The sequence below is a fragment of the Pseudonocardia wallangbongensis genome, assembly GCF_054486945.1.
In genome coordinates, this window is the sequence record NZ_JBRERS010000023.1 from 1 (window position 1) to 57,671 (window position 57,671).

Sequence of the window (57,671 nt, forward strand, 5' to 3'; positions counted from 1 at the left end):
TCGCAGGGGTGCGGTGAGCGCGGTGTCGGTCAGGGCCACGGTCTCGCCGCCGGCGCGGGCGTGTTCGGTGGCGGTCTGCAGCGAGGTCGGGGCGTCGGCGAGCAGGTCGACCAGGTCGGTGCCCGGCGGCAGCGCGTGCAGCGTCCCACCCTCCAGCAGACCGACCCGGGTGGCGTCGCCGTCCTCTGTCCAGGCCGCGAAACGCATGTCTCCTCCGTGCGGGGTTGTGGCGGCGGGGTCAGCGGTTCAGGCCGAGGATGTCGCGCGCCTCGTCCGGGGTGGCCGGGCGCCGGCCGTAGATCGCCGCCATCCGGGCCAGCTCCGCGACGAGCTCGTGGTTGCGCCCGGCGACCGAGCCGTCGGGGCGGTAGAGGCCGTCCTCGAACCCGATCCGTGCGGTGGCGCAGCCCATGGCGATGCCGAGCGTGGCCCACCTGAAGTTGTCGCGGCCGGCTCCCAGCACGCCCCAGACCGCGTTGGGGAAGCGGCTGAGCGCGAGGTTGCGCATGTACACGAGCGTCTCGGGGTCGGCGTCGACGTCGCCGAGCCCGCCGCCGAGCAGGAGCCAGATGTAGGACGCGTCCCGGTCGAACAGGCCCTCGTCGGCGTAGCGGGCCAGCCGGGCGATGACGTGGTTGTCGACGACCTCGTACTCCAGGGTGGACCGCTTGTCGTAGATCGCCTTGATGGTCTTCTTGAGGTACTCCGGCGAGTTGACGTACGGGGTCTCCGTCGGGTAGCCGCCCTCGGGGTGCCAGAAGTCGGTCGAACCCGCGGCGACGCCGTACAGGTCCGGGGTCGGGTCGAGGTCGATGAGGGCGAGGCGTTCCTCGTCGGAGGGCCAGACGACCTGCCCGGTCACCGGGTCGCGCCGGACCCCGATGCCGTTCGTGGTCTGCAGCAGGACATCGGTCCGCTCGCGGACGCGGGTGATGATGTCGCGGAAGACGGCGACGTCACCGGTGTTGGCGCCCTTCTCGTCGCGGGCGTGGACGTGGACGACGGCGGCGCCGGCCTCGCGGCACAGCCGCGCGTCCTCCGCGATCTCCTCGGGACTGACGGGCACGAAGGCGCCGTCGCGGCTGAGCTGCATCCCGCCGTTGACCGCGACGACGATCACGAGCGGCTGGCCGGGGCTGGTCGACATGGGGTCCTCCGATGGGTCTCGGGCCTCGGTCGGAACGCTAGGAGCCCGCCGGGGCCCGCGGATCGCGCGGATGACGCCCGCCGATCGGCGGCGCCTCCGGGCGGGACGCGACAAATGTCTCGCCGGGCGTCGTGCACACCGCCCGTGCCGGCCGGTCATCCGAGCCTGTCGGGGCGAATCCGGCGTACATAGGTTCGGCCTCGCACTGCCCGGAGCAGGCACGGCAGAGAGGCCACCGCGATGTCCGCACCCACCGACCGGCCCCCCACCCAGCTGCGCCGCGCCGTCACATCGAGCTACCTGGGCAGCGTGATCGAGTACTACGACTTCCTGCTCTACGCGACCGCGTCCGCGGTCGCGTTCAACACCGTGTTCTTCCCGAGCGTCGACCCGGCCACCGGCGTGATCGCCAGCTTCGGCACGCTCGTGGCCGGCTACGCGGCGAAGCCCGTCGGCGCGGCGCTGTTCGGCCACTTCGGCGACCGGATCGGCCGCAAGCGCACGCTGGTCGTGTCGATGACGGTGATGGGCGCGGTCAGCGTGCTGATCGGCCTGCTGCCCGGCTACGCGACGATCGGGGTGTGGGCGCCGATCCTGCTCGTGCTGCTGCGCATCCTGCAGGGGATCGCGCTGGGCGGGGAGTGGGGTGGCTCGGTGCTGATCTCCACCGAGCACGCCACATCCCGCCGCGGCCTCTGGGCGAGCTTCACGCTCTCCGGCGCTCCGAGCGGCACCGTGCTCTCCACTGTCGCGCTGACGGTCGTCGCCGCCGCGGTCGGCAACGACGCGCTCGTCGCCTGGGGCTGGCGCATCCCGTTCCTGCTCAGCGCGGTGCTGCTGGCCGTGGGGCTGTTCGTGCGGGCCAAGGTCGAGGAGACCCCCGCCTTCCGCCAGGAGCGGGAGAAGTCGCGGGTGCCGCTCGTCGAGGTGCTGCGCGCCCACCCGCGCGCCCTGCTGATCTCGGTCGGCATGGGCGTCGGCGCCTTCGTCGCGCAGGGCACCCTGACGGTCTTCCTCATCACCTACGCCGTGGCCGCCGGCTTCACCCGGGCCGCCGTGCTGAACGCGCTGACGATCTCGTCCGTGGTGGCGGCGGTCGGGGTACTGGTGTTCGCCGCGCTGTCCGACCGGATCGGCAGGCGCCCGGTGGTCGTGGCCGGCGCGGTGGCGATGGGCGGGTGGGCATTCGCGATCTTCCCGCTCGTCGACTCGGGCTCGTTCGCGCTGCTCCTGCTCGCCGTGGTGGTCGGGCAGGGCGTCGTCCACACCGCGATGTTCGGTCCCATGGCCGCGCTCTACGCCGAGCTGTTCCCCGCCCGCGTCCGCTACACCGGCGCGTCGCTGGGCCTCGGCCTGGCTGGCATCGCCTCCGGGCTCGCGCCCCTGGTGTTCGCGGTACTCGGCGCGAAGCCGGGCGACAGCCTCGTCGTGTCGGTGGTGATCGCGGCGTGCTGCCTGCTCACCGTGGTGTGCGTCCGGGTGGCCCGGGAGACGAGCGCGCCCCCGGTCGCCGGCGACGACCGCGTCGGGGAACCCGCCTGAGCCGGAGCCGAGGTCGTGGACGCGCGTTCAGCCGATGCCGTTCACCACGGTCGGGACCGGCACCCGCACGCGGACCCGGAATCCCGGGGATCCGTCGCTCGTCGCCGTCGTGCCGCCCCAGCGCTGCGCGCGTTCCCGCATGGACACCAGCCCGAGCGCGCCGGAGCGGGGCGCCCGGCCCCCGGTCCCGACTCCGTCGTCGTCCACGTCGATGGCGACGTGGGCCCGGCCGGCGTCGTCATGGACGCGTACCCGCACGACGACCCGCGTCGCCGCGGCGTGTTTGACCACGTTGTGCAGTGCCTCCTGGACGATGCGGAACAGGTCCTCCTGCATCTCGGTCGGCAGCGGTGGGGGCTCGACGACGTCGGTGGCGGTGTCGGTGTCGATGTCGAGGCCCGCTGCGGCTGCGACCGACTCGGCGTGCTGTTCGACGGCCCCGGCCAGCCCGAGCTCGACGAGGTCCGCCGGGTGCAGCTGCAGCACCAGGCCGCGCAGATCGGCCAGTGCGTGCTCGGCGAGCCCGGCGAGCTCGACGGCGACGGCGCGGACCTGTTGCGGGTTGCTCAGCGCGGCCGTGCCGACCTGCTCGCTCAGCGCCGTGGCCTGCATCCGCACCGAGAAGACGTGCTGCACCGCGGAGTCGTGCAGGTCGCGGGCGAGGCGGGCGCGCTCGGCGGCGACCGCGTCGCGCCGCGAGCGGGCCAGCAGGTCCGCGGAGTCGACGGCCATGGCCGCGAGGTCCGCCATGGCGTCGAGGAACTCGACCGCCTCCGCATCCGGGACCGTCCCGGGCGCGTAGTAGGCGTTGAGAACGCCGAGCACGCGCTTGCGCACCGTCAGCGGGACGGCGACGAGGCTGTCCCAGTCGGACGCACCCATCGCCTCGTGCAGCGGCACCCAGGCCGGGTCGGCCATCAGAGTGCTCTTGCGGTGCGCCACGACGACCGGCCGCGCGGTGCGGAACGCCTCGGCGAACATCGGCCGAGCGCCTCGCCTGCGGCACTGCTCCAACCGCTCCGGGAAGCCCTCGCCGTCGATGGACCCGGCATTGCCGACGACCCGCACGGTGCCGCCCTCGACGAGCAGGATCTGCACGGCCGCGATGCTCTCGGCCCGCGCGGCCTCGCGGGCGACCTCGTCGAGCGTGACGCGCAGCGACCCGGCGTCCGCGACGCTGGAGGCCGCCCGCGCGATGGCGGCGAGCCGGCGCTGCCCGTGGCGGGCCGCGTCGCCCCGGGACCGCTCGTCGAGGTCAGCCACCCCACCCACCTGTCGTCGTCCGCATCGGCACGCGGCGCGCGAACGGCAAGTCTTACCGTGCGGGGTCGCCACCGGCAAGGATGCACGTCGGCCCGTCCTCCCGGCCGGGGTCGCGACGGCCGTTCCCGATCGTCCCCGGGCAGGAGCGCACGATGACCGACCAGACCGGCGCGGGCGAGCGGAACGCGGCCATCCGGGTTCTGCTCGTCGATGACCACTCGGTGGTGCGCCGAGGCGTCCGCGCCTACCTCGACGGCTACGACGACATCGAGGTCGCCGCCGAGGCGGCGAGCGGTGGGGAGTCGCTGAACAGGCTCGCCGCGATGGCCGCGCACGGCGAGCTCCCCGACGTCGTGCTCATCGACCTGCTCATGCGGGGGCTCGACGGGGTCGCTGCCACCGCGAGCATCGTCCAGCGGCACCCGACGATCCGCGTCGTGGTGCTGACCAGCTTCGGCGAGCGCGAACGCGTCCACGCCGCGCTCGCGAGCGGAGCAACCGGGTTCCTCCTCAAGGACGCGAAGCCGTCGGAGATCGTCGCGGCGATCCGCGCGGTCGCGGGCGGCGGGGTGTTCCTCGATCCGGTGGTGGCCCGCCGGCTCACGCAGGAGATCCTGTCGCCGGCGACCGGGCTGGCCGCGCTGACCGACCGCGAACGCGCGGTGCTCGTGCTCGTGGCGGAGGGCCGGTCGAACCAGGAGATCGCCGACGAGTTGGCGATCTCCGAGCGCACGGTCCGCACCCACGTCAGCGGCATGTTGCGCAAGCTCGGTCTGTCCTCGCGCACGCAGGCCGCGGTGGTCGCCGTCCGGGAGGGGATGCTGCCCGCCGATCCCTGATCGCCCGGGCCTCCGGCGCCACGCGGCGCGGCACCCATCGCCTGCGCATCACCACGCGGGGCCGCCGCCTCAGGCCGGCTCGATCCCGTCCGCCGCCGGCCCGGTCGGCGGCATCTGGAAGCCGTGGCGGGTCATGCTCGTGTCGGGAGCCACGCTGCTCGGCACGCAGTCGGGCCAGTACCGCTCGGGAACGCGTCCGCTGACCGGATTCCGGTAACTGAACCACATCGGGGCGATCTCGGGCCACACCCGCGCCTGACCCACCCCGCCCTGCATGCCCTTCATCCGTTCGCCCAACTCCGCCATCGGGATGTCCGGCGGACACACGTCGAGCAGACGGCTCCTGCGCGGGCCGGCCCTCAGCGTCCGCCCACCCCCAGCCGAAGCCCAGCCGCCCTCCCACGTCGGCGAGATGAAGTAGTACTCGTCGATGGTGACGCTCCACAGCCGCCACACACCGTCCTCGAGCACCGCCTGGTCGTTCGGGTAGCAGCCGCTGTGCACGCCCGTCCACTCCGGCTCGACGCGACCCGACGTCCGAGTCTGCAGGAGGCGGGTACGGAGGTTCGCGGACCGCCCGTCGTGCGACACCATGATGACGCTCTGCGGGCGCCAGTGGAAAACCGCCCGTTCGCGCCGTGCATCGGCCGGCTTCGGTGCACCATGAGCGGCGACCGCAGCCTCGAGAATGCGCTCGGGACCCAGGTAGTACCCGGTGAAGGGGCTCTGCTTGTGACCGCGCGCCGCGAAGAGTCGCGCCATCTCCGGCCATTGGAAATCGTCCAGGTAGTAGCCGTACGCGGCCGAGATGTTCTCCACGCCGTCGTAGGCCCGGGAGCGCGCCAAGCGACGCTCCAGGTCGCTCAATCGACCGTCCTCGGGTTCTTGGTCGGCGATCGAACCGGCATCGGCCCGGGCGGGCACCCGCCTGGACAACGTCCACGCCTCGGGCGGAGCCGGAGGGGCACCGTTGCGCACGCCCCCGCGGCCCCAGCCTTCCGCGTAGTCAGCGCGCAGCAGCCGGGTGACGTGGACGTCCTTGATCCTCCAGCCACCAGTTCGCTTCACGAAGGTGTTGGAGAAGCGCGAGAACTCCCACTGCCCCTCCTGTCGCTTCGTGTCGCCGAGCATGCCGATCTCGATTCCGCGGACCTGGGCCGCGCTCCCGCCGGATCGGACGTCCACGATCACATCGAAGAGGGGCCGGTCGGCGAGCTCACCCTGAGCGAGCCCTTCCGGACCCGCTTCTTCCAACGCTCTTCGAACGCCCTCACGGCCCACGTACTCGACATCGTCGACGCAGACGACGGCATCCTCGTCGAAGAGCTCCACGGCGTCGGTCCACATTCGCCGATCTAGATAGTATCCCCATGCGTGCTGGAGGTTGCGGACATCGTCCTCGTCGTTGAGCCGGGCAATTCTGGCCGCGAGCGCGCCCGGATCCTCAGGACCGAATCCCGTCACCGGCGTCACACTTCCCACGGGAGCGCCCGCCTCATCCGCGGTGAAGTGTCGGGGCACGATCGGCACACCCGAGCCCTCGGTGTTCGTCCAGCCCTCCGCATAATCGCCCCCGTAGAGCGGGGTGTAGGAAGCGACTGCGATCTTCCATCCGACACCCGAGCGGGTGTACGCGTTCTCGTAGATGCCCGCCTCGATGCGCGCCGTACCCTCGCCGTCGCCGAGGAAGCGAATTCCATGCCAACGCCCCGTCGCGGTGCACCCGTCCTCGGACAGGTTCACCAACGGCTGGTCGATGACCTCGGTGTAGAGCGAACCTGGACGCGCACCTCCCCAGATCCGCAGCTCCTGCTGAAGCCACTCGCCAATCGCGGCGCGCCCGGACCGACGCTCGTCGCCCCATCGCAGAACAGCGTCCTCCGCGAAGAGATCGAGCGCCTCCCGAACACCGCCGACCTGCATCATGAGTGCGTAGTGCCGCTGGACGTCCTTGACATCCCGGACCGACTCGACCTTCTGCACGGCTTGCGCCAGGGTGTCATCCGACCCTTGTGACATTTGAAACACGCCTCCCGCAACAGGGTTGTTCACATCAATCGGGTCGGCCTTCGACGGCCATTGTTCGGGCAGCACCGATGAGTGCTCGGACCGTCACGAACCGTCCCGCCCGGACGGACCCGGGGGTGGGCCGGTCAGCGGACGGGCATAGGACGGATCCTCCTTGCTGCGGCGGGCCCACAGCAAGTGGTGCCGCTGCTCTCGTTCGTCCAGCGCGGCCGCGTACTCCACGACGATGACGCGTCGCGCGATGCGCCATTCGGCACCGCGCCGCTCGAACCTGTCGACATAGCGCCCGCCGCTCACGCCCAAGCGGGGCTGCTCCGGACGCACCCCGGGCTCGAGACCCACAACCAGCTGGAAATACGTCTCCGCGTGCGCGACGTCGCCGTCCAGATCGATCGATGTGTTGATCAGGAGGTGTTGGCTGAACGTGCGGTGGGCGTCCCGGACCTCCCAGTCGGCGATCAGCGCCTCCGCGGCCGGGTGGTACTCGATCGACCCGCCGTGGTGATCCGTCGCGTCCGGGTGGAAGACCGAGCGGATCATGTCGAGGTCCTTGCGATCGAGACCTCGCGCGTAGCGGTTGAGGCAGTCGAGGATGTCCTGCCGGTCCAGGAGATCCTGCAAGGATCGCCGCAACGACTCTTCCGTCACTTCCGTGTGCCTCCTCGTCGAACCCTACGAATCCCCTGCCACTGCGCCTCAGGCCGTGAGCCCACCGTCGACGGGGAGGACCGCGCCGCTGATGTGGCTCGCCCGGTCGCTGAGCAACCAGGCGGCTGCCTGCGCGACCTCCGCCGGCTCACCCGCCTTCCGCAACGGCGTCGCCGCGATGCGCGCCTTCACCCCGTCCGGGAGGACGCCGTCCGACTTGACGATCATGGACGTCAGGATGGGACCCGGCGCGAGCGCGTTGACCCGGATCCCGTCCGGCCCGTTGTCGTGGGCCGCGGTCCGCGTCAGGCCGATGACCGCGTGCTTGGTGGCCTGGTAGGCGCCGAACCCGGGGCTGCCCCGCAACCCGCCGATGCTGCTGACGTTCACGATCGCGCCCCCGGAGGCGCTGCGCATCGCGCGGACCTCTTCCCGGAGGCACAGCCACATGCCTGTGACGTTCACCGTCATGATCCGGTCGAAGTCGTCTTCGGAGACGTCGTCGAGCCGGCCGCCCTGTCCGGTCGCCGCGTTGTTCATCGCGCCGTCCAGGCGGCCGAAACGGCCGAGCGTCTCGTCGACCGCTCGCGCCACGTCGTCCGGGACCGATATGTCCCCGACGACGTACGCAGCATCGTGTCCGGCCCCGGTCAACTCCTTCGTGAGGTCCCGGAGTCGTTCCTCGGAGCGCGCGACCAGCATCACGGACGCCCCCTCGGCGGCGAAGACACGGGCCGCCTCCGCGCCGATCCCGGTGCTGGCACCGACGATGAGCACGGACTTCCCCGCGAGCAGCCCGGCCCCCACCACCTCCGCCTGTTCACCCATTACGCCCTCCTCGCGCAGCGCTTCCAGCGTGCTGACACACCGTCCGGACCCCGCTCTCCGCCGGCACGGACGAGCACCTCACCGGCTTTGCATCAGTCGACGTTGAGCAGAAATGTGGGGGTTTCCACGAACATGCGGCGCACGTCCCGCTCCGGCACTCCGTGATCGAGCAGCGCGGACGCGACACTGATGAACGCATCGACCGGGTGCGTGCGACCGATCTGCCCGAGGTCCGAAGCGAAGTACGTGCGGTCGACACCGACCGTGTTGATCCACTCCAGCAGCGTCTCCACCGGAAAGCAGGGCTGCTCGTCCGGGAGGTACATCCCCACTTCGTGCTCGATGTAGACACCCATTTCTGCGAGCGCCACACCTTGCTCGACCGTCAGATCGGTGATGAAGTTCGGGTGGCTCACCGCCATCCGTTCGACGCCTCGAGCAGCGCCGACGGCGAACACCTCCATCATGTCGTCCGGATGCAGGTGGCCACCGTTGAGCACCGCCCCGGATTCAGCGACGACGTCCGCGATCTGCTGGATTTCCGGGCGCAACTGCCCCGCCTCGTCGTGGACCAGAACCGGAACCGTCGTCAGCTCGATGGCACTCTGCGGGAACCCCTGCGCAACCGCCTCCTCGTGGAACTCGATGTGCCGCCGGGAGGAGAAGGTCGGGAACCACACGACCTTTCCGCCCATACGCACGCACATCTCCACCGCATAGGGGTTCAGTCCGCCCACCTGATTGTTCAGCACGACCCCGCCGAACACCTGCGTGCCGATGCCCTCGAACGAGCGGTGGGCGGCACGTATATCCATCACCGTGTTGTGGTGATGGGACTTCGCAACGAACGCCCGCATGTTGATACGATCGCCATCGCGGGCACCGTCGACATGGTCGAACTCCCGCGGAAATGGCCCCGGCCCGGAGTGGCAGTGCATATCGACGAGGCCGTCCAGCAACCTCGTCACAGCAGGACTAGCTTTCATGATCCTCTCCTACGACTCTTCCGGTGGAAGCAAGCGGGTCAGTCACCAGGCGCTTCTACCCCGAAGACGGCCAGCTGGGTCGCGACCATGTCGTAATAGCCGACGAGCGACACCAGCTCGAACAGCTTCCGCTCCCCCAACACACCCACCGCCTCCGCGTACTCACCATCATCGAGCGTCCGCCGATCCAACAGGGCAACCGTCACCCCGAACACCGCACGCTCCTCCTCCGACCGGAAAACAGGAGCCGAACGCACCGCGAGCCCCTCGATCTCCTCCGCACCCAGCCCCGCCGCCCGGCCGGCCCGACGATGCGCATAGATCTCGAACCCACTGTCCCGATGGAACGCATGGAGCAACAACGCGATCTCCCGAGACCGATCCGACAACTGCAACTCGAACCGCATCGCACCGGCAGCAGCCCTGAACACACGGGCCAGCGGAGGGCTCAACAGCCACGTTCCCGGCGGCCCCGCCAGCCCACCCCCCGCCGGATGCGGCACGGCAAGCGCCCGCCCCTCCCGGAACACGGTGTAGACGTCGAGTTGATCCGGGGTCATCTCCTCCGGTGTGATGGTGCGCAGCCGTGCACCCATCAGCCACTCTCCCCCGCACGCACGTCGCAGCCGACTCCTCGTTGCGAAAGAATCCCGCTCACTCCACGGCCCTCATCGTCAACCACGGCATTCGATTCGACAGTGGCTGCGCCTGGTCCTGCCCCGCCCACCGCTTCGTGTTGACAGTGGGGAACTGGCCGTTGAACCACACCAGCGGTGCGTAGATCATCAGTTCCCTCGCACGTTCCTGGAAGGCCCGGAACGCCTTCCCGCGTTGCTCCCGATCCGCCGTTCCGACGGCATCCGCGGCCGCCTGGTCGATCTGCTGGTCACATACCTGGGACGGATTTGCGCTGGCCCTCTTCTCCAAATTGCAGGTGTACCAGCGGGTGATGCCGATGCTCGGATCGGCGCCGACGGTCGCCGGCAGGAAGGCGATGCCGAAGTCACCCTCCGTGTAGACCTTCTCGGTGAACACCGCCGCGGACGTTCCCACGAGATTGACCATGATCCCGACCTCCGACAGAGACGACCGAGCGAGCTCCGCCATCGCAGCGGTGTCCGTTCGCTCCGTGGTGAACCGGAGGTCGATCGTGAACCGCGTACCGTCGGGGCCGCGCACGAGTCCCGCCTCGTCGAGCGCGCGGTTTATCGCTTCGACGTCCCGTGGGAAGTCGCGCGAGAAGTCGACGACGGGACTTCGCGCCCAGTCGAGGGCCTTCGGGAAGAATCCGCTGGCCGGCTCGCCGAGCCCCTGTAGCACGGTATCCGCCATGGCATCGCGGTCGATGGCCGAGAACACCGCTCGCCGGACGGCCGGGTCCACCAAGGACGGGCTCTTCCCGTTGAACATGACCGCGATGTCCTGCGGGTACCCGAAGTTGTCCAGCAGCATCGCATCCGGATCATCGCGCACGCGCGTGAGCTGCGAGATGTCCACCACGGCCTGGTCGATCTCGCCGGCGAAGAGCGCCTCCGTCCGTGCGGTCGCGTCTCCCATGATCGGAAAAATCGCTCGGTCGACCTGGACCGGGCCGCCCCAGTAGTCGGGGTTCTTCGCCAGGATGATCTGTTCGCCGGACGAGTACGAGTCGAACTTCATCGGGCCGGTGCCGATGGGAGCCATGTTCGCTGGGTTCGTCACGAAGTCCGTGCCCTCGTAGATGTGCCGGGGCAGCATGTACTGCGAGGCAACGGTCTCCAGCAGCGGACCGTACGGTTCCTTCATGTGCAGCACGACGGTGGCGTCGTCGGGCGTCTCGACCGACTCGAGTCGATCCGCGATGGGGGGCCCGTACGGCGAGAGCGGTACGATCTTCTCGAAGTTGAACTTCACATCGTCCGCGGTGAAGGGCGTGCCGTCGTGCCACTTCACCCCCTGCCGCAGCGTCAGCCTGAGGTCCAGACCATCGTCGCTGAGCTCCCAGCTCTCCGCCAGCCCCGGGGACAGCCGGTAGTCACTCGCGATGAATATGAGCGGCTCCAGAACCTGCGCGCTGAACATGGCTGTCATCGGGGCGCCGACCAGCTGCGCGTTCAATCCTCGCGGATCGTCGTCGATCGCGAAGACGTACTGTCGAGAATCACCGTCGGCTCCGCTGCCACCGCCCGCGCACGCCGTCATCGCCAGCGCGCTCGCCACGACGGTCGCCACGAGCGCGTACCAGGACGGCCTCTTCGTCATCACCGGCTGCCACCTCGCAGCCCGGAGTGGTGTCGGCATCGCTTCGCCCCTACACCTTGCTCGTCGGCGGCATCGCACCGATCCTCAGCCGCACGAGGCATACCGACCCCGCACCCGCCGGACATCTTCGTCGGAAACGAGCAGCCCGGAGCGCTCGCGGAAGGTGTCGCCGACGTACTCGTCCCGGAAGTAGCCTCGTTCCTGCAGCTCCGGGATGAGGAGCTGGAACATGTTGTCCATCCCCAGCGGTACGCTCGGAGGATTGAAGTTGTACCCGTCACAGGCGTGCGCCTCGAACCAGTCGATCATCTTGTCCGCGATCGAGGCCGGCGTGCCGATGACGAACTGGTGCCCCAGCGAACGGGACACGTGGACGATGAGCTCGCGCAGGGTGAGTTCCTCGGCGAGCTCGCGGAACAGGTACCAGCGCTTCACCCGCTGCGGCCCGTCGACGAACCGCTCCTGGGGGATCTTGTCGCCCGGATCGAGGTCGCTCACATCCACGTCCAGCATGTTGCTGAGCGACGCGCGCCCGTTCTCGCTCACGATGCAGTCCGCCAGCTCGGCAGCCAGCTCCTGGGCCTCAGGCTCGGTTCGACCGACGACCGGCATGATTCCCGGCAGGATCTTGACCTTTTCCGGGTCGCGCCCCTTGTTCTTGACCTTGTCCTTGTACATCGAGTAGAACTCGATGGCCCCGGCCCGTTCGGGCTGCACCGCGTAGATGATGTCCGCGTAGCTCGAGCCGAGCTCGATCCCATCCGCGGACTGTCCGGCCTGCACCAGCACCGGCCATTCCTGCGGTGACCGCGGAATGGTTATCGGACCACGCACGGCGAAAAATTCCCCACGGTGGTTGACGTCGCGGATGCGCGCGCTGTCGACCCACCGCGCCCCGGGACGATCATCGATCACCGCGTCCGCATCCCAGCTGTCCCACAGCTTCTGCACGACGTCGACGAACTCGTTCGCACGTCGGTAACGAAGCTCTGGCAGCGGCATCTCGTCTCGGCCGACGTTCTCGTTGCCGCGAGTGGAAGTAACGATGTTCCACCCGATCCGCCCGCCGGTGAGCACGTCCAGCCCGGCGAGCTGCCGTGCGACGGTATACGGCTCGTTCCACGACGTGGACTGCGTCCCGATCATTCCGATCTTGTCGGTGTGGCCGCTCAGCGCGCCCATCACCGATATCGGTTCGTACACCGACGTGCCGCGGTATCCGCCGTCGCGCAGGCCGTTCGTCCCGTAGCTGTCGGCGAAGAAGATCGCATCCAACTTGGCGGCCTCGGCGGATCGGGCCATGTCCCGGATGAGCGACAGCCGCCCGATCTCGTCGGCACGACTACTCGGATGCCGCCACGCGTCGTTGTGAAACCCGAACCCGACCATGAACATGGTCAGCACTAGTTGACGATCCCGTCGCTGCTGCCCCATAGGGTGCGTCTCCTCACTGAGATTTGAGAGCGTCGAGCGCGATCTGCTGGTAGGCGCGGTTGTAGAAGATCAGCGGGCTGCGCTCCTCCCGCTCCGCGGTTCCGAATGCAGTGACCTCGCCCACGACGATGAGATGATCTCCGGTGGAGTGCTCCACGCGAATCGTGCAGTCGAGCCACGCCAGCACTCCTTCGATGACCGGCAGGCCGGCGGGAGAGGGCTGCCAGCGCACACCGGCCCACTTGTCCGTCCCGCTCCGCGCGAACCGATCGGACATCCACTCCTGCCCCTCCGCGAGCACGTTCACGGCGAAGCGGTCGGATGCGCGTATCCGCGGGTAGGTCGTGGAGGTCGTCATGACGCTGATCAGCACGAGCGGGGGCTCGAGGGACACGCTGTGGAACGACTGGCAGGTGAACCCGGCGGCCGCGCCGTCATGCAGTCCAGTGATCACGGTGACGCCCGATGCGTATCGGCCGACCGTGTCGCGGTAGGCCTCCGTCGTGGGACGCGGGCCCGCACCGCGGTCCGACGACCGGGGCACCCTCCACGTCAGCGGGTCGCTTGCGCGCATGTGCTCGTCCGAACCTGAGGCACGGAACCCCTTCCACCGAGCTTCGACGATCGATGCTGTTCACATCTCGATGAGCATGTTCAGCATATGGTGCGTGGGTGACCATGTCCATACCGACTTGTCGGGGCCGACGGCCTGGCAGCCGCGGGCACGGCGCACACCGGCGCGGGGCACTGCTCCGTGTCTGCGCCGGCGGCTCCGCGTACGTCGGCCGGCGGAGCGGTTCGCGGCGGATCGCCTGGTCGGAAGGGCACCATGGCGCCCCCGGCGCGGCGCCACCGCGGACCCGGCCAGGCCCCGGCCACACCCCCTGCGACGTTCGGATCCTCGTCGTGCGCGGGTCGCGCACCGTCGCGTGCCAGCGAGCCGGCCGGCGGCACCGGGCCGAGTTGCCGTGACACGCAGGTCAGGACCGCCGGCGTGGCGGCCTGCGCCCCCGGCCGATCGTGCGAGGCGGCGGCCGGCCCTACTGGCCCTACTGGCCGGAGGGGCGCCTGCCACCCATGGCGTGGCTCAGCGTCCGCGCCGCCTGGCACAGGTGTTTCGCGGCCGGGGTTCGGGCGTCCAGCTTGAGCATGTCGTTCGTTGCGACCAGGGCGAGGCTCGCGCAGATGCTGTACTCGTCGAACACCGGAGCGGCCAGCGCGTGGATCCCGAAGCCATCTGCTCCCAGAGCGACGTCATCGGTATTCGCGAGATCAGCGATCTCCCGTCCGAGACGGGTCCGTGCGTCGTCCGGAAGGGCTCCGATCAGGCGTTCCACGCGCAACTGGTCTCCGAGATGAGCGAGGAACACCTTCGCTTGCGCCGAGACGAGCGGCAGCTGCGTGCCCACCCGGACCGTCACCACGGTCGACCGCGTCATCTCCTCCTCGACCCGCGACACGATCGGCCCCGTCGAGCCCCACAGGCTGAGGACCGTGGTGAACCCCGTCGCGGCGCACAGGTCCCGCATGTAGCTCGGCGCGAGGTCGACCACCCGCCGCCGGCCGATCGCAAAGGCACCGAGCTGGATCAGCAGTGCCCCGGGTACGAACGTACCGGGCTCCTGTCCCCTTTCGAGCAGGCCCTCGGAGACCAGGGAGACGCAGTATCGGTAGGTCGTCGTCCGGTTCAAGCCGAGTTGCTCAGAGGCTTCCGTGGCCGTCAGCTTCGGCCGTTCCGGCCCGAACAGGCGCAGGATCTGGGCAGCTCGGCTCACCGCCTGGATATCCGAGCCGCCCAAACGGGCTTCCTCTCTTCCCCGGTCCAACACCAACCTCGTCTCAGGAAACTTCTCGGTTCCACGGCGAATCGCCGAAAGCCGTTGGGTTGCGACGCCCTTGTGATCGACGCTAGCACTTCGTGCGGAACCACACCCCGCGGGATCGGGGCCCGGCGGCCGGAGCGGCGCGAGGGACTCGGCGCTGGACCGGCCGCGGCACCGGGGTCACCCGCGCACGACGTAGCGATCGGCCTCAACCGCGCTGCTCGACCCGATTCGGTGCAGGCCAGCGCGGTGTCGGACCGGAGGCCGGCAGCGGTTGCCCGGGCGCCGTCAGTCGCACGGCGGCTCCACCCCGAAGACGGCCAGCTGCGTCGCGACCATGTCGTAATAGCCGACCAACGACACCAGCTCGAACAACTTCCGCTCCCCCAACACACCCACCGCCTCCGCGTACTCACCATCATCGAGCGTCCGCCGATCCAACAGGGCAACCGTCACCCCGAACACCGCACGCTCCTCCTCCGACCGGAAAACAGGAGCCGAACGCACCGCGAGCCCCTCGATCTCCTCCGCACCCAGCCCCGCCGCCCGGCCGGCCCGACGATGCGCATAGATCTCGAACCCACTGTTCCGATGGAACGCATGGAGCAACAACGCGATCTCCCGAGACCGATCCGACAACTGCAACTCGAACCGCATCGCACCGCCGGCCTGCTCGAACACGCGCGCCAACGGCGTGCTCAACAACCACGTGTTCGGCGGCCCGACGAGCCCACCATCCGGGTGCACGAGGGAGAACGCGCTGCCCGCTCCGACACGCTTGCCGCGCGTGAACTTCGCGTAGATCTCGGCCTGGTCCGGAGTCATCTCCTCCGGCACGATCCGGGCCAATCTTTCCACTATATCTCATCCTTTCCGGGCACGACCCGGGAGAGTCGACCGCGAAGCCCGTCCGGGCACCGCTAGTCCAGCGTGGGCGCCGCCGCCAGCAGGGTCTTGGTGTATGAATGGGCGGGATCAGCAAAGATCTTCGCCTTGGTGTTGTGCTCAACGATTTCACCGTTGCGCATCACATAGACGTAATCGGCCACCTTCTTGACGACGGGAAGGTCGTGGGTGATGAAGACATAGCCGACTCCCAGCCGCTGTTTGAGATCGGCCATGACGGACAGGACGCCCGCCTTGACCGAAGCATCCAGCGCGGACACCGCCTCGTCCGCGATTATTACCCGCGGGTTCAGCGCGAGCGCCCGAGCAATGAGTACACGCTGTCGCTGGCCACCCGAGAGCTCGTGCGGGTATCGGTCCATGAACGCCGTGGCCGGCGAAAGCCCCACGAGTTCGAGAACGTCGATGATCCGCTGCTCGACGTCCGCCCGAGTTCGCGCTATGCGATGCAATCGGATCACCTCGCCGACAGCCTTGTTCACCCTTTTGCGCGGGTTCAAGGATCCGGCCGGGTCCTGGAGCACGGCTTGGACGTTCCGGCGGAAGATCGCGTGCTGGGGGCGCGTCATGGTGGCGACGTCGGTGCCGTCCATCGTCACGGACCCATCGGACGGGGCCACGATGTCGAGCAGGAGGCGCGCGAGTGTCGACTTGCCCGAACCCGATTCACCGACAATCGCGATGAACGTCCCCGGCTCTGCCGTGATCGTGACATTCTTCACGGCGAAGACCGACTCCGCCGTGCGACGCGACCTGAAGGTCTTCGACACACCTTTCGCTTCAAGGAGCATGCGTTCCTCCCAGTGCTTCGTGCGATACCCCGTCGCGGTCGACCAGGGCCAGCTCACGGCGGAACGAGGGCGGTATGGAGTACAGCTCGATGTCCTCATCGGTGAGCGAGCGCACGCTCCGGAGCAAGGCCTTCGTGTACGGGTGTGACGGCTCCTGGAGAATTCTCGCGGTCGACCCTTCTTCGACGATTCTTCCGTTGAACAGGACGTACAGCCGGTCCGTCATCCTCGCGACCACTGCAAGATCATGAGAGATCAGCAGCAGGGAGGTGTGCAAGTCGGTGACCGCGTCGTCGAGCGTCCGCAGAACTCGCTGCTGAACCGTCGCGTCGAGCGCGGTCGTGGGCTCGTCGGCCAGGATCAGGCTCGGGCGTTTGGCGATGGCCATCGCGATGAGAACGCGCTGCCGCATGCCACCGGACAGCTCGTGCGGGAACGACGCGGCGACCTGCTCGACCCGATCGAGCCCGGCGTGCCGGAGGAATCGGTGCACGACATCCCTGCGCGATCGTCTGTCCGCCGCATCGTCCCGTCCCCGAGGAATCGCCTCCGCGACCTGCCGGCCGACCCGCATGGTCGGGTTGAGGAACGTGAGAGGATCTTGGAAGACCATTCCGACGGTTTCCCGCCGGATGCGGTCCCACGCCCGCTCCGGGGCGCCGACGAACTCGGTCCCCGAGATTCGGATGGAGCCGGTCACCCGGACCCGCGGCGAGGTCGGCAGCAGACCGGCGATCGCGCGCCCGGTCACGGACTTCCCCGATCCGGACTCACCGACCAGACCCACGCGTTCTCCGGTGCGGATCTCCAGATCCACGTCGCGAACCGCCTCGACGGCCTCCCGCTCGCCGGTCGGGAGTAGCACCCGAAGCCCTTCGACCTGCACGAGAGGGGGTGGCTCGGCGGTGGGTGGTGCGCCATCGCCTCGCGGGCCGGCACCGCGGGCCCGGCATCCCGCATCACGGGTCACTTGACCCTCCTGATGGTCGGGTTGTGGGCGTCCATCAACGCATCGCCGAGGACGTTCCCGGCGAGAACGACGACGAAGATGCACACCCCCGGCGCGACGGCGAGCCACCATCCGTCCCGCATGTAGGACTGTGCCGAGTTCAGCAACGCACCCCACGACGGTGTGCCCACGTCTCCGATCCCGAGGTAGGCGAGCCCGGACTCGATCAGGATCGCTCGTCCCACCGTCATGCTCGTGGCCACGAGAACTGGTGGCATGGCGTTCGGGATGACATCCGACCAGATGATCCGGAGTCCCGAGAAGCCCGCCGCTCGCGCCGACTCCACATACCCCAGCTGCGCGATCCGCATCGCCTCGGCACGCACGATCCGCGCCACCCCCGGCCACATCGTCACCGCGAGGATCAACACGATGAGCCACGTGCTCGCCCCCAGCAGCGCCGCCGCAACCAGGGCGAGAACGATCCCGGGCAACACCTGGAAGAACTCTGCGATCTTCATCGTCGCGAGATCGATCACTTTGCCGAAGTAGCCGGCCAAGCTGCCCACCAGCAGACCGATGGTCATGCACAGGAGGGCCACGCTGAATCCGACGAGCAGCGACACCCTGGACCCGTGCACGACGCGTGCGAGGTAGTCCCGCCCGAGCTCGTCGGTTCCCAGGAGGTGTTCCGCGCTCGGCGCTCGCAGCTTGGGGTACTCCGCCGACACGGGATCCGCCACCAGCAGCGGACCGATGAGCGCGATCAGAACGAACAGGATCAGCAGCGACCCGAACACGAGCACCGACGGCTTCCGGAGGAAGATGTGCAGAGCCGTCGGTTGACGCGCCCGTTCTCCCCGCGCCACCGGCTCGTCCGCGTGGTCGACCACCGGCAAGGACCTGTGGTCCTCCGGAATCACGTCGAACCCGACCGAGGCGTGTTCCCGCGGCTCTGCATCGACCTCGTCCCGCGGTCTCGTCACGTGACCGCCTCCGCATCGTGCGCCAGCTCTTCCTGCCGCTTCGGACTGAATCTCGCGCGCAATCGGGGGTCGATCAGGCCGTACACCACATCGGTGATGATGTTGATGACGATGATCGCCGCCGTCAGCACGATCACGACGCCGAGAACGACCATGTTGTTCTGCCGGTTGATCGCGTCGACGAACAGCAGCCCCATACCGGGCCAGCCGAACACCCGCTCGACGAGGACCGATCCGGCGAGCACGAAGCCCAAGCTGTAGCCGGACACCGTGACCATCGGGAGGAGGGCGTTCGGGAAGGCGTGGCGCCAGAGCACTCGCTGAGCCGACAGGCCCTTGGACCGCGCGGTGTCGACGAAGTCCTGACCGAGCGCCTCGATCATCGACGCCCGCATGATCCTGGCCTTGTACGCCAATTCGGATGTGGCCATCGTGATGACCGGGAGGACGAGGTACTCGACGTCGATCCCGGACTGCCCGTACGGGCTCTTCCCCTGGGACGGGAACCAGTCGAGGCCGATCGAGAACGCCATGATCAGCAGTAGGCCGAGCCAAAAGTTCGGCACCGAGAACAGTCCGACGGCGAAGCCCGAGATGCCACCGTCCAACGAGCGCTTGCGCGTGCGCGCGGCGATCGACCCGAGCACGATGCCACCCAGTGTCGAGATCGCGAAGGCCGGAACCGTCAGTGCCAGCGTGTTGCCCGCACGCGCCAGGATCAGGTCGAGCACGGGCTCGTTGTTCGTCCCGAATGAATTGCCCAGGTTCCCGGTCAGAACATTTCCCAGATAGCGGATGTACCTCTCCCACACCGACTTGTCGAGCCCGTAGGCGGCCGTGATCTGGTCGCGGAATTCTGCTGACAGCGGAACGTCACCCACGAGGCTCTGCACGGGGTCGCCCGGCGCCAACTCGAGCAAGAAGAAGAGCACCGTGATCACGGCGATGAACAAGATGAAGGACGACAGCAGCAACCTGCCCCAATAGACCAGCCGAGCCGTCACCGGTCGCGCCGCCGGTCGGCCGACCGTCCGGCATCGCGGCGGACCCCGCGCGGAGCGGGTCCGGGGCGCGTGCGCTCGTCGGGGAACGCCATCCGTGAACCCCCTTGTTCGGACTACGGACTGCGCGGCCATAATACGAACAAGGTTGGCGCTTGTCCATGCCGCCCGCGTCGCCCACGCACCGGCGAACGGCATCTCGCGCCGTCTCGGTCCATCCGGGCTACCGCCTCTCGGGTGCAGGACCGGCGGACCCGGTGGGTCGGCGCCCCTCACCGGGCGGGCCCGCGTAGGCCTGAGCCACCTCGATCCAGCGGCTGGCCACCGGCCCGACGACGTCGAGGGCGAGGTCCTCGCGATGGCGCCGGCGCGTGACGAGGAGACAGAAGTTCAGGGCCGAGGCGCGGACGCGGTCGGACGCCTCCGGGGCACCCCAGACCCACGTCGTCCCCCCGGGAGACACGAGCTCGACGCGGACCTCGGCCCCGGCGTCGAGTCCGCGGACGCCCCGCAGGCTGTACCCCCGCGCGAGGACACCCAAGTGGGCGATGTGGCGGAGCCGGTCCGACGGCACCGGGGCAACGCCGAGAGCGTCGGCGACGTCGCGACCGTGCGCCCAGGTCTCCATGATCCGGGCGGTGAGCGCCGACGCCGCGCTCATCGACGGACCGAACCAGGGCACGCGCGTCCGAGGATCCAGCGCTCCGAAGACGTCGAGCAGCCGGGCACGCGAGTCGTCGAACCAGCGCAGCACATCGGCACCCGCCCGGCCGCGGTGCACCGCCACCCGCTCGTCGACGGAGCGCCGCGGGAGTTGCGCGGCCGCGCCGAACGCGTCGGGATCCGTGGCGGCCAGAACGGCGGCGTCATCGACGTCGGCGAGGTGCACCACCTGGTCGGCGATCGACCAGCCCGGTGCGGGCGTCGCGCGCAGCCACTCCCGCTCGGACAGGGGCGCGACCAGCGCCCGGAGGTCCTGCGATTCCGCGGTGAGGTCGGCGCACAGAGCCGCCATCGACGGCCGGGTCACCGCAGCACCCCCGAGTCGCGGAGTTCGGCGATCCGTTCCGGCCCGAGACCGAGCAGCGTCTGCAGGACGTCATCGGTGTCCTGTCCGAGCACCGGCGCCGCGCGGCGGACCCCGGCAGGGCTGTCCGAGAACCGCCACCGTGGCCCCTCCACGACGACCTCACCCAGCTCCGGATGGGGCAGCCGGACGTGGTGACCGAGGTGGGCGAGCTGCGGGTCGCGCGCGAGGTCCCGGCTCGATGCGGACACGTGCGCCGCGATGCCGACGTCCTGGAGCGCGCGCTCGGCCTCCTCCGCGGTGCGGCACCCGGTCCACGTCGCGACCGCCGCGTCGAGCTCGTCGAGGTGGGCGAGCCGGCCGGGCAGGTCGCGCAACCGCGGGCCGGCCAGGTCCGGGCGGTCCATGAGCCAGGTCAGCGCAGCCCATTCGGCGTCGTCGCGCACGGCGACGGCGACGTAACGGTCCTCGTCGTCCTCCGGCTGACAGGGGTAGACGCCGTGCGGCGCCATTCCCTCGTCGCGGTTGCCACAGCGCTGCGGCACCACCCCGGTGTGGTCGTGCGCGGCGAGCTCGGCGGACAGGAACCACACCCCAGCCTCCACCTGGCTGAGGTCGACGTACCGGCCCCGGCCGGTACGTCGACGGTCGTCCAGCGCAGCCAGCAGCGCCACGAGCGAGAGTCGCGGGCCCACGAAGTCGGTGTAGGGCCCGAACGGCCCGAGCGGTGGCAGGTCCGGCCAACCGGTGAGGTGCATGAAGCCGGCGAGCGACGCGCCGATGTTGCCGTACCCGGCCGTTCGCGACAGCGGCCCCGTCTGGCCGGCGATCGAGGTGCTGAGCATGATCAGGCTGGGGTTGTGCGCCCGGAGCGTGTCGTAGTCGAGCCCCCACTTCTCCATGGTCCCCGGGGAGAACGACTCGATCACGACGTCGGCCTGGGCCGCCAGAGCGCGCACCACCTCGCGGCCCTCGGCGCGGCCGAGGTCGAGGCTCACGCCCAGCTTGCCGGCATTGCCGTTGCCGTAGACCACCGAGCGCTCCACCCCCTCCCGGCCGCCGTAGTAGGGCCCCATCGCGCGCGCCGTCTCGATCCGCCCGCCGGACTCGACCCGGACGACCGTCGCTCCGCAGTCGGCCAGCGCCCGCCCGATCATCGGCCCGGCGACGACCCACGACAGGTCGAGCACGCGCAGACCCGTGAGCGCACCGTCGGACTCGGCGCGTCGGTGCGGGGCGACGGTGCGCCACGCGTCGGGCGCCGCGGGGTCGGCCCCGCCCCACCCCGGCGCGACGGGTTCGCGGCGGGCCCGGGGTGGGCCGGACAGCCACTCGTCGACCACCTCGGCGGTGTGCTCGCCGCAGAACGGAGCCGGACGGTCGTGCCGGAAGGCGTCGTCACCCAGCACGGCGAACGGGCCGGGAACCCGCACCCGGCGCTCCCCCGCTCCGAGGTCCGCCCAGAAGCCGCGCGCAGCCAGTTGCGGTGACCCGACGATGTCGTCCAGGTCATGGATCCCGGCCGCCAGCACCCGGTGCGTGACCGCGGCCTCGGCGATCTGGGCCTTCGTCCGGGTGGCGATCCCGGCGGCCACGGCGTCGCGGACCATCTCGACGTCGGCGTCGTCGATCGCACCTTCGGCGAGCAGGCGCGGGATCTCCCGCCAGTCGAGCTCGACGACCTCGTCCGCCACCACCCCCTCGGCGTGCAGCCACCCGACCAGCGCGTTGGCGAACCTGCCGGTGGCGGGGCCCATGCCGAGGTGCATCTCCACCATCCCGTCGCGACAGACCCACTTCTTGCGGCGCGGGGAGGTCGCCGACCCGCTGCCGCTCAGGTCGATCCGGCGTTTGGACGTCGACTGCCACATCGACACCGAGTAGTCGCCGGCAGCGTGGGAGAGCGCGACCCCGATCGTCGCCAACCCCAGGGAGACCTGCGCGGACACCTCCACCGCCTGGCCCCGCCCGGTACGCATCCGGTGCAGGTGGGCGAGCAGGGCCCCGCCCGCGGCATCCGCGCCTGCGTGCAGGAACGCCTGGGCGGAGCTGATCCGCACGGGTGGCCGGCCCTCGTCCCGGTGCGGATCGAGCGCGCCACCCGCGGCCCACACGACGAGGTCGCTGTCCTGGTAACCGGCCTTGGGTCCGTCGGCACCGAACGCGCTGACGTGCACGTGGACCAGGCCGGGGTCGGCCGCCAGCAGGCTCCGGGCGTCGAGACCCCAGCGGCGCAGGGTGGCGGGCGGCGACGAGGTGAGCACGATGTCGCTGCGCGCGGCCAGATCCCGGGCGAGGCCGCGTCCCGCGTCGGACTCCAGATCCGCCTCGACACCGCGGCGGCCGGCGGCGAACGCCTCCCAGTACGCCGACCTCGATCCCGCGACGAGCGGTGGGACCCGGCGGGCCGTCGACCCGCCGGGGGGTTCGAGGATCACGACATCGGCGCCCAGGTCCGCGAGCAGCCGCCCGGCCACCAGACCACGTTCGTCGGTCAGGTCCAGAACGCGATAGCTGCCGAGCAGTGCCATGGGTTCTCCCTCGTCGCGACGTGGCTGTCCGCAGATTGTCGACGGTATTGTTGCTAATATTGGTTGCGATAGCTAACGTGACGAAACCGGACACCACGACGCGCCGAGGTGATCAATGCGACCGGTACGCAGGTCGTTCGCCCGAGCCGCCGTGGCGGTCCTGGCCATCGCGGCGATCGCCGCGTGCGGCCAAGCCGTCACACCGGGAACGTCCTCGCCCGTCGGCGCCCGTGATCCCTACGGCGCGCCCTCCGGCTCCGAGGGCACGCCGGTCCGGGGTGGATCACTGGTGCTGGCCATGGACCGTGATGTCGTCAGCTTCGACCCGACGGTCCAGAACTCGAACATGGTCGCGACCGCGGTGTACGACCTGCTGATGCGGTTCGACGACAAGGGCGTGGTGCAGCCCTACCTTGCCGAAGGGATGACCACGCCGGACGGCGGGGCGACCTGGCTCCTCCACCTGCGCGACGGCGTCCGCTTCCACGACGGCACGCCGCTCGACGCCGCCGCAGTGATCGTCAACACCCAACGGCACATCGACATCGCGTCGTCGCCTGCCAACCGCTTCGCGCGTCAGATCGCCGCGATGCGCGCGACCGATCCGCTGACCGTGGAGTTCACACTGGTCGAACCCCTCGGCGACTTCCCGGTGGCCTTCGCGCAGCCCCTCACCTCCGGCACGCTCGGCATGATCGCCTCACCGACCGAGCTGACCCGACCCGGATCGGACATCGCCCGCAGCCCGGTCGGCGCCGGTCCCTTCCGGTTCGTCCGGTGGCAGCCGGGCGCGAGCGTGGTGGTGGAGCGGTACGAGGACTACTGGCAGGAGGGCATGCCCTACCTCGACGCCCTCGAGTTCCGCCCCTTGACCGACACCGAGTCCCGCTTCGCGTCGGTGGCCAACAGCGACGTTGACGTGTCGTTCGGCGCCTACAACCAGGAGCTGGTGCGCGCGGCCGAAAACCCCGAGCTGCGGGTCTACTACGGCCCGGGCAACGGGGGAGAGTTCCTCTACTTCAACCACACCCGCGCACCCTTTGACGACCGGCGGATGCGGGAGGCCTTCATCCGCGCGATCGACCTGGACGCCATGGCGGTAGCCGAGTACCGGGGCAGCATGTCCCGGGCGGTCACGATGTTCGCTCCGGGCAGTGCCTACGCCAACCCCGAGGCGGAGCACGCCTGGCCGACATTCGACCAGGCGCGGTCGCGCGCTCTCATCGAGGAGTACCGCGCTGACGGCGGGAACCCGGACTTCCTGTTCATCACCACCCAGAACCGGGTTCCGCTCGCCGAGTTCATGCAGGCCCAGCTCGCGGCCGTCGGTGTGGACATGCAGCTGCAGTTCTTCGACCTGGCCCAGTTCTCCTCATCCGTCGGCCAGAGCCGGGACTTCCAGCTCGCCCAGTGGGTCGGCACCTTCGACAACCCCTACCCGGCGGTCCAGCGCCTGCTGCGCAGCGACGGCAACTCCAACTACGGGAACTACTCCAACCCCCGGGTGGACGAGCTGCTCGACATCGCCGAGACCACCACCGACGACGCCGAGCGCGCGCAGGCCTACCAGGAGGTGGAGCTGCTGGCCGCGCAGGACCTCTCCCACATGTGGTTCAGCCGCAGCTACCTGTCGACGATCACCGACCGGCGCGTTCACGGGATGGACCGCTACCCCACCCGGGACATGTTCTTCGCCACCGCCTGGCTCGACCGGTGACGCCGCGAGGCCCCTCGGTCATGGCATTCGTCACGTTCCGGTGGGGTCGTAGACGTCATCGGCGCCGAACGGGCGGGCGAACCGATCGGGGTGAAAATCGATGAACCGCGCGGGCTCGTCGTCGGGCAGGAGCGTGGCCGCCAGTGCGTTCAGCCGCTCAGGCGTCGTGGCGTCGTCGTCCCACGTGCCGGTGTCCAGCCGGCGCATGAGGGTTTCGACAGCGGCGGCTTGCTCACCAGCGCTGAAGCCGCAGTGCCCGGCGCTGTGGACGATGGTTTGGCGCAACATCGCCTGGTCGCCCGCCGACCGGGCCGTCGAGGCGAAGGCCCGCGCAGAAGAGACCGGCGAGATGACATCGCCCGTGTTGTCGAGGGTGAGCACCGGCACCCGAAGTTCGCCGGTGTAGGAGTTGTCCTGTTGGCGAGCGACGACCGCTGACGGATCCGCCACGATCCGTGGATGTGCGTTGATCGTGGCCAGGTCCTCGTCCACGTCCAGCCCGGCGGCCTCGTAGAGCTTCTGCACGAGGTCGCGCTGGGCGGCATTCACCATGCCGAAGATCTGCCGGTAGTCGACGCCGTTGTTCCAGCGCGGCACCCCGCCGCCCAGGAGCTCCTGGCGATATCCGCTCGCCATGGCCGTCGGGAAGAACTCTTCGACAAGACCGCGGTAGACCGCTTCCTGCTGAGCCTCGACGTCGCCACTCGCCGGTTCGGGCATGCTGCCGACGCCCCAGATGGGGAGCTGGCCGAGGGTGGCCGCCAGGGTCAGCCGTGCTCGTCCCTCCCGGGTGCTCTGCGCATTGCGGGCGAAGTCCTGCCACGCCCGGGTGCCAGGGGCCGGATCTGCGGGCAGGTCGACGATCGGCAGGTCGCCGTCGGGATCGAGGAGGGCCTTCAGCGCGAACAGGGTGTCCAGCTTGCCGTTCCACGCCGGGACCCGCCCCGGTCAGGATTGCGCATGCTGCAACGACGCCGTCGAGGACCTCCGGGTGCCTCTGAGCGAGCGAGGCCGCGGTGTTCCCGCCTCCGGAGCGGCCGAACGCGATGGTCCGCTGCGGTTCACCGACTCGCTCGCGGAAGCGGTCGAGCGTCTCGACCTGGTTGTCGACCGCTGCCCGGACGTCCCAGCCGCCTGCGACCTTCTCCCGGGTGGTGCCCGCACCGGCGTATCCCTGCGGCAGGAGGTAGTCGGTCCACACCGGCTTGGTCGACCCGCCCGCGGCGAAGTCGAGATCGACCAGGACCGTCCCGTTCCAGTTCTCCGGCACGACGATGAGGTACGGCGTGCCGTCGTCCAGTTCGCCCTGCAGCTCCCGGACCGGCGGACGGGCATCCTCCCCGCCGGCGGCACAGGACGCCGGTGCCATCAGCATGACGCCGGCGGCGAGGGCGGCCACTGGTCGGCGGGAGATCGGCAGTCGTCGCATCGGCGCCTCCTCGTGTTCCAACAGAACCCGGCGTGAACGTCTCGATCGGCGCCCGTGGGTTCACGGGCCGGGCGGCGACCAGGCGGCTCCTTCCGCGAGCAGGCCGCGGACCACCTGTTGGCCGTACAAGTCACCGATCTCCTCCGGCGAGAGCGGGCCGGACTCGCGGTACCAACTCGCCGCCCCCCGGCCGATGGCGAGCGCCCCGAAGACCGTCACCGCGACGTCGACGGGGCGCGCGGAGCCCGCATCGACGGCCTCCCGGACCGCGGCGCGGAAGAGGTCCTCGATCTCGCGCCGCAAGGCAACAATCTTCGCGCGCTGCTCGTCGGCGAGCTCCCGGATCTCGGTGAACACCACCGTCGTCTGGTCGCGGTGGCGGCAGTGTGAGATCACGTTCTCGCGGACGAGCAGGTACAGCCGGTCCAGCGGCCGGTCGTCCGGCACCGCGGCGACGGAGCGCGCGAGCCGCTCCAGCAGGTCGCGGTTGCCGAACTCCATGAGGTCGTAGAGCAGATCCCGCTTGGAGCGGATGTGGGTGTAGAGGCTCGGCACTTCGAGCCCGACGGCCTCGGCGATCTCCCGCAGGCTGGTGCCGGCGTACCCGTGCCGGGCGAACAGCCGCAGCGCGTGGCGGTAGATCAACGACTTCGTCTCGCGGCGCGGCGATCTCGCCGCGACGAGCCGGTCGGCGAAGTCGTTCGACACGGGACCTCCTCCAGCCTGGCGACCCGCCGAGCGCGGGCCTCGTGCCGACGACTTCCTAGCAGTCGCCACGACACACGCCCTTGCCCTCCCCGGAACGCCTTGTTAGCGTCCATCCTAACAGTCGCTAGGAAACACCTAGCGGTCACTAGGCGAAGCCGCCCGTGCGGGCGCCGCAACGCCCGAACGGATGGTGCCGATGGACGACAGCGGCATGCCCAAGTACGCCGAACTCCCTCAGCTGGGGACGGTCCAGGCGCGGCATTCCTGGGACGTGTTCGGGCCGCGCGACGGCCTGGGCGCGCTGAACCTGCTCACCCCGGACCGGGTGGCCCTGGCCGCTGCCGAGATCAGGACGGGGGCGCGGATCTCCCTGCAGCTGCCCGCCGAGCTGCCCGACCCACCGTTCTACGGGCGGGAGGCGCTGCGCCACAGCATCTTCGCGACCGGCCGCAACTCGTGGGACGACCGCATCGACGCCTACCACCCGCAGGGATCGACGCAGTGGGACGGGTTCCGGCACCTGCGCTACCGGGAGTTCGGCTTCTTCGGCGGCCGCACCGCCGACCCGCCGGAGCTCGGCCACGAGCTGGGCGTGCAGGAGTGGTCGCGTGGGATCGTCGGACGCGGGGTGCTCCTCGACGCGCGGAGCTGGCTCGAGCGCCACGAACCGGGTACCTCCGCCTTCGCCGGCAGGAGCCTGTCGGCGGAGGACCTGCGCCGGATCGCGGACGCGCAGGACGTCCGGATCGGGGCCGGCGACGTGCTGTGCGTCCGCACCGGCTGGGTCACCGAGTACCGGGCGCTCGACGCCGGCGGGCGCGCACAGGTGGCGGCGGATGGCCGTCCGCCCGCCACCGGGCTGGCCGCGGACGAGGCCATGGCCGAGCAGCTGTGGAACTGGCACGTCGCCGCGGTCGCCTGCGACAACCCCGCGGTCGAGGTCGCACCCGGTGACCCCGCGGTCGGGAGCCTGCACCGGCGCGCGCTCGCCGCGCTCGGCATCCCGCTCGGGGAGCTGTTCGACTTCGACGAGTTGGCCACCGCGTGCGCCGCCGACAACCGCTGGAGCTTCTTCTTCGTGTCCGTCCCGCTGGCGATCGCCGGCGGGGTCGGCTCCCCCGCCGCACCGGTGGCCGTCCGATGAAGCGGTCGCTCGTGCTGTCCACCCACGCCTTCCGGCCGCTGGTCGACGTCGCGAGGCGCGCCGAGGCCGCCGGCTTCCACCGTGTCTGGACCACGGAGTCGACCCCGCGGGACGCGCTCGTGCGCGCGCTGACGCTGGGCCTGCACACCGAGCGGATCCAGGTCGCGACGGGGATCGCGTACGCCTTCACCCGAGCGCCGCTGGCGATGGCGGCGGCCGCGGCGGATGCCCACGTCGCCACGGGCGGCCGGTTCGCGCTCGGCATCGGCGCCGGGACGAAGGGCATGCGCACCCGCCGCTACGGCATCCACGACTTCGACCACCCGGCCCCGCGCCTCGCCGACTACGCCCGCCTGCTGCGGGCGGCCTGGTCGGCGGGCGACGAACTGTCCTACGAGGGCCCGTTCTACCGGGCGAGGATGCGCACGCCGCCCGTGTCGGACGAGCTCGCCGGGCTGTCGCCGCTGCAGGTGTTCGGATCGGGCGTCAACCGCCGCATGCTGCGGGAGGCCGCCGCGAGCTGCGACGGCGTCGCCCTGCACCCCCTGGTGTCCTACACCCCCTACCTGGACCGGGTGGCCGTGCCGGCCATGCGCGAGGGCGGTCGCCCCTCGCACGTCGCCGCGTGGCGGGTCACGTCCGTGCACGAGGACGCGGCACAGGCCCGTTCGCTGGCCCGCCGCAACCTCGCCTTCTACTTCACGACGCCCAGCTACGCCCCGGTCGTCGAGGGCAGCCGCTGGGAGAAGACCGTGACGACGGTCCGGGAGTCCTTCCGCGCCGACCCGTCGCTGTCGTGGGCGCAGCTGGCCGAGCACGTCCCCGACGAGATGGTCGCGGACTTCTGCCTCACCGGCACGCCCTCCGAGGTCGGGGACGCTGCCCGCGCGCTCGAACAGGAGCTGGCCGAGCGCGGGGTCGACGAGCTGGTGTTCCAGCTCGCCGGGATCGGCCTGGACGCGGACGCGTTCGTCGCCGCCTGCCGGGTCGTGCTCGACGCCCTGTCCCCCGACGCGCTGCCCGCGGCCTGACCGCCACCACGAGGAGACCCAGATGTCGTTCATCGAGCTCACCCGGGGTTCGGACGGAGTCGCGGAGCTCGTGCTCAACCGACCCGAGAAGCTCAACGCCTTCCACACCGAGATGCTCGACGCCTTCTCCGACGCCGTCGACGACCTGACCGGTGACGACTCGGTGCGCTGCGTCGTGCTGCGCGGCGAGGGCAGGGCCTTCAGCGTCGGCTACGACGTGCAGCGCGCCCGGAACGACAACGGCGGCGCCGCGCCCGCGCACCGCTCCGCCTACGCCGACTGGTCCCGGCTCAAGCGCAACCTGGACCGCTGGCTGGCGCTGTGGGACCTCGACAAGCCGGTGATCGCGGCGGTGCACGGGCACTGCATCGGGGGCGCCACGATGCTGTGCGTCTGCGCGGACCTCACCGTCGTCGCCGAGGACGCGTCGATCGCGTGGCCCAGCGTGCCGCTCGGCGGTGGGCTGCTCAGCCCGGTCAGCCTCTGGCTGACGGGCATGAAGCGGGCCCGGGAGCTGTCCTACATCGCCGGGAGCGCGATGAGCGGTACCGAGGCGGCCCGCCTGGGGTGGGCCAATCGGGCCGTGCCCGCCGCCGACGTCCTCGAGGACGCCCGCGCCACGGCCCGCCAGATCGCCCGGATGCCGGCGTCGCTGCTGCGGCTCAAGAAGCTCGCCCTGAACCGCGTCATGGAGGCACAGGGCTTCCGCACCGCCTTCCAGTTCGGCGCCGAGTGGGACGCGATCGCCCACACCACGCCCGAGCACGAGGTGATGACCGCGCAGATCCGGGACCACGGCCTCAAGGAGGCGATCGCCTGGTTCCAGGCGGGCGGCTCGATCGACGCTGCCCCGGTCGACGCTGCCCCGACCGCGCCCGCGGGCGCCGACCGCTACCTCTGAGCACCGGGAGGTGACCGAACGATGACCCAGGAGAACACGACCCCGCTGCGCGGGCTGCGCGTCGTCGAGCTGACCGAGGGGATCGCCGGCGCGCTGACCGGTGAGCTGCTCGCCCTGCTCGGGGCGGACGTCGTCAAGGTGGAGCGGCCCGCGGGCGACCGCGACCGCAGCCTGCCCGACGGCCGGACGAGCCCGCGCTTCGTCCTGGCCAACCTCGGCAAGCGCTCCGTCGTGGCCGACGACGCGACGCCGGACGGCCGCGCCGCCGTCGCGCACCTGCTCCGGGACGCCGACGTGCTGGTCGACAACCTGGAGCCCGACGGCCCCGCGCGTTACGGGCTGCGCCACGCCGACCTGGCCGAGCGGCACCCGGCGCTGATCCAGCTGTCGATCATCGGCTTCGACCCCGACCTGCCGTTCGCCGACGTGCCACCGACCGAGGCCGTGCTGCAGTGCCTGTCCGGCATCGCCAGCATCACCGGTGAACCCGACCGGCCCCCGCAGCGCGTCGGGCCCGACGCGGCGTTCCAGGCCACCGCGCTCTACGGCGCGATCGGGGTGCTCGCGGCCGTCGTCCAACGCGCGCGCACCGGACGCGGGCAGCGGCTCGAGCTCTCGATGCTCGACGCCGCCATCAACCTCAGCCGCACCCACTTCTCCCGGTCCACCGAATCGGGACGGTTCCACGAGCGCCCGGGGAACCGGCAGCCCGCCGCGCAGGCGGAGCCGACCGGGGTCTTCCCCGCCGCGGGTGGCGGCCGCGACGACTTCGTGTTCGCCCACGCCAGCCCCGAGCACCTGTGGCGGCGGCTGCTGCGGCTGATCGAGCGGGAGGACCTCCGCGACGACCCGCGGTTCGCCGACGGCCCCACGCGGCTGCGCCACCGCGACGAGACCCACCGCGTCGTCGACGACTGGACCGCCCGCCGCACCCCCGCCGAGATACTTGAGGCCTGGGGCACGGCGGGCATCCCGGTCGGCTCGACGCTGACCACGCAGGACCTGCTCGACGACCCGACCCTGGTCGCCAACGGCCAGTTCGCCGACGTCGACTCCCCGGACGGGGGCGTGGCGCGGGTGCCGACGCTGCCCTACGCGTTCGGTGATCGGGGCGTGCCCGCGCCGAGCCCGGCACCGCGGCTCGGGCAGCACACGGCGGAGGCCGCGAGGCAGCCGTGGTCCTCCCCGCCGCTGCCGGTCCCGGCCACGGCGGCGTCCGACGGGCTGCCCGCGCTCGCCGGCGTCCGGGTCCTGGACTTCACGCAGGCGCTGGCCGGGCCGACCGCCACCCAGGTGCTCGCCCTGCTGGGCGCGGACGTCGTGCGCATCCAGCGCCCGGGGGCGCCCTCGCTCGGGATCGAGCGGCCGTGGCTCAAGCTGCAGCAGCTGTCCATGAACAAGAAGTCGGTGCTCGTCGACCTCAAGTCGGACGAGGGGCGGGCCGCGGTGCGCGATCTGGTCCCGCTCTTCGACGTCGTCATGGAGAACTTCGCGCCGGGCACCATGGCCCGCCTCGGGTTCGACTGGCCCGAGCTGGTCGCCCTGAACCCGTCGGTCGTGTTCGGTCAGATCAAGGGCTTCGGCCCGGGCTCGCCGTACAGCGACTTCCTGGCGTTCGACAACATCGCCGAAGCCATGGGCGCCGCGTGCTCGCTCACCGGCGACGCCGACGGCGAGCCGATGCTGCCCGGCCCGCACCTCGGCGACATCGGGACCGGGCTGGCCACCGCGCTCGGCGTGCTCGCGATGCTCTGCGCGCGCCTGTCCACCGGGGCGGGCGGGCGGATCGCCGCGTCCATGCAGGGCACCGTGGCGACGATCTTCTCGCGCCTCGCCTTCGCCGAGAACATGCTTACCGGCGCCGCGCCGACCCGCAACGGCTTCGGCGACCTCGGCGCGGAGGTGGCCCCGGCCGACGTCTTCCCGTGCGCGGGCGGCGGCCCCAACGACCACTGCTACCTCTCGGCGACGACCGAGTCGCAGTGGCGCGCCCTCCTCGCCGCGATGGGCCGTCCCGACCTCGGCGCGGACGAGAGGTTCGCGACCGCGGCGTCGCGCTGGGCCCATCGCGGCGAGCTCGCCGCCGAGGTCGCGCGCTGGACGGTGGGCCTCGACAAGCACGCGCTCATGCGCCGTCTCACCGACGCGGGGGTGCCCGCGGCCGCCGTCCTCGACACGGCCGAGCTGATCGGCGATCCCGTGCTGCGGCGGCGTGGCGTCTTCGCGCCGGTGCCGCACCCCGAGCAGGGCGAGGTCTTCCACGTCCACTGGCCGATCCGGATGGCGGACTCGTTCGTGCCGATGCAGCCGGCGCCACAGCTCGGCGAGCACAGCGCCGAGGTCCTCGCCGCGGTGGGTGGGTAGCCGTGCGCAGCGCTCGCCTGATGGTCGTCGGCGACCTCATCCTGGAGGAGCCGGACCCCGGCGCCTGCTTCGCGCCGAGCACCGCCCTGCTGCGCACCGCCGACCTGCTGATCGGCAACGTCGAGGTGCCGCACACCGACCGGGGCGAGCCCCAGCGCACGGCGGTGCCCGCACTGCCCGCGCCTCCCGCGCACCTCGCCGCGCTGCGGGACGCCGGTTTCCACGTGGGCACGCTCGCCGCCAACCACGTCTACGACCTGGGCGAGGAAGGTGTGGCCGACACCCGCGACGGCCTGCTCGCGCACGGCATCCGGCCGGTCGGCGCCGGCGCCACCCTGGCCGAGGCGCGCGAGCCGGCGATCCTGACCGCGGGCGGGAAGCGGTGGGGGGTGCTCGCCTACAACTGCGTCGGCCCGGAGCTGTCCTGGGCGTCGCCCGCCAAGGGCGGGTGCGCCCACATCCGGATGCTCACCCCCGAGGGCCGCGCCCACGACGTCCGCGTGGCCGCGCACGAGGACGCCGCGGCCGCCGTCGCCGCGGCGGGCACGGCGCGCCCGCACCCGGACGACCTCGCCGCGCTGCGGGCCGACGTCGAGTCCGTGCGCGGGCGGGTCGACGTCCTGGTCGTCGCCTTCCACAAGGGCATGGTGCACACGCCCGCGGTGGTGCTGGAGTACGAGCGGGCCCTCGCGCACGCCGCGATCGACGCCGGGGCCGACGTCGTAGTCGGCCACCACGCGCACATCCTGCGCGGGATCGAGGTCCACCGCGGGCGGCCGATCTTCCACGGCCTCGGGAACTGGGTCACGGTCACGCGGGCGCTCGACGTCCGGGACAACGCGGATCCCGGGCGGCTGGCCTGGTCCCGCAGGCGGCGGGAGCTGTTCGGCTTCGAGCCCGACCCGGCGATGCCGACCTACCCGTTCCACCCGGAGAGCCGCCACACCATGGTCGGCACCGTCGACGTCCTCGCCGACGGGTCCCTGCGCGCGGGTTTCGTGCCCTGCTGGATCGACGACGCGGCCCGGCCGGTGCCCCGCTCGCCCACCGGCGACGGGCGGGCCACCGCCGACTACGTGCGCGACATCAGCGCCCGTGCCGGGTTCCCCACCACCTTCACCCCCCAGGAGTCAGAGGTCCTCGTGCACCTCTGACCACGCGCCGAGCATCGAGAGGAATGCGACCGTGAGAGCAACGACGCTCGAAACCCGCTACGGGGAAGCCCAGGCATGGCCTGCGGACCTCGGGATCGACGACTCGTGCGTCGTCTGCGTCGGGACGAACATCCCCACCGAGCTGATCACCGCGAGCGGGTTCCGCGCGGTGCCGCTCGTCGCGCGTCCCGCGGCCGCGACCCCGCGCGCCGACGACCTGCTCGAGTCCGGCTACGGCGCGGAGTTCCGGTCGGTGCTGGAGCAGCTGCTCAGCGGCGCGGCCGACGCCGCGGCGCTGGTGGTCTTCGACCGCAGGTTCCGCGACCTCTACTACTACCTGAAGGAGACCGTGCGCCTCGGCCGGACACCCGGCCTCCCGCCGCTGCACGTGTTCGACCTGCTGCTCACGCGGTCGGTGGACTGCTCCGCCTACAACCGGGAGCAGCTGCGCCTCTTGGGCGCGCAGCTGGAACGCTCGGGTGGCGGCGCGGACCCCGCCCGGCTCGCGGTCGCGATCGGCGCCGCCAACGCGTGGCGGGCCTCCGTCCGCAGGGTGCTCGCCGAGCGGCGCCGCGGGGTGGGGAGCGGGGCGGCCGTGTTCCGGGCGCTCGGGGCCGCCCGCGTGCTGGACCTCGACGCCCACCGGGTCCGGCTCGACGAGCTCGGCAACGCGCCGGCCGCCGCCCCGCCCACCGGGCCGAGGGCCGCGGTGTTCGCCGCCGAGACGCTCTACCACGACCGCCTGCACACGGCCGTCGAGTCCGCCGGCGCCGTCGTCGTCGACGAGGACAGCGAGTGGGGATCGCGGCTGGCCGGCTCCGACGTCGACCCCGACGCCGAGCCCGCCGCGGCACTGCTGGCCAAGTACTGGGCGGACGCCACCGGGCGCGAGCTGCGCCCGTTCGACGCCCGGTCGGCGTTCCTGCGCTCGGTGCTGGCGACCGACGCGCCCGACGTCGTCGTCGTCCACGTCCCGCCGAGCGACACCCGGTTCGGCTGGGACGTGCCCGCGATGGTGCGCCTCTGCGACGCGGCCGGGGTCCCGGTGGCCCTCGCGCGGTCCGACGTGCTCACCGACGACGGCCACGACGAGGCCGCCGCGACCGTCGCCCGCACGATCGACCGGAGGCGCACCGCATGACCACCACGACGGGCGCCACGGCAGGAGCACCGCGCGAGGACCTCGCCCAGCTCGACGTCACCCGCTCGCTGCGGCGGCACCAGCGCGAGTGGTGGGCGCAGCTCAAGGCCCGGACCGAGGAGGGCGGCGAGCCGTTCGTGCTGGCGGGCGCCAACATCCCGCACGAGATCTTCGAGGCGATGGACATCCCGTTCGTCACCGACGTCTGGTACTCCGGCCTGGTCGCGGCCAAGCGGCGGTCCGGGCACTACTCGCAGGTGCTCGACGCCCACGGCTACCACCGCGGGCTCGACCGGTACGCGGGCCTCGTCCTCGGGGTCTACCTGGATGACGACCAGGACCAGGAGAAGCCGTGGGGCGGGCTGCCCGATCCGGCGCTCGTGGTGACGATGCCCGACCACGGGGCCGCCGAGAACATCGCCGCGCGGACCGGAGCGACCTACCTCGGCCTGGAACGCCCGATCGCCACCCGGCCGGTACCCGGATGGTGGGAGCTGGGGCGCCACGCCTGGGAGGACCTCGAGGGCGGCGACCGCGTGGACGCGATGCTCGCGCAGTTCCGCGAGCTGGTGGCGCACTGCGAGCGCATCACCGGCCGCACCCTCGACGTCGACCGGCTCCGCGGGGTCGTCGCGCTCGCCAACCGCCAGCAGGAGTGCTTCACCGAGGTGCGGACGCTGCTGAGCACCGCACCCAAGCTCCCGGTGCGGCTCGGCGAGGTGATGTCCCAGGTGATGGGCATCCAGTGGCACCGCGGCACCGAGTGGGCCGTCGCGCAGGCCGAGCGGTTCCGCGACGAGGTGCGCGAGCGGGTCGAGCGGGAGCAGTGGGTCTGCCCGAACGAGCGGTACCGGCTGATGTACCTGGGCCTCGGCCTGTGGCAGCAGCTGGAGTTCTTCAGCCGGTTCGAGCAGTCGCACGGCGTGGTCTTCGCCCGGTCGAACTACCTGTCGATCGCGTGCGACGCCTACCCGCGCTACGGCGACCGCGACCCGCTGCGCACCCTCGCCGGGCGCTACGTCACGTTCAACGACTACCTGCACTACCCGCCGTGGGCGGGCGCGTGGGCCGAGTGGGAGAGCCGCACCCACCGGCTCCACGCCGCGGTGCAGCTGGACAACGGCGGCCACGGGACGAGGTTCATCACCGCCGCGCTCGAGGCGGCAGGCCTGCCCGTCCTGCAGCTCCCCACCGACGCCGTCGACTCCAGGGCATGGGACGAGGACCGGCTGTCCACCCTCGTCCTGCGGTTCATCGAGCAGCGATTGGCAGGCACCGGGACATGACGACACCACACTCCCTGCAGAACACCGCGGAGGACGCCCGGGACCGCGCGGCGCCCGATCGCATCGACGTGGAGCACGCCCAGCGGCGGCACCGGCCGGGGCACTGGGCCCTCGGCGCCGTCATCTTCGGCGTGGCGGCCTGGATCGCCCACTTCGCCATCACCAACGAGAACCTGGAATGGCCCGTCGTCGGGCAGTACCTGTTCAACGCCCAGGTGCTCCAGGGCCTGCTGACGACCCTGGTCGTGTCGGTGGTCACCCAGCTCATCGGGATGACCATCGGCACCGTCATGGCGCTGCTGCGGCTGTCGTCGTTCACACCGGCCCGCTGGACCGCGACCGCCTACGTCACGCTGTTCCGCAGCGTCCCGGTGCTGCTCCAGCTGATCTTCTGGTTCAACCTGGCCTACCTGGTGCCGACGATGGGCATCGGGATCCCGCTCGGTCCCACCTTCTTCTCCGCGTCCACCAACGACGTGATCAGCCCACCGGCCGCCGCCGTCCTCGGCCTCTCGCTGGCCCACGGCGCCTACATGACCGAGATCGTCCGCGGCAGCATCGCGTCCGTCGGCCTCGGCCAGCACGACGCGGCGCGCGCCCTCGGGTACACACCGATGCAGACCTTCGCGCGGGTCGTGCTGCCGCAAGCCGTGCGCGTCTGCATCCCGCCCACGGGCAGCCAGTTCATCCACGCCATCCACGGCTCGTCGCTCGTCAGCGTGATCGCGGTGTCGGACCTGCTCTTCTCGGTGCAGAACATCTACGAGCGGACCTACCAGATCGTGCCGCTGCTGCTCGTCGCGGTGATCTGGTACCTGGTCGTGGTCCTCGTCCTGACCTTCTTCCAGCAGCGGCTCGAACGCCGCTTCGACCGCGGGTACCTGCGGGACGCGGTCGCCCGCCCGAAGTTCCGCCGACCGGAGGCAGCGTTGCGATGACCGAGGACAACCACACCCGGGGGCGCAAGGCCCACCTGCCGGTCGTGCTCGACGTGCAGCGCGTCCGCAAGCACTTCGGCGATTTCACGGCGCTGGACGGTGTCGACCTGCAGGTGCACGAGACCGAGGTCGTCGCCGTCATCGGACCGTCCGGTTCGGGCAAGTCCACATTGGTGCGGTGCGTGAACCAGCTCGAACGCATCGACGGCGGCTCCATCCACCTCGACGGCGAGCTGCTCGGGTACGACGACCGGCAGGGACGGCTGCGTGACCTGAGCGAGGTCCGGGTCGCACAGCAGCGCAGGCGGACCGGCATGGTCTTCCAGTCCTTCAACCTGTTCCCCCACATGACGGCGCTGCGCAACGTCGTGCAGCCACAGGTGCTCGCGCACGGCGTCGATCCCGCGGAGGCCGAGCAGCGCGCCCGCGACCTGCTCGACCGGGTGGGTCTGTCGAGCAAGGTCGACAACTACCCGATCACGCTCTCGGGTGGCGAGCAGCAACGGGTGGCCATCGCACGGGCGCTCGCCCCGAACCCGCGCATCATGCTGTTCGACGAGCCGACCAGCGCACTCGACCCCGAGCTGATCGAAGAGGTCATGACCGTGCTGCGCGACCTGGCGGCGGGTGGCCGGACGATGGTCGTCGTCACCCACGACCTGAACTTCGCGCGGAACGCGGCCGACTGGTGCCTGTTCATGGAGCGCGGGAAGGTCGTCGAGCAGGGCGACCCGCGCGCGATGTTCGCCGAGCCGCGCACCACCCGGCTGCGGGACTTCCTGTCCCGCACCTTCGATACGGAGCGGGCGACCGCATGAAGCCCTGGAGCGAAAGGTTCGACGCCATGCCTCGACGTCCCCGCACGAGGGCGCTCGCAGCCCTGTCCCTCCTGGTCGCCGCCACGGCGGCGAGCGCGTGCGGCGGCGCGCCGGCCCCCGAGGCCGACCCGGCCGTCAGCGCCGTCACCGCCGACCCCGCGCTGCACGACCAGCTGCCCGAGCAGGTCCGGAGCAGCGGGAAGATCGTGTTCGCGATCCAGCAGCACCCGCCCTACACGGTGCTCACCGGTGACCAGGGCAGCGGGCCCAACGAGGACCTGCAGAACGCGATCGCGGCGAAGCTGGGCGTGGAGGCCGAGACCGCGGTCGTGGGCGGCGGACTCGGGCCCGTGCTGACCGGGCTGTCGGCGCACCGGTACGACGCCGCCATGGGGCCGGTCGAGGTCACCGAGGAGCGCGGCGCCCAGTACGACCTCGTCGGCTACCTCAAGGCGGGCCAGGGCTACGTCGTGGACAAGGCGAAGTACCCGGGATCGGACATCCTCGCGCTCTGCGGGCAGCCGATCAGCTTCATCCAGGGCGGCACGATCGACCGGTTCGTGGCCAACCTCGCCGAGTACTGCGCCGCCAACGGGCAGCAGCCGGTCACCCCGCTCCCGCTCGCGGACACCAGCAAGGCGATCCTCGCCGTGAAGTCCGGGCGCGCGGCCGCCGCCGGGATGGGATCGGCGGCGGCACAGCACGCGGTGACGCAGGACGACTCGATGAGCATGATCCCGCAGTCGGTCGAGGCGGGCGGCAACTACCACAACTCGGCGATCGTGCTGCCCAAGGACAGCGGCCTCGCGCCCCTCGTGGTGGAGGCGCTGAGAGACCTGATGGCCGACGGGACCTACCAGAGCATCATCACGAAGTACGGCCTCGGCGACGGCATGGTCGACGAGCCGACGCTCAACCCGCCCCCGGAGGCCGAGGCCTGAGGTCCGGGGTGCTCGCCGTGCGGGCACCCCGGACCCGCAGCTAGCCTGCGCCGACCACGACGACGTCGCCGTCCCACTCGAACGTGGTGGACAGGCCCGCCTCCTCGCCGATCTGCCGGATGTAGTCCACCACGGCGTCACCGGCGCCAGGGCCCAGCGGCTCGGGTCGCAGGTGATCATCGATGTAGCACGGGACGAATCCGGCGACGATGTTCCCGGTCGCGTCGAACCGACAATGCGCGATGGCGGTGTTGCGACTCTCCGGGTGCCAAGGATACGCGGGCATCGAAGGATCCAGATCGAAGCCGAAAAGCTGTTTGCGTCGTCGTGCCCATTCCTGCGTCGCCGCGCTCGCCCCGCTCGTCCGGTCGGCGAGCGTGCGCGACGCCGTCGCGAAATTGCCGAGACCGTGATAGATGGGTTTGCCGTGGTAGATCTCGATTCCCCGCATGATGTGCGCGTGGTGCCCGAGCACCACGTCCGCCCCCGCGTCGATCGCGGCCCGCGAGACCTGCGGCTCGTACATCGCGATGTGCGCCCGCCAGTGGCCGACGCCCTTGTGCAGGGCGACGACCAGAACGTCCACGTCCTCCCGCAGGGCGCGGATGTCGGACTGCATCCGATCCAGGCTGGGCGGCACGCACGCGCTGTACGCCGTCGGCGGCCCGCCGGGGCTCGGGTGGTCCAGCTCGTAGTGGGAGAGCACGTGCACGTAGGCGCAGCCGGCCTTCGTCGCGCTCGCCCAGGACTCCCGCGGCCCGACGGTGTTGTAGCTGAGCACGCCGACCCGCGCGCCGCTGCGCTCCACGACGGCCGGTCGGCGCGCGGCGTCGAGATCGGTGCCCGCGCCGCAGGTGGCGATCCCCAGCGCGCGCAGGCCCTCCACCGTGTCGACGACGCCGGGCTCGCCCGAGTCGTAGGTGTGGTTGCCCGCGAGCGTGGCCACCGTCAGCCCCATGTCGACGAAGGCCGACAGGTGCGCGACCGGCGCGGGCGGCGTCGGGATGTTCACGAGCTGCTCGACACCGCGGTCGGTGTGCGGGATCTCGACCTGCCCGACGACGACGTCGGCGGCGTGCAGGGTGTCGCGGCACAGCGCGAACAGCGCCGCCGGATCCGGTTCGCGGACGATGAGGTCGCCGACCCCCATGATCGTCAGATTCTCGGTTTTCGTCACGGCTCGACGCTAGACACGTTTCCCAGCACCCGTCAACAATTCTGTGAAACGTCCGAAATCTGCCGAGGAGTAGCGTGACACCACTCGAGCAACTCCGATTCCACTATGCCAATCGGGACGTTTCCGCGCGCGCGTGGCGCGATTCCGGCAGGTCGGTGGTCGGCTATTTCTGCGACGCGGTGCCGATCGAGCTGATCATGGCGGCCGGCTTCCTGCCCTACCGGGTCGGCGGCGTCCCGGACCGCGCCACCGACCTCGTGGCCGAGCACGTCGCGACCGTCCGCCCGCCCTTCACCCGGCGCGCGGCCACCGTCGGGTTCGTCGAGACGGCGGTCGACGCCCTGCTCGGCGGGGAACTCGACTTCGTCGACCACCTCGTCGTGCCGCACACGCGCAAGATGGTCCAGGCCGCGTACCGGCAGCTGCTGCTGGCGCAGGAGGCGGGCACCGAGCTGCGCCTGCCCTCCCTGCACTACCTCGACAAGGCCTACCTCCCCTCCCCCGCGGCCTCCCGGTTCAACCGGACCGCCCTCGACCGGCTCGCCGCCACGCTGGCCGAGTGGTCGGGTCGGCCGGTCACGAACGACGCGCTGGAGCACGCCGTGGACGTCGTGAACACCAGCAAGGATCTGCTGGCCCGGGTCGTCGCGCTGCGCCGGGCGGACCCGCCCCTGATCACGGGGCAGGACGCGTTGGCCGTGTTCGGCTCCGCGGCCGTGATGCCGCGGGAGACCCACAACGCCCTGCTCTCGGCGTTCCTGGACGCAGCGCCACCACCGGTGGCGCCCGCCCGCCCCGTGCGCATCCACCTCGGCGGCAGTCCGCACGACCACCCGGCGCTGTACCGGGCCATCGAGGCGTGTGGGGCGGTCGTCGTCGGCGACGACCACTGCTGGGGCGACCGCTGCGCCCGCTGGCCGGTGCCCGCGGATGGCACTCCGCTCGACGGGATCGCCGCCCGCTACGACGCGATGCCCGCGTGCTCGGTGGAGTTCCCGCTCGCCCGCACCGTCGACCGCTGCGTCGCGGCCGCGGTCGGCTCGCGGCCGGACGGCGTGATCTTCTTCGACCTCGAGGGCGACGAGGCGCAGCTGTGGGAGTCGCCCGACGAGATCGCCGCCCTGCGCGCGGTCGGCATTCCGACCCTGCACCTGCCCCGCCAGCCCTACACCGCCCACCCCGCGGAGCAGCTGACCGCGCGGATCGCGGAGTTCGTGGCCTCCCTGCGCACCGCGGAGATCCGGTGACGAGCGGGGCGGACCGGCTCCCCTCGGTCCTGCGGATCCGGGAGCACCAGCGCAGGTGGCTCGACGACGTCCGCTCCGAGGCGGCCCGGGGCCACCCGTTCCTGGTGTGCACGAGCGACGAGGCCGAGGAGATGGCGAACGCGCTCGGCATCCCGGTCCTCGTGATCAACTACTGGAACTTCGTGATCAGCGCGGGCGGTCGGGCCGCGGCGCTGACCGAGGCGCTGCACCGCCACGGCTACCCCGGGCCCCACTTCTTCGGTCTCGGGCTCGCCGCGAGCCTGCACCCCGAGCTCGCCCCGTGGGGCGGGCTGCCGACGCCGACGCTCGTCGTGGGCAGCACCCGCAACGAGTCCGAGCTGCGGGTCACCGAGCTGTGGGCCCGCGCGCTCGGCTGCGACTGCTACCCGCTCGACTTCAACTTCTCCTCGCCGGAGCGGCGGGTGCCACCGGACAACTGGTGGGAGCTCATCCGCGACCACGGCGAGGACCTCGTCGACCCGGACCGCCTCGCGCTGCGCCTCGACCAGAACCGCCACTTCCTCGCCGAGCTCGAGGCCCGCACCGGCCGCGCGCTCACCCCCGACGCACTCGCGGAGACGATGGACCTGGTCAACCGGCAGATGGACGTCATGACGCGCGCGGCCGACCTCATCGCCTCCGCCCCGCGGTCCCCGGTGTCCCTGCGCGACCAGATCGCCGCGTACCAGTCGACGTGGCACCGCGGCACCCCCACGGGGCTGGCCCTCGCGCAGGACTACCTCGCCGACGTCGAGGCGCGGGTGGCCGACGGCGTCGGCGCCTACCCGCGGGAGCGGCGACGGCTGCTGTTCTGGAGCATGACGGGCGAGCCGCGGTTCCACGCCCAGCTGCGGGAGGCGCACGACGCCGTGCTCGTCGGGAGCCCGTACGCGGCGATGCCCGCGACCTACGCGCGCACCGTGCACGGCGACCCGTTGCGCGCGCTCACGGCCCGGCAGCTGTTCCTGTTCGACATGCGGAGCACGAGCTGGATGATCGCCCAGGCCCGGCGCCACCGCGCGGACGGCGTCATCGCCGTGGAGCGCCCCTCCCCGCACCCGTCCCGGTTCGCGCGGGCCTGCGCGGCGGAGGGGATCCCGTTCCTCGCACTGCCAAACGAGCACGACGACCAGGACAACCAGCACGCGCTCGCCGACTTCGTCGCCGCACTGTGACCGTGATGTGAGTGATCGTGATTCGAGCCGCGGTGCCCCGTGTGGCACCCAGGAGGGACCAGCGATGCCAGGACTCCGACGCACCACCGCCCACCGGGCCGCCCGGGCCACAGCGCTCCTGCTGGTCCTGCTGGCCGGGACCGGCTGCTCGGCCGGAGCGCAGGCCGAGCCCGTCGAACCGACGGTCGACCCGGCACCGGCGGTCGAGGGCCACGCCGAGCTACCGGGGGTCCGGCTCTGGTACACCGACACCGGCGGCACCGGCACACCGGTCGTCCTCCTGCACCCCACGACCGGGACGAGCGAGACCTGGGCCCCGCAGGTCGACGCGTTCCGCGACGCCGGGTACCGCGTGATCACGCTCGACCGCCGCGGCTGGGGCCGCAGCACCGCGGACCGGCCCCCAGCCCGGTGATCCTTCCACCGACCTGCACGGCCTCGTCGAGCACCTCGAGCTCCCACCGTTCCACCTGGTGGCGATGGCGAGCGGCGGCTTCGCCGGCATCGACTACGCGGTGTCGCACCCGGACCGGGTGCGCAGCCTCGTGGCCGCCGCGACCACCGGCGGGTTCGAGGAGCCCGACATCCGCACGTTCCGCGAGCACGCCGCGATCCCGGCGATCGAGCGCCCGGCCCCCGCGGTCTACCGGGAGGTCTCGGCCGGGTACCGCGGGAGCAACCCGGAGGGCACGCAGCGGTGGATCGAGCGGGAGGAGGCCGCACGGCAGCCGGGGGCACCCGACCAGCGCCCCAGCTCCCCGAACACCTACGCCAAGCTCGGCGGGCTCACCGCACCGCTGCTCGTCGTCGCGGGCGGCGCCGACCTCATCTCACCGCCCGAGCTCATGCGCACCTGGGCCCGGCACGCACCGCCCCACGAGTTCGCGATCATCGCCGAGGCCGGCCACTCGCTGTCCTACGAACAGCCCGCCGAGTTCAACCGCATCGTCCTCGAGTTCCTCGGCGCGCATTGAGCACCCTGGGTTCCGACCGCTACCGGCGCGTCCCCGGCTCGACCTCGTCGTGGAGGAAGCGCGTCATCGCCTCGGTCACGCTGCCCTGGTCCCAACCCCGCGAGTCCACCTGGTGGACGTCGAGCCGCAGGAGTGGCACCCCCGCGTCGCGGAACACATCGTCGGCGAAGGGCCAGGCCTCGCCGAGTACGACCACCCCGTCGACGCCGGCCGCCTCGACCTCTTTCAAGAACCAGCCGGAGGGCCACGGCTCCATGCTCATGTACTGCGTGAAGGCGGCGTAGCGGGCCGACAGGGAGCGCAGCGGGTCGTCCGTCCAGTACCGGGGGTAGGCGTCCGCGGCGTACCCGAGGTACATCGACCACACGAACACGGCCCCGTGATCGCGCATGAAGGACTCGTAGAAGTCGACGTTGAACCACAGCCCCTGCCCCAGCCAGGCGAGCCGGATGCGCTCGTCCGCGCACGCCGCCTCACCGCGCTCGACCCGGGCGGCCACCTCGTCGTGGAACCCGCGTGCGGCGTCGCGCGCCCACACCGTGCCACGGTGCCACTGCGGCATCATCACGCTCGTGAACGTGTCGCTGATCGACACCGGGGCCGGACGGGTGCGGGCGATGAGATCGCGCGTGCGCCGGAAGTACTCCTCGGTCTCGTTGACCAGGGTCAGGACACGGAGGAACTCCGACTCGCGGAACGGGCGCCCCGTGGTCTGCTCCAGGAACCGGATCAGGCCCGTGGACTCCTCGACGTGCAGGTCGAGCAGCGCGGGCTCGATCAGCTCCTCCCACCGGCGCGGTCCCATCGCCCACCACTCGTCCGGGCCATCGCGCAGGATGGCCCGCTCGAACGGGAAGTACGCCGCGCCGCACTCGCGCGCCCACAGCTCGTAGATCTTGCCGTGGTTGTCGTCGCGCGGGTCCCCGATGATGACGCTCGGCCGCGGCAGGCCGCCCCACGGCGCGGACGCGGGATCGGTGTCGAACGCCGAGGCGAGGCCGAGCGAGAAGTACTGCTCCTGGTCGTCGGGCCAACCCCGCGCACGAAGGGCCTCCAGGTACTCCGGCGCCTTCCGCTTCGCCGAGATGAGCGACGACCACCACTGCACCGTGACGAACGGGATGTCCATCGTTCGCAGGATCTCCAGCGGCGCCTCCGCCGACACGACGGCGAAGGGTTCGCCCGCGGCGACCCGCCGCTGCGTGTCCCGGAACCACTCGCGGTGGTGGCGGTAGGCGCGCTCGGCCGACGGCAGGCCCACCCCACGGCGCCGTGCGCTCATCGCGCCCGCTCCGGGAGACCGGCCAGGAACCCGGAGATCGTGGTGCGCAGCCCGGGTCCGGGCGTTGCCTCGTACGGCTGGTCGTCGAGGAGCAGGAGCGGGATGTCCCCCAGCGCCCTGCACTGGTCCGGGACGTCCCACCTCGGCCCGGGGTCGCCGTGCCGGATCACGCAGATCACTCCTTCCGCGCCCGCGAGCCGGGCCTGCCGGGCGGTGTGTGCGGCCCGCACGGCCACCGTGGACTTGGCGCCGAGCGGTGCCCGGTGGTGGTACCGGTCCATGATCGCGACGAGCGGGTCGGGCGCCGCCTCGTCGACGTCCCCGTCGGCCACGGCGTCACCCCACTCGTGGTCCTCCCCGACCACGACCGCGCCGCAGCCCTCGATGAGGGTGTACCAGCCCGGGTGGTCGTGTCCGCTGCCGGTGAGGAAGATCCGGCGCCCGGGCCGCGGCGGCGCGTCCGGTAGGTCGTCGAGCAGCGCGTCGAGCAGCTGCCGGTAGCGCTCCTGGGGCAACGCCGTCTGCGCCCCGATGACGCGCAGGGCGTCCTCGCCGCCGATCCGCGACGCACGGCGGTGGGTGCGCAGCTCCCGCAGCCGCCGTCGGGTCGCGTTGACCAGCGCCGCCGCGCTCCGCAGCGCGGCGTCGTCCGGGTCGCCGAGCTCCCTGCGGAGCTGGCGGCCCCGTTCCCAGTTGTAGCGCCCGGTGCTGCGCCACGGCATGTGCAGCACGTCCACGAAGTAGGGGTGCGGCAACGCGGCCGTTCGCTCCGGTTGGAAGCGATGCAAGGCCCGGAGCGCGTAGTACAGCCGGGCCATGCCTTCGCGGTCGTGGGTGATCAGCAGCCGGTCGAGTGCTCCGTAGCGACCGTCGAGAAGGGACTGGAGCTGACTGCGGATCTCGGGGTCGGCACCGCGTCCCAGGTACCGGTCGCCGTCGGGTGTCGCCTGCCCGGGCAGCCCCGGCAGCCGGATCGGTGTCATCCCGGCCGCGAGGACAACCTCGACCGGGACGTCGAGGCCGATGCACCCGACCCGTGGCCGCGCCGGGTCCGGCCCGGCACCCGTGCGGGCGCCGTCGTACGCCTCGCGGAGCGCGCCCAACGCGGCCGGCATGCTCATGCCGGACGTTCCGACACGGCCGGCGTCGCGCGCTCGGCGGTGGCGATGTCCGCGGTGATCCAGCGGGACCCGTAGGCGAGCAGGGCGGAGCCGACGACGGTGAAGAGCGCGCACGACATCAGGGCGTAGCGCAGGCTGTCGGCGCCGAGGCTCTCGGCATAGGTGTCGCTGAGCGCCCCGACGTACAACGGCCCGAGCCCGATGGCCAGCAGTGAGGCGGTCAGCCCCTGGACGGACGAGGCCAGCGCGCGCATGCGGGGTCTCACCACGCTCTGGTTGACCGCGACGACCGGGCCGAACTTGAACGCGACCATGAAGGCGACCCCGCCCATGACGACCAGGGTGAGGACGACGGACTGCAGGAGCGTCGCGGCCAGGATCAGGGGGGAGGCGAGGAAGGTCGCGATCGCGGGCCACAGCAGCTTCCACCGGTCACCGTGCCGGTTGCTCCAGGTCAGGACGACGGCGCCGACCAGCGAGCCCGCGATCCCGAGCACGCCGGTCGAGATCCCGAAGGACGCCCCGACCTGGCCGCCGGTCAGGTCGTGGATCCGTCGGAGGTAGGTCGGCGCCCAGACGGTGAAACCCTGGATCCCGAACTGGGACACCACGTACCCGGCCGCGGTCAGGACGAAGGTGCGCTGCCGGAGCATGAAGGCCAGCGTCTCCCGCAGCGGCGGCGCGACATCGTCCGGGGAGGCCCGGTGCTCGTCCGCGGCGCCCTGCACGCGCTTGCCGGGCATCCGGGCCGTGTCCCGGAAGGTCAGGAAGAGGACGAGCCCGATCAGGAGACCGGCGATGCCGGCCGAGTAGAACGCGGTGCGCCACCCGAAGTCCGAATCGATCCACCCGACGACCGGATAGCACAGGAGCGCCGCGAGCGGCCCGCCCAGGAGCAGTACCGACATCGCACCGGCCCGGCTGTTCTTGGTCGTCGAGTCGGCCACCACGGAGTGGAGCACCGGGGAGGTCGCCTCCCCGATGCCGACCCCGATCCGGGCCAGAGCCAGGTGGATGGCGTTGTGCGCCATGCCGCACAGGACCGTCATCCCGCCCCACAGGGCGGCGGCGATCGTGAGGACCCGCCGCCGGTCGCTGCGGTCCGCCCACCGGGCCATCGGGAAACCCAGAACGGTGTGGAAGAAGGAGAACCCGAACCCCGCGATCAGCGCGAGCGTCGTGTCCGAGAGGTCCAGGTCCATCTTGATCGACTCGAGCAGCAGGCTCACGATGTTGCGATCGAGGTACATCATCATGTACAGCACCGTGAACAGCGCCACGATGTAGATCTGTCGCCGTCGACCGGGCACTTCGCGCGAAGTGTTCCCGACGAAATCGTGCATGAGAGATCCTCTCCCGCGAGGACGGCGCACCTGCGCGCCGGCTCGCCGCCGCGCCTATGCGGACAGTTGGGTCACGAACTTCGGGGTCAGGTAGGGCTCGATCGCGTCGGCGCCGCCCTCCGAGCCGTAGCCGGAGTCGCCGATCCCGCCGAAGGGCACCTCGGGCAGCCCCAGGCCGAGGTGGTTGATGGTGAGCATCCCGGTGTCGAGGGCCGTCGACAGCAGCGAAGCGGTCGCGGCCGAGCTCGTGAAGGCGAACGCCCCGAGGCCGACCGGCAGTCGGTTGGCCTCCTCGACGGCCGCCGGCAGCTCGGTGAAGCGGCTGACCAGCGCGACCGGCCCGAACGGTTCCTCGTTCATGATCCGCATGTCCGGGGCGACACCGGTCAGGATGGTGGGCTCGAAGAAGCTTCCCGGGCCCTCGATGCGGTGCCCGCCGATCTCGATGCGGGCGCCCCGCGCCACGGCCTCGGCGACCAGCTCCTCCAGCACCCGCACCCGGCGTTCGCCGATCAGCGGACCCATCTGGGTGTCCACGTCGAGCCCGTTGCCCACCCTCACCCGGCCCGCACCGCGCACGAAGTGGTCGAGGAACTCGTCCGCGATCTTCTCGTGCACGAGGAACCGCGTCGGGGAGATGCACGTCTGGCCGGCCGCGCGGAACTTGAAGGCCGAGAACAGCTCCGCGACGGCCACTGGATCCGCGTCGTCGCAGACGAGGACCGGGGCGTGCCCGCCGAGCTCCATCGTCGTGCGCTTCATGTGCTGCCCGGCCAGCGCCGCGAGCTGCTTGCCGACGGCCACCGACCCGGTGAAGCTGACCTTGCGGATCGTCGGGTGCGGGATGAGGTACTCGCTGATCTCGGCGGGCACGCCGTAGACGAGGTTGAGCACTCCGGCCGGGAGGCCCGCGTCGGACAGCGCCCGCACGAGCGCAGCCGGGGATGCCGGGGTCTCCTCCGGCCCCTTCACGATGATCGAGCACCCCGCCGCGAGCGCGGCCGCGATCTTGCGGATCGTCTGGTTGACCGGGAAGTTCCACGGCGTGAACGCGGCAACCGCGCCGACGGGTTCCTTGACGACCATCTGGAGCACCCGCGGTGCCCTGGCCGGGATCAACCTGCCGTAGGTGCGCTGAGCCTCCCCGGCGAACCAGTCCAGGACGTCGGCGGCCAGCAGCGTCTCGATGCGCGCCTCCACCAGCGACTTCCCCTGCTCGAGCGTGAGGAGCACGGCGATGTCGTCCGCGCGCTCGCGGATCAGGCCGCCTGCGCGGCGCAGGAGCGCGGCGCGGTCGAATGCCGAGACCTCGCGCCACACCCGGAACCCGCGGTCGGCGGCGGCCAGCGCGCGGTCGAGATCGGGCCGGCCCGCGCGGGCCACCGCACCGATCGTCTCGCCGGTCGCGGGGTTGGTCACCGGGAGGCTGTCGCCGGACTCGGCGTCCACCCACGTCCCGTCGACGAACAGCTGTACGTCGTCGTACGTCATGCTCCTCCGTTCAGTCGAGCCGGTCCGTGATGAACCGGGAGATCAGTCCGCGGACCTCGCTGTCGTCCGCGTCGCGTGGCACGGCCAGGTAGGGCATCCCCGCGTCCTCGACGATTCGGGCCTGTTCCGACGGCCGGGTGCCGCCGGCCTGCTCGACGACGACGACCGCGTCGCACCTCTGGCGGCGGGCCACGTCGAGGATCCGGTAGGGGCCCCAGTCGAAGAGGAACATGTGCCGCGCGGCGAGAGCCCTGAGGGGATCGGCCCTGTCGAACCGGCGCTCGTACAACTCGGGGATGCAGCTGTACGAGCAGGCGACCGTGACGGCGCCGTGCTCCTGCTCGATCGCCGCGTGCCACGGCGGGACCTGACCGCTGTAGTAGAGGCGGTGGCGCTCGAGCGGGTAGGCGGCGACACCGCTCTCGACCCGCTCCAGGATCTCGTCGCGGTACGCCCGGATCAGCTCGATCCCGCGTTCGGTGCCGCGGTGCCACATGGCCTGGTACATCGACATCTGGTCGCGGATGTGCACGGGGCAGCGCGCGGCAGCGCCGATCGCCGCCTGGGCCTCCACCCAGAGCGCCATCTGCTCGTTGATCCGGTTCAACACGGTGACGAGGGCATCCGTCGAGAACGTCCGCCCGGTGATCGCCTCGAGCTGCGCGATGACGTCGCGCTCCAGCTGGACCCGGTAGTCGAGCCGATCGGGGTCGACCAGTGACTCCCAGTCGTGCGCGGTGCTGCGCCACCACTCCCGCGGCAGCGGGCGGAAGGGCGAGGACGGGAAGCTGAAGTCCATCGCCACACACGGGCAGCCCATGGCCTCGGCCCAGAGCTCGCACACCCGCAGCTCCATCTCGTTGCGGGTGCTGCCGCAGACGATGCTCGGTTGCGGGAGGCCTCCCCAGGGCGCCAGTTCCGGCTCCATCGCGCTCGCGAGCGCCAGCCCGAAGAAGTGGGTGCCCGGGTAGCCGGCACGGTGCAGGACCGCGCCGAGGGCATCGCGCCCGCCCTTCGCGAGTACCAGGTAGTTCCAGTAGTTGACGGCGAGGGCGGGGATGCCCATCGCGGTGAAGATCTCCTCGAACTCGTCGCCGTTGCAGATGCCGAACGGCCCACCCGCCGCGACCTCCTCCCGCGTCCGGGCGACCCACTCGCGCTGGATCCGGCGCACGGCCTCCACCGTCCGCAGGCGCCTGCCGACCTGGGGCATCGTCATACGAGCTCACCCACCAGCTGTCGCACGGCCGCTGTCGTCCCGGCCGGGTCGGCCCGGCGGAACGGCTGCTCCGCGAGGTACACCGAGGGGACGGTGAGCGCGCGGCGCACCGAGGGGACCTCCCAGAGCGTCGCGTCGTCGTGTTCGTACACGTGGAAGAGCACGGCGTCGGCCCGCGCCCGGGCCACCCGCTCGCGGATGCCGGCCACGTGTGCGGCCAGTGGGAACACCAGGTCCGGTCCCGAGTGGACGTGCTCGGCCAGCGCGTCGAGCGGCGGGTCGCCGCGGCCGATGGCGCGTTCGAGCAGGTGCCCGCCCCAGCCGTGGTGCTCGCCGACGATCACGGCGCCCTCCCGTTCGATCAGCTCGTAGCGGTCGTCGCGGTCCAGCGGGCTGCCGATGACGAACAGGCGAGGACCGGTCAGCGGTGGCCGGTCGACGGCCGCGTCGAGGAACCGTTCGAGCAGCGGGTTGTAGCGACGGGCAGGCAGGAAGCGGGCTGCGCCGAGCGCCCGCAGCGCCTCGGCGCCCGACACCCGCGGGCGGCCCGCCTCCCGCAGGCCGGCCAGCCGCCGCACGAGCGCGGCGCGCCGATCGGCGTCGTCGATCGCCTCCCGCAGCCGGTCACGCGCCGCTGTCCCGCCTACCCGGTCGGCGAGCCGGTACACCTGGCGCCGGTTGAACCCACGGGCTCGATCCGTGTCCCCCAGGGCGCGGTCGAAGACCGTGAGCCTCGGCGGTGCCGGCAGCGCCGACAGCCGCTCGTGGACCTGCAGCACGTACTTGCGCGAGTTGGAGACGACCACCCGGTCGACGAAGTCGTAGTGCCCGGTGGCGAACAGGTGCACCCAGCTGTTCACCATCTCGAACCGGTCGGCCCGCACGTCACGCGGCCCGCGCGCCATCGTCGCCGGGTGGTCACCACCGGGATCGGACGAGATCCGGAACGGGAAGTGGCCGGCGGCCTCGATCAGCGGGACCGGCACGTCGTCGGCGAAGTAGCCCACGACCGTCCCACCGCCGGCGTGCCAACGACGTGCCGCGGCCTCGCGGTCGCGGTAGGCCTCGTCGAGGTTGGCGGGCACCTCCCGCTCAGCGGGGGTGGCGTTCGTCATCGCCGACCCAGCACCCGTGGAAAGCAGCGCGCGCCCGGAACGTCAGCTTCGCCACCGCCACCGGGCCGGCGGCGAGGTCCTGTGCATCGAGCACCACCAGGTCGCTGCGGCTCTCCGCGTAGCGGCTGACCACGAGCACCAGCCATCCGTCGCCCTCGGGTGCGTCGGGACCGCGGGGCACGAACTGGGGCTCCATCGGAGCCGAGCGCGGGCCGGCGTGCCAGCTGTCGACGAGCTCGCCGCGCTCCATGTCGAAGCGGCCGACCGTGTTGAACGCCTGTCCGCTGCGGCGCGTGGTGCGCTCGGCCGCGTGCGTCGGATCGGTGTAGAGCAGGAAGCCGTGGCGGTAGGGCTGCATCTGGAACCGGTCGTCGATGCGGGGGTACTCGCACTGGTTCGTGAAGATGCGGTCGGCGGTGAAGACGTCGGGTCCGGCGAGGTCGATCGACCACCGCGTGAGGTAGGGCCGCGCGCGCTCGGGGTCGTACGGCTTGCCGGTGACGTCGGTGAAGAACGGGAACGACTGGATCTCGCTGACGCAGCAGTCGATCGTGATCCGGTCGCCCTCGGTCCAGGCGTTCATGATGTGGTACATCCACTGCGCGTCGCCGCGGAACCACCGGATGTCCGACCCGTCGCCGTCGCGGCGCATCACCCCCATGTAGCTGGGAAGGCTCTCGTCCCAGCCGAAGATGGGCCCACCGGCCCGCATCCGCTCGTCGTCGGGCGTCGTCGGCATCACCGGGAAGATGACGTGCTCCCGGGTGACCGCGACGTCGTGGATCATGCTGGCGTACGGCGGGTCGATCCGGACCTCGCGAACGAACCCGCCGTCCGGGTCCACCACCCAGTAGGCGATCTCGCGGTCGATGCCGCCGTTCGCGTGGAAGCCGTGCATGAACAGCTCGCCGCTGACCGGGTCGATCTCGGGGTGCGCCGTGGCGGTGCGGCTCTTCAGCCACCCGCCGTAGTCCCACCTCCCGAGGGTCTCGAGGGTGTCGGGATCGATCTCCATCGGGAGGCTGTCCTCCTTGAGCGCGAACAGCCGCCCGGCGTGCCAGAAGGCCGACGTGTTCGCGGTGCCGCGTTCGAAGCCGGCCACCGACGGGTCGTCGAGGTACGGGTTGCGGTATCCGCCGAACAGCGAGCGCCTGGCCTTGCGCTCGGCGAGGAATCGCTCGGTACGGACGAAGCGGGTGCGGAAGTCGACGTGACCGTCCTGGATGCGGAACATGCTGATGACGCCGTCACCGTCGATGAACACGCCGTCGCCGCGCATGGGCGGGTACTGGTGTTCGGGCCCGCAGCGGTAGAACGTCCCGTTGATCTCTTGCGGGATCGTGCCCTCGACCTCGAGGTCGTAGACGTCGGCGTCGGCGCGCACCGGCCAGTCGAAGTCGCGGAATGTGGGCACGTCGGGAAACACGTGTGTCATGAAATAGAGCTCCGTTGCAGTCGTGACACAGGCACATCGGGCACGTCGGAAGAGCCTCCAACGGCGCTGCAAGATTCCAGAATCATACGTATGACTTAGGAAGGTGTCAACGACCACCCGCGCGCTCGTCCGACACCCACTGCTAACGTGGGTCACACGACGGACTCAGGTGAGCAGGAGGCCGTCGCGATCACCCGGCAGGCGGCGACGGGCAACCGTCGAGAGCCCGAGGAGAACGACATGACGCAGCGCTCCAGCACCGAGAACGCGATGCTCGACGCTGCGGAACACCTCTTCGCCGACAAGGGCTTCGACGGCACGCGGGTGCGCGCCATCGCCGACGCGTCGGATGCCAACCTCGGCGCGCTCCACTACTACTGGGGCAGCAAGGAAGCGCTCTTCCGCGCGGTCTGGAACCGCAGGATGGGCCCGCTGGTTCAGTCGCGGCGCACGCGCCTGACCGCGCTGCTCGAGTCGGACACCCGGCCCGACGTCGAGCAGATCATCGAGATCTGGGTCGAGGCGGGCCTCGGGCTGGGCGCGGGCGATGAGGAGCCCAGCGAGGCCTTCGGCCGGCTCTACGGGCGCGCGCTGACCGACCCGTCGCCCGCGGTTCGCCAGGTCGTGGGCGAACACTACGACGAAACCGGGAAGCTCCTGGTCGAAGCGCTGCGGCGCGCATGCCCCGAGCTGAGCGACAACGAACTGTACTGGCGCCTGCACGGCCTGTTGGGAACGATCCTGCACGTCCACGTCGGTCGCAGCCGACTTGCCCAGATCGCCGGCGACCTCGACGTCGAGACCAATCCGTCACGCGGCCGCGCGTACCTCGTCTCCATGCTTGCATCGGCTTTTCGCGCACCGCCGACCGATTGATTCCAGAATCCTTAGTCGTACGACTGACTTGACACTGGCGAAGAGCTCGCTTCTACTGGGCCGACCACGACGTCGTCGACGGCAGGAGAAGCACCGTGGCCCCTCCTTCGCACGGAACCACCGAGAACCCGGAGTCGACCGGCCCGCTCTCCGGCCTGGTGGTGATCGACATGGCGACCATGATGGCCGGGCCGCACAGCGCGATGCTGCTGGCCGATTTCGGAGCCACGGTGATCAAGGTCGAGAGCCCGCAGGGAGACCCCTCGCGGTCCTCGCCCAACCGGGTCCGGGGCACCTCGGTGTACTGGCGGCTGCTGGGCCGCAACAAGTACGCCCTGACGCTCAACCTCAAGCACCCCGAGGGCAGGGCGTTGCTGCTGCGGCTCGCCGAGTCGGCGGACGTGCTGATCGAGAACATGCGCCCGGGAAAGCTCGAGGCGCTCGACCTCTCCCCCAGCGTGCTCCGGGCGACGAACCCCGGGCTGGTGCTCCTGCGGGTCACCGGCTGGGGCCAGACCGGGCCGTACTCGGACCGGGCCACGTTCGGCACGCAGGCCGAGGCGATGAGCGGGTTCACCTACGCCAACGGCCAACCCGACGGCCCTCCGACGCTGCCCCCGCAGACCATCGCCGACGGCTCTGCCGGCTATTTGGGCGCCTTCGCCGTCATGGCCGCCCTCTGGCACCGCGAACAGCATCCCCAGCGGCTCGGCCAGGTGATCGACCTGTCCCTGTTCGAGGCGCTGTTCTGCATGTTCGGCCCGGGCGTGTCCGCGTACGACCAGCTCGGTGTGGTCCCGCAGCGGCGGGGCAGCCGCGCAGCGGTCGCCGCCCCACGCAACATCTACCGCTGCCGCGACGAGCGCTGGGTCGCCATCTCGTGCGCAGCGGAGCGGATCGCCGAGCGGTTGTTCGCCGTGATCGGGCAGGCCGAGCTCTACCGGGACCCGAAGTTCCACACGGTCGAGGCTCGCGCGGCGAACGTCGACGAGCTCGACGAGCTCATCCAGGAGTGGATGAGCACGCGCGACGCCGACGACGTCGTCGCGCTCATGACCGCCGCCGGCGCCACCGCTGCGCCCGTCTACACGATCCCGGACATCCTCGAGGACCCGCACTTCCGGGCCCGTGGGCTCGTCGAGAGCGTCCCGACCCCCGACATCGGCCCACTGCGGATGCAGGGCGTCTTCCCGCGCATGAGCCGGACCCCCGGCGGGATCCGCTGGTCCGGGCGTGAGCTCGGCGCCGACAACGAGCACTGGCTCGTCGAGCGCCTCGGGCTCTCCGCGGCCGAGGTCGAGCGACTCCGGGCCGAGCAGGCGATCTGAACCGGTTCGCTGCCCCCGCGTGCCGATCGACAACCCGAACCACCCCTACGGAGACGCCCGTGCCTGATCACCCCGGCCCGCTCGACGGAATCTCGGTCGTCGACTTCACCCAGGTCTTCGCCGGGCCGTTCTGCACCCACCAACTCACCCTGCTCGGTGCCGACGTGGTCAAGGTCGAGCCGGTCGGGGTCGGCGACATCCTGCGCAAGTACGCGCACGGCGGCGACCAGATGGGCGGGCTGAGCGGGTCGTTCATCTCGGTGAACGCCGGGAAGAGGTCGATCGCGCTGGACCTCAAGCAGCCGCGAGGTGTCGAGGTCGCCGAGCGGCTCGTCGCCCGGGCCGACGTCCTGGTCGAGAACTTCAGATCCGGGGTGATGGACCGGCTCGGGTTCTCGGCGCAGAGGTGCCGGGAGCTCAACCCGCGACTCGTCCGCGCGTCGCTGTCCGGCTTCGGCCCCGACGGTCCGATGGCCCACTACCCCGCCTACGACCACAACCTGCAGGCCACCTCGGGGATGATGGCGCTGAACGGTGAGGAAGGCGACCCGTACCTCAAGGTGGGCTTCCCGGTGGTCGACTCGTTCTCCGGATACACGGCCGCCTTCGCGGTGCTGGCCGCGTTGCGCCAGCGCGACCGCACCGGCGAGGGCCAGGAGGTCGACGTCGCGATGCTCGACGCCTCGCTGGTCCTGATGACCTCGATGGTCGTGCCCTACCTGAACGCCGGGGCGGAGCCGCCGCGCTCGGGCAACCGCGGGTACAGCGGCAGCCCCACCGCCGACGTCTTCCGGGTGGCGGACGGCGCGCTCGCAATCGGCGCCAACTGGCCGCGCCAGTACGAGGCGCTGTGCACGGCCCTCGACCGGCCGGACCTCGTCGACGACCCGCGCTTCCGCACGAAGGAGGACCGCATCGCCCACGCGGGAGCGCTGCGCGAACAGCTGGAACACGCCCTCGGCGAGCACGACACCGAGCACTGGGAGGGCGTGCTCAACGCGGCGGGGGTGCCGGCCAGCAAGGTCCGGTCGGTGCAGGAGGCCTGCGGGCTCGACCAGCTCGCCGAGCGCGGCCTCTTCCAGGACGTCCCGGTCTCGACGGCCGATCCCACGCCGGTCCGGGTGCTCAACAACGGCTTCCGGGGCGCCTGGAACGGGGTCACGGCTCCGGCACCCCTGCTCGGGGAGCACACCGACACGGTCCTCGGCGACCTCGGCTACAGCACCGGCGACATCACCCGCCTCCGCGACACCCGAGCGGTCGGCTGAGAGCTGAGCGCCGGGTTGGCCGTGGGCCATCGGTGCTCGACCTCGGCGCCGACCCGGCCCTGCGATGGCGCTCAGAGGGCGCTCCGCACCCGCAGCGCCGCGATCGCAGCGATCACCGACCACACCGCGCCGGCTACGAACAGCGCCGTGTAGTTCCGGGTGCCACCCCCGATGGCCAGGAAGAGCGGCGCGATGGCCGGGGCGAGGGTGTGGGTGAGGGCGCCGGCGACGTTGACCAGGCCCATGTCCCTGGCCGCGTCGAGCTCCTTGTCGGGCAGCACATCGGTGATCAGCGCCAGGTCGACCGCGACGTAGGTGCCCTGGCCGAACCCGAGCACGACCATCGCCACCAGGTAGAACGGCACGGTGGTGACGAAGGCCAGCACCAGTAGGCCGACCGAGAAGACGGCGGCCGCGACGGCGACGAAGATCCGCCGGCGCCCCCACCGGTCCGACAGGCGCCCGGTCACGAACGCGCTGACCGCGATCGTCGCGGTCTGGGCCAGCACACCGAAGAACACCATCTGCGCGGCCGCGGCCTCGTCCAGGCCCAATCGGGCGCGCAGGAAGAACAGCTGGTAGCCCAGCACCAGGGAGATGGACATCCACAGGGCGAAGCGGCTCAGCAGGGCCCAGGAGAAGTCGGGGAACCGCCGCGGGCTCAGCCGGTAGCTGCGCAGCAGCTCACCCAGGTCCACCGGCGGCCGGTCGGCCGGGGCGAGCCTGCGGTCGGGCAGCAGGCTGGCCAGCACGGCCGTCCCCGCCACCATCAGGAGGGCGGGCACCAGGAACATCGCGACGTTGCTCGACGACAGCGCCGTGGCCAGCGCGATGCCGACCACGGTCGCCACCGCCTGGGCGAACCCGAGCAGGCCGGACACCGACCCGCGCTGGTGCACCGGGACGTGGTCGGCCAGCAGCGCGATGAGCACCGCCAGGTTGGCCGCGAAGCCGAGCTGGGCGACGACCCAGCCCGCGGTCATCACCGCGACGCTCGGCGCCACGGCCACCACCAGCAGCCCGACCAGCGCCACCAGCACGCCGCCGACCAGCCATGGCCTGCGCATGCCCCACCGGCTCGTCGTGCGGTCGGAGAGCCGGCCGAACACCGGGTTCGCCACGATCGACGCGAGCGCGCCGACCCCGAGCACCAGCGACAGCGCGATCTCCGGTGCGGACGCGGTCAGCTGCGCGACCTTGAGTTGCAGGGTGAGGATGGCCGGCGCCAGGGTGGCCGCCAGCGCCCCGAAGTAGGCGAAGGCGTAGCCGAGGAGGAATCGGGGCCCGACGCGCGGCGCACCGGTCGGCGGGACCTCGGTTCGGGGCGTGGCCGGGCGTTCGGCGCCGGTAGCGGACATGGTGCTCCTGACGGACGAGTCGACGTTGGCCGTCCTGCCATTCCTGCCGACGAACTATGCCCAGCGATCTTTTCCCGCGGAAATCGGTTGTCCGGATAGGGGCATAGCGGTCATCGATCGCCGGAGCCATCGGTCGTCGTGATCACGGCATCACCGTTTCCGATTTCCGGACCCCCGCGGCGGCTGCGAGGGTGGACGGGTTCCCAGCGCAGGGAGGACACGCATGGCCGCAGCACCCGCGTCGCCGACCGTGGACGTGCACGCGCACCTGCTGATCCCGGCGGTCGAGCGGGCGGTGGCCGAGCACCCCGACCTCGCCGCCCACCAGGAGGCCGAGCGGCGGCGCACCGGCGCCGGGGCCGATCCGGCGGCGGCCCGCGCGTTCCTGGCCCCGATCTTCGGCAAGCTCACCGACGTGCTTGTGCGGCTGCGGGCGATGGACGACACCGGTGTCGACGTCCAGGTGGTCAGCCCGTCCCCCAACCACTACCACCCGTGGGCGGACCCCGCGACCGCGACGACGGTGTTCCGGACCGCGCACGCCGCGATCGCCGAGCACTGCGCCGCGGCGCCGCAGCGGCTGGTCGGGCTCGGCATGGCCCCGTTACAGCACCCGCACCTGGCCGTCGAGGCGCTGCGGGACGCGCTGGACGCCGGCCTGCGCGGGGTGGAGATCTCCAGCTGCGCGGGGGCCGTCGA

At 71.3% G+C, this 57,671-nt stretch carries 51 protein-coding genes and 1 pseudogene (1 of these 52 running past the window's edge); 21 read left to right on the forward strand and 31 right to left on the reverse strand.

The genetic code is table 11. The features are described from left to right. Positions 1 to 207: hypothetical protein (locus tag ACU436_RS40895; protein ID WP_459032547.1), on the reverse strand; the 207-nt coding region annotated here is incomplete at its 3' end. A 31-nt stretch (positions 208 to 238) separates the two neighbouring features. Beyond that, the gene (locus ACU436_RS40900) at positions 239 to 1,147 is read right to left on the reverse strand and encodes a beta-keto acid cleavage family enzyme (RefSeq protein WP_459032548.1); all 909 of its coding nucleotides are present in this window, start codon (positions 1,145 to 1,147) and stop codon (positions 239 to 241) included. Positions 1,148 to 1,387: 240 nt separating this feature from the next. Here ACU436_RS40900 and ACU436_RS40905 point away from each other — a divergent pair, with 240 nt between their 5' ends. Then, complete coding sequence (locus ACU436_RS40905) at positions 1,388 to 2,689, forward strand: MFS transporter (protein ID WP_459032549.1); 1,302 nt, start codon at positions 1,388 to 1,390, stop codon at positions 2,687 to 2,689. A 27-nt stretch (positions 2,690 to 2,716) separates the two neighbouring features. On the opposite strand, the gene ACU436_RS40910 is transcribed toward ACU436_RS40905, so the two are convergent. Then, positions 2,717 to 3,952: a GAF domain-containing sensor histidine kinase gene (locus ACU436_RS40910; protein WP_459032550.1), complete on the reverse strand. Its 1,236-nt coding sequence runs from the start codon at positions 3,950 to 3,952 to the stop codon at positions 2,717 to 2,719. A 152-nt stretch (positions 3,953 to 4,104) separates the two neighbouring features. On the opposite strand from ACU436_RS40910, the gene ACU436_RS40915 reads away from it, so the two are divergent. Then, entirely contained in the window at positions 4,105 to 4,791 is a 687-nt protein-coding gene (locus ACU436_RS40915; RefSeq protein ID WP_459032552.1) for a response regulator, read from the forward strand. A 69-nt stretch (positions 4,792 to 4,860) separates the two neighbouring features. Here ACU436_RS40915 and ACU436_RS40920 read toward each other — a convergent pair whose 3' ends face one another. The 16 genes from ACU436_RS40920 to ACU436_RS40995 form a co-directional block, all read right to left on the reverse strand. Further along, entirely contained in the window at positions 4,861 to 6,885 is a 2,025-nt protein-coding gene (locus ACU436_RS40920) for a nuclear transport factor 2 family protein (RefSeq protein ID WP_459032554.1), read from the reverse strand. 18 nt (positions 6,886 to 6,903) lie between these two features. Beyond that, entirely contained in the window at positions 6,904 to 7,467 is a 564-nt protein-coding gene (locus tag ACU436_RS40925; protein WP_459032556.1) for a nuclear transport factor 2 family protein, read from the reverse strand. A gap of 48 nt (positions 7,468 to 7,515) precedes the next feature. Continuing rightward, positions 7,516 to 8,295 carry an SDR family NAD(P)-dependent oxidoreductase gene (locus tag ACU436_RS40930; RefSeq protein ID WP_459032557.1) on the reverse strand — a complete coding sequence of 260 codons (780 nt, stop codon included), beginning with the start codon at positions 8,293 to 8,295 and terminating at the stop codon, positions 7,516 to 7,518. Between the two features lie 92 nt (positions 8,296 to 8,387). Then, positions 8,388 to 9,263 (reverse strand): DUF6282 family protein, encoded by an 876-nt coding sequence (locus ACU436_RS40935; protein ID WP_459032558.1) that lies wholly within the window; start codon positions 9,261 to 9,263, stop codon positions 8,388 to 8,390. A gap of 56 nt (positions 9,264 to 9,319) precedes the next feature. After that, on the reverse strand, positions 9,320 to 9,877 hold the full coding sequence (locus tag ACU436_RS40940) for a carboxymuconolactone decarboxylase family protein (RefSeq protein WP_459032559.1): 558 nt from the start codon (positions 9,875 to 9,877) through the stop codon (positions 9,320 to 9,322). Positions 9,878 to 9,935: 58 nt separating this feature from the next. Beyond that, the gene (locus tag ACU436_RS40945; RefSeq protein WP_459032599.1) at positions 9,936 to 11,522 is read right to left on the reverse strand and encodes an ABC transporter substrate-binding protein; all 1,587 of its coding nucleotides are present in this window, start codon (positions 11,520 to 11,522) and stop codon (positions 9,936 to 9,938) included. A gap of 84 nt (positions 11,523 to 11,606) precedes the next feature. After that, positions 11,607 to 12,917 carry an NtaA/DmoA family FMN-dependent monooxygenase gene (locus tag ACU436_RS40950; protein ID WP_459032600.1) on the reverse strand — a complete coding sequence of 437 codons (1,311 nt, stop codon included), beginning with the start codon at positions 12,915 to 12,917 and terminating at the stop codon, positions 11,607 to 11,609. A 52-nt stretch (positions 12,918 to 12,969) separates the two neighbouring features. Continuing rightward, positions 12,970 to 13,500 (reverse strand): flavin reductase family protein, encoded by a 531-nt coding sequence (locus tag ACU436_RS40955; protein ID WP_459032601.1) that lies wholly within the window; start codon positions 13,498 to 13,500, stop codon positions 12,970 to 12,972. Between the two features lie 505 nt (positions 13,501 to 14,005). Next, positions 14,006 to 14,755 (reverse strand): IclR family transcriptional regulator, encoded by a 750-nt coding sequence (locus ACU436_RS40960; RefSeq protein ID WP_459032560.1) that lies wholly within the window; start codon positions 14,753 to 14,755, stop codon positions 14,006 to 14,008. A 312-nt stretch (positions 14,756 to 15,067) separates the two neighbouring features. Then, on the reverse strand, positions 15,068 to 15,628 hold the full coding sequence (locus ACU436_RS40965) for a carboxymuconolactone decarboxylase family protein (RefSeq protein ID WP_459032561.1): 561 nt from the start codon (positions 15,626 to 15,628) through the stop codon (positions 15,068 to 15,070). Between the two features lie 71 nt (positions 15,629 to 15,699). After that, a complete protein-coding gene (locus ACU436_RS40970; protein ID WP_459032562.1) occupies positions 15,700 to 16,476 on the reverse strand; it encodes an ABC transporter ATP-binding protein in 777 nt (258 codons plus the stop codon). Then, positions 16,466 to 17,293 (reverse strand): ABC transporter ATP-binding protein, encoded by an 828-nt coding sequence (locus tag ACU436_RS40975; RefSeq protein WP_459032563.1) that lies wholly within the window; start codon positions 17,291 to 17,293, stop codon positions 16,466 to 16,468. The genes ACU436_RS40970 and ACU436_RS40975 overlap by 11 nt, the downstream gene beginning before the upstream one ends. A 149-nt stretch (positions 17,294 to 17,442) precedes the next feature. Beyond that, positions 17,443 to 18,411, reverse strand: a complete 969-nt coding sequence (locus ACU436_RS40980) for an ABC transporter permease (RefSeq protein ID WP_459032564.1) — start codon at positions 18,409 to 18,411, stop codon at positions 17,443 to 17,445. Next, a complete protein-coding gene (locus tag ACU436_RS40985; RefSeq protein ID WP_459032565.1) occupies positions 18,408 to 19,415 on the reverse strand; it encodes an ABC transporter permease in 1,008 nt (335 codons plus the stop codon). Before ACU436_RS40985 ends, ACU436_RS40980 begins: the two co-directional genes overlap by 4 nt. Positions 19,416 to 19,635: 220 nt before the next feature. Next, positions 19,636 to 20,442 (reverse strand): TIGR03084 family metal-binding protein, encoded by an 807-nt coding sequence (locus ACU436_RS40990; protein ID WP_459032566.1) that lies wholly within the window; start codon positions 20,440 to 20,442, stop codon positions 19,636 to 19,638. Beyond that, positions 20,439 to 22,970: a CaiB/BaiF CoA-transferase family protein gene (locus ACU436_RS40995; protein WP_459032567.1), complete on the reverse strand. Its 2,532-nt coding sequence runs from the start codon at positions 22,968 to 22,970 to the stop codon at positions 20,439 to 20,441. Before ACU436_RS40995 ends, ACU436_RS40990 begins: the two co-directional genes overlap by 4 nt. A gap of 151 nt (positions 22,971 to 23,121) precedes the next feature. Between ACU436_RS40995 and ACU436_RS41000 the strand changes: the two genes are divergently transcribed. Next, entirely contained in the window at positions 23,122 to 24,687 is a 1,566-nt protein-coding gene (locus tag ACU436_RS41000) for an ABC transporter substrate-binding protein (protein ID WP_459032568.1), read from the forward strand. A gap of 30 nt (positions 24,688 to 24,717) precedes the next feature. Here ACU436_RS41000 and ACU436_RS41005 read toward each other — a convergent pair whose 3' ends face one another. The 3 genes and pseudogenes from ACU436_RS41005 to ACU436_RS41015 all read right to left on the reverse strand — a co-directional run bounded on the left by ACU436_RS41005 (position 24,718) and on the right by ACU436_RS41015 (position 26,824). After that, complete coding sequence (locus ACU436_RS41005; RefSeq protein WP_459032570.1) at positions 24,718 to 25,407, reverse strand: alpha/beta hydrolase; 690 nt, start codon at positions 25,405 to 25,407, stop codon at positions 24,718 to 24,720. 247 nt (positions 25,408 to 25,654) lie between these two features. Then, positions 25,655 to 26,116, reverse strand: a pseudogene (locus ACU436_RS41010) (DUF6351 family protein); the annotation flags it as partial. A 60-nt stretch (positions 26,117 to 26,176) separates the two neighbouring features. Next, on the reverse strand, positions 26,177 to 26,824 hold the full coding sequence (locus tag ACU436_RS41015) for a TetR/AcrR family transcriptional regulator (RefSeq protein ID WP_459032571.1): 648 nt from the start codon (positions 26,822 to 26,824) through the stop codon (positions 26,177 to 26,179). Between the two features lie 196 nt (positions 26,825 to 27,020). Here ACU436_RS41015 and ACU436_RS41020 point away from each other — a divergent pair, with 196 nt between their 5' ends. From ACU436_RS41020 to ACU436_RS41065, 10 genes are read left to right on the forward strand one after another with little or no spacing between them, the layout of a single operon-like run. After that, a complete protein-coding gene (locus ACU436_RS41020) occupies positions 27,021 to 27,968 on the forward strand; it encodes a cyclase family protein (RefSeq protein WP_459032572.1) in 948 nt (315 codons plus the stop codon). Continuing rightward, positions 27,965 to 28,999: an LLM class flavin-dependent oxidoreductase gene (locus ACU436_RS41025; RefSeq protein WP_459032573.1), complete on the forward strand. Its 1,035-nt coding sequence runs from the start codon at positions 27,965 to 27,967 to the stop codon at positions 28,997 to 28,999. Before ACU436_RS41020 ends, ACU436_RS41025 begins: the two co-directional genes overlap by 4 nt. A gap of 22 nt (positions 29,000 to 29,021) precedes the next feature. Continuing rightward, positions 29,022 to 29,900 (forward strand): enoyl-CoA hydratase-related protein, encoded by an 879-nt coding sequence (locus ACU436_RS41030; protein ID WP_459032574.1) that lies wholly within the window; start codon positions 29,022 to 29,024, stop codon positions 29,898 to 29,900. Positions 29,901 to 29,921: 21 nt separating this feature from the next. Then, positions 29,922 to 32,264, forward strand: a complete 2,343-nt coding sequence (locus ACU436_RS41035; RefSeq protein WP_459032575.1) for a CaiB/BaiF CoA transferase family protein — start codon at positions 29,922 to 29,924, stop codon at positions 32,262 to 32,264. A gap of 2 nt (positions 32,265 to 32,266) precedes the next feature. Further along, entirely contained in the window at positions 32,267 to 33,418 is a 1,152-nt protein-coding gene (locus tag ACU436_RS41040) for a CapA family protein (RefSeq protein WP_459032576.1), read from the forward strand. A gap of 31 nt (positions 33,419 to 33,449) precedes the next feature. Beyond that, on the forward strand, positions 33,450 to 34,559 hold the full coding sequence (locus ACU436_RS41045; RefSeq protein ID WP_459032577.1) for a 2-hydroxyacyl-CoA dehydratase: 1,110 nt from the start codon (positions 33,450 to 33,452) through the stop codon (positions 34,557 to 34,559). Beyond that, positions 34,556 to 35,845 (forward strand): 2-hydroxyacyl-CoA dehydratase, encoded by a 1,290-nt coding sequence (locus ACU436_RS41050; protein WP_459032578.1) that lies wholly within the window; start codon positions 34,556 to 34,558, stop codon positions 35,843 to 35,845. Before ACU436_RS41045 ends, ACU436_RS41050 begins: the two co-directional genes overlap by 4 nt. Beyond that, positions 35,842 to 36,783 carry an amino acid ABC transporter permease gene (locus ACU436_RS41055; protein ID WP_459032579.1) on the forward strand — a complete coding sequence of 314 codons (942 nt, stop codon included), beginning with the start codon at positions 35,842 to 35,844 and terminating at the stop codon, positions 36,781 to 36,783. Before ACU436_RS41050 ends, ACU436_RS41055 begins: the two co-directional genes overlap by 4 nt. Next, entirely contained in the window at positions 36,780 to 37,601 is an 822-nt protein-coding gene (locus tag ACU436_RS41060) for an amino acid ABC transporter ATP-binding protein (protein ID WP_459032580.1), read from the forward strand. The genes ACU436_RS41055 and ACU436_RS41060 overlap by 4 nt, the downstream gene beginning before the upstream one ends. A gap of 26 nt (positions 37,602 to 37,627) precedes the next feature. After that, on the forward strand, positions 37,628 to 38,542 hold the full coding sequence (locus tag ACU436_RS41065) for a transporter substrate-binding domain-containing protein (RefSeq protein ID WP_459032581.1): 915 nt from the start codon (positions 37,628 to 37,630) through the stop codon (positions 38,540 to 38,542). Between the two features lie 40 nt (positions 38,543 to 38,582). On the opposite strand, the gene ACU436_RS41070 is transcribed toward ACU436_RS41065, so the two are convergent. Continuing rightward, complete coding sequence (locus ACU436_RS41070) at positions 38,583 to 39,719, reverse strand: CapA family protein (protein WP_459032582.1); 1,137 nt, start codon at positions 39,717 to 39,719, stop codon at positions 38,583 to 38,585. Between the two features lie 74 nt (positions 39,720 to 39,793). Here ACU436_RS41070 and ACU436_RS41075 point away from each other — a divergent pair, with 74 nt between their 5' ends. The 4 genes from ACU436_RS41075 to ACU436_RS41090 all read left to right on the forward strand — a co-directional run bounded on the left by ACU436_RS41075 (position 39,794) and on the right by ACU436_RS41090 (position 43,136). Next, the gene (locus tag ACU436_RS41075; protein WP_459032583.1) at positions 39,794 to 40,966 is read left to right on the forward strand and encodes a 2-hydroxyacyl-CoA dehydratase subunit D; all 1,173 of its coding nucleotides are present in this window, start codon (positions 39,794 to 39,796) and stop codon (positions 40,964 to 40,966) included. Then, positions 40,963 to 42,162 (forward strand): 2-hydroxyacyl-CoA dehydratase, encoded by a 1,200-nt coding sequence (locus tag ACU436_RS41080; protein WP_459032584.1) that lies wholly within the window; start codon positions 40,963 to 40,965, stop codon positions 42,160 to 42,162. Before ACU436_RS41075 ends, ACU436_RS41080 begins: the two co-directional genes overlap by 4 nt. A 64-nt stretch (positions 42,163 to 42,226) precedes the next feature. Continuing rightward, a complete protein-coding gene (locus tag ACU436_RS41085; protein ID WP_459032585.1) occupies positions 42,227 to 42,577 on the forward strand; it encodes an alpha/beta fold hydrolase in 351 nt (116 codons plus the stop codon). 13 nt (positions 42,578 to 42,590) lie between these two features. After that, positions 42,591 to 43,136 (forward strand): alpha/beta fold hydrolase, encoded by a 546-nt coding sequence (locus ACU436_RS41090; RefSeq protein ID WP_459032602.1) that lies wholly within the window; start codon positions 42,591 to 42,593, stop codon positions 43,134 to 43,136. A 19-nt stretch (positions 43,137 to 43,155) separates the two neighbouring features. Here ACU436_RS41090 and ACU436_RS41095 read toward each other — a convergent pair whose 3' ends face one another. The 7 genes from ACU436_RS41095 to ACU436_RS41125 are packed head-to-tail and all read right to left on the reverse strand — an operon-like array spanning position 43,156 to position 52,142. Continuing rightward, on the reverse strand, positions 43,156 to 44,418 hold the full coding sequence (locus ACU436_RS41095; RefSeq protein ID WP_459032586.1) for a 2-hydroxyacyl-CoA dehydratase: 1,263 nt from the start codon (positions 44,416 to 44,418) through the stop codon (positions 43,156 to 43,158). Then, positions 44,415 to 45,539 carry a 2-hydroxyacyl-CoA dehydratase gene (locus tag ACU436_RS41100; protein WP_459032587.1) on the reverse strand — a complete coding sequence of 375 codons (1,125 nt, stop codon included), beginning with the start codon at positions 45,537 to 45,539 and terminating at the stop codon, positions 44,415 to 44,417. Before ACU436_RS41100 ends, ACU436_RS41095 begins: the two co-directional genes overlap by 4 nt. Further along, entirely contained in the window at positions 45,536 to 46,882 is a 1,347-nt protein-coding gene (locus ACU436_RS41105) for a spinster family MFS transporter (RefSeq protein ID WP_459032588.1), read from the reverse strand. Before ACU436_RS41105 ends, ACU436_RS41100 begins: the two co-directional genes overlap by 4 nt. 54 nt (positions 46,883 to 46,936) lie before the next feature. Beyond that, the gene (locus tag ACU436_RS41110) at positions 46,937 to 48,373 is read right to left on the reverse strand and encodes an NAD-dependent succinate-semialdehyde dehydrogenase (RefSeq protein WP_459032589.1); all 1,437 of its coding nucleotides are present in this window, start codon (positions 48,371 to 48,373) and stop codon (positions 46,937 to 46,939) included. A gap of 10 nt (positions 48,374 to 48,383) precedes the next feature. Continuing rightward, the gene (locus ACU436_RS41115) at positions 48,384 to 49,592 is read right to left on the reverse strand and encodes a 2-hydroxyacyl-CoA dehydratase (RefSeq protein WP_459032590.1); all 1,209 of its coding nucleotides are present in this window, start codon (positions 49,590 to 49,592) and stop codon (positions 48,384 to 48,386) included. Next, entirely contained in the window at positions 49,589 to 50,707 is a 1,119-nt protein-coding gene (locus ACU436_RS41120) for a 2-hydroxyacyl-CoA dehydratase (RefSeq protein ID WP_459032591.1), read from the reverse strand. Before ACU436_RS41120 ends, ACU436_RS41115 begins: the two co-directional genes overlap by 4 nt. Beyond that, positions 50,685 to 52,142, reverse strand: coding sequence for a carotenoid oxygenase family protein (locus ACU436_RS41125; RefSeq protein WP_459032592.1), 1,458 nt, complete (start codon positions 52,140 to 52,142; stop codon positions 50,685 to 50,687). The genes ACU436_RS41120 and ACU436_RS41125 overlap by 23 nt, the downstream gene beginning before the upstream one ends. A 240-nt stretch (positions 52,143 to 52,382) precedes the next feature. Here ACU436_RS41125 and ACU436_RS41130 point away from each other — a divergent pair, with 240 nt between their 5' ends. From ACU436_RS41130 to ACU436_RS41140, 3 genes are all read left to right on the forward strand, one after another. Next, a complete protein-coding gene (locus ACU436_RS41130; RefSeq protein WP_459032593.1) occupies positions 52,383 to 53,018 on the forward strand; it encodes a TetR/AcrR family transcriptional regulator in 636 nt (211 codons plus the stop codon). 95 nt (positions 53,019 to 53,113) lie between these two features. Beyond that, positions 53,114 to 54,346, forward strand: a complete 1,233-nt coding sequence (locus ACU436_RS41135; protein WP_459032594.1) for a CaiB/BaiF CoA transferase family protein — start codon at positions 53,114 to 53,116, stop codon at positions 54,344 to 54,346. Between the two features lie 59 nt (positions 54,347 to 54,405). Next, positions 54,406 to 55,614: a CaiB/BaiF CoA transferase family protein gene (locus ACU436_RS41140; protein WP_459032595.1), complete on the forward strand. Its 1,209-nt coding sequence runs from the start codon at positions 54,406 to 54,408 to the stop codon at positions 55,612 to 55,614. Between the two features lie 71 nt (positions 55,615 to 55,685). Here the strand turns inward: ACU436_RS41140 and ACU436_RS41145 are convergent, their stop codons facing one another. Then, on the reverse strand, positions 55,686 to 56,972 hold the full coding sequence (locus ACU436_RS41145; RefSeq protein ID WP_459032596.1) for an MFS transporter: 1,287 nt from the start codon (positions 56,970 to 56,972) through the stop codon (positions 55,686 to 55,688). 223 nt (positions 56,973 to 57,195) lie between these two features. Here ACU436_RS41145 and ACU436_RS41150 point away from each other — a divergent pair, with 223 nt between their 5' ends. After that, on the forward strand, positions 57,196 to 57,671 hold the 5' end (the start) of the coding sequence (locus ACU436_RS41150; RefSeq protein ID WP_459032597.1) for an amidohydrolase family protein. Its footprint extends 559 nt past the window's final position; the window shows 476 of its 1,035 coding nt (coding positions 1-476); its start codon is at positions 57,196 to 57,198; its stop codon lies beyond the right edge, outside the window.

Coding starts and splice junctions, on each gene's coding strand:
- ACU436_RS41065 (WP_459032581.1), top strand. CDS start 37,628: ATGCCTCGACGTCCCCGCACGAGGGCGCTCGCAGCCCTGTCCCTCCTG.
- ACU436_RS41030 (WP_459032574.1), top strand. CDS start 29,022: ATGTCGTTCATCGAGCTCACCCGGGGTTCGGACGGAGTCGCGGAGCTC.
- ACU436_RS41130 (WP_459032593.1), top strand. CDS start 52,383: ATGACGCAGCGCTCCAGCACCGAGAACGCGATGCTCGACGCTGCGGAA.
- ACU436_RS41105 (WP_459032588.1), bottom strand. CDS start 46,882: ATGCACGATTTCGTCGGGAACACTTCGCGCGAAGTGCCCGGTCGACGG.
- ACU436_RS41005 (WP_459032570.1), bottom strand. CDS start 25,407: ATGCCCGAACCGGCGAGTGGCGACGTCGAGGCTCAGCAGGAAGCGGTC.
- ACU436_RS40900 (WP_459032548.1), bottom strand. CDS start 1,147: ATGTCGACCAGCCCCGGCCAGCCGCTCGTGATCGTCGTCGCGGTCAAC.
- ACU436_RS41100 (WP_459032587.1), bottom strand. CDS start 45,539: ATGAGCATGCCGGCCGCGTTGGGCGCGCTCCGCGAGGCGTACGACGGC.
- ACU436_RS40930 (WP_459032557.1), bottom strand. CDS start 8,295: ATGGGTGAACAGGCGGAGGTGGTGGGGGCCGGGCTGCTCGCGGGGAAG.
- ACU436_RS41125 (WP_459032592.1), bottom strand. CDS start 52,142: ATGACACACGTGTTTCCCGACGTGCCCACATTCCGCGACTTCGACTGG.
- ACU436_RS40905 (WP_459032549.1), top strand. CDS start 1,388: ATGTCCGCACCCACCGACCGGCCCCCCACCCAGCTGCGCCGCGCCGTC.
- ACU436_RS41115 (WP_459032590.1), bottom strand. CDS start 49,592: ATGACGATGCCCCAGGTCGGCAGGCGCCTGCGGACGGTGGAGGCCGTG.
- ACU436_RS41145 (WP_459032596.1), bottom strand. CDS start 56,972: ATGTCCGCTACCGGCGCCGAACGCCCGGCCACGCCCCGAACCGAGGTC.
- ACU436_RS41020 (WP_459032572.1), top strand. CDS start 27,021: ATGGACGACAGCGGCATGCCCAAGTACGCCGAACTCCCTCAGCTGGGG.
- ACU436_RS40995 (WP_459032567.1), bottom strand. CDS start 22,970: ATGGCACTGCTCGGCAGCTATCGCGTTCTGGACCTGACCGACGAACGT.
- ACU436_RS40945 (WP_459032599.1), bottom strand. CDS start 11,522: ATGACGAAGAGGCCGTCCTGGTACGCGCTCGTGGCGACCGTCGTGGCG.
- ACU436_RS40970 (WP_459032562.1), bottom strand. CDS start 16,476: ATGCTCCTTGAAGCGAAAGGTGTGTCGAAGACCTTCAGGTCGCGTCGC.
- ACU436_RS41055 (WP_459032579.1), top strand. CDS start 35,842: ATGACGACACCACACTCCCTGCAGAACACCGCGGAGGACGCCCGGGAC.
- ACU436_RS41035 (WP_459032575.1), top strand. CDS start 29,922: ATGACCCAGGAGAACACGACCCCGCTGCGCGGGCTGCGCGTCGTCGAG.
- ACU436_RS40940 (WP_459032559.1), bottom strand. CDS start 9,877: ATGGGTGCACGGCTGCGCACCATCACACCGGAGGAGATGACCCCGGAT.
- ACU436_RS41095 (WP_459032586.1), bottom strand. CDS start 44,418: ATGAGCGCACGGCGCCGTGGGGTGGGCCTGCCGTCGGCCGAGCGCGCC.
- ACU436_RS41050 (WP_459032578.1), top strand. CDS start 34,556: ATGACCACCACGACGGGCGCCACGGCAGGAGCACCGCGCGAGGACCTC.
- ACU436_RS40950 (WP_459032600.1), bottom strand. CDS start 12,917: ATGTTCATGGTCGGGTTCGGGTTTCACAACGACGCGTGGCGGCATCCG.
- ACU436_RS41025 (WP_459032573.1), top strand. CDS start 27,965: ATGAAGCGGTCGCTCGTGCTGTCCACCCACGCCTTCCGGCCGCTGGTC.
- ACU436_RS41060 (WP_459032580.1), top strand. CDS start 36,780: ATGACCGAGGACAACCACACCCGGGGGCGCAAGGCCCACCTGCCGGTC.
- ACU436_RS41120 (WP_459032591.1), bottom strand. CDS start 50,707: ATGACGAACGCCACCCCCGCTGAGCGGGAGGTGCCCGCCAACCTCGAC.
- ACU436_RS41110 (WP_459032589.1), bottom strand. CDS start 48,373: ATGACGTACGACGACGTACAGCTGTTCGTCGACGGGACGTGGGTGGAC.
- ACU436_RS40915 (WP_459032552.1), top strand. CDS start 4,105: ATGACCGACCAGACCGGCGCGGGCGAGCGGAACGCGGCCATCCGGGTT.
- ACU436_RS41085 (WP_459032585.1), top strand. CDS start 42,227: ATGCCAGGACTCCGACGCACCACCGCCCACCGGGCCGCCCGGGCCACA.